Source organism: Enterococcus devriesei, from assembly GCF_001885905.1.
GTDB lineage: Bacteria > Bacillota > Bacilli > Lactobacillales > Enterococcaceae > Enterococcus_A > Enterococcus_A devriesei.
Genome location: NZ_JXKM01000004.1, coordinates 57,672 through 115,342, shown reverse-complemented (window position 1 = coordinate 115,342; position 57,671 = coordinate 57,672). Strand labels below are relative to the sequence as shown.

At 41.3% G+C, this 57,671-nt stretch carries 52 protein-coding genes and 1 pseudogene (2 of these 53 cut by a window edge); 20 read left to right on the top strand and 33 right to left on the bottom strand.

Translation table 11 applies throughout. The features are described from left to right. The 3 genes from RV00_RS07115 to RV00_RS07105 all read right to left on the bottom strand — a co-directional run. Positions 1–175: the start of a hypothetical protein gene (locus RV00_RS07115; RefSeq protein WP_143141775.1), read on the bottom strand. It extends 335 nt beyond the left edge of the window; the window shows 175 of its 510 coding nt (coding positions 1–175); the start codon lies at positions 173–175; its stop codon lies off the left edge, out of view. A gap of 141 nt (positions 176–316) precedes the next feature. After that, entirely contained in the window at positions 317–1,222 is a 906-nt protein-coding gene (locus RV00_RS07110; protein WP_071861911.1) for a LysR family transcriptional regulator, read from the bottom strand. A 68-nt stretch (positions 1,223–1,290) separates the two neighbouring features. Further along, a complete protein-coding gene (locus RV00_RS07105; protein WP_071861910.1) occupies positions 1,291–3,048 on the bottom strand; it encodes a CocE/NonD family hydrolase in 1,758 nt (585 codons plus the stop codon). Between the two features lie 214 nt (positions 3,049–3,262). Between RV00_RS07105 and RV00_RS07100 the strand changes: the two genes are divergently transcribed. Next, entirely contained in the window at positions 3,263–4,264 is a 1,002-nt protein-coding gene (locus RV00_RS07100; protein WP_071861909.1) for an NADH:flavin oxidoreductase, read from the top strand. 64 nt (positions 4,265–4,328) lie between these two features. On the opposite strand, the gene RV00_RS07095 is transcribed toward RV00_RS07100, so the two are convergent. Then, positions 4,329–5,312, bottom strand: a complete 984-nt coding sequence (locus tag RV00_RS07095; protein WP_071861908.1) for a LacI family DNA-binding transcriptional regulator — start codon at positions 5,310–5,312, stop codon at positions 4,329–4,331. 11 nt (positions 5,313–5,323) lie between these two features. Further along, entirely contained in the window at positions 5,324–6,811 is a 1,488-nt protein-coding gene (locus tag RV00_RS07090; RefSeq protein ID WP_071861907.1) for a sucrose-6-phosphate hydrolase, read from the bottom strand. 215 nt (positions 6,812–7,026) lie between these two features. Here RV00_RS07090 and RV00_RS07085 point away from each other — a divergent pair, with 215 nt between their 5' ends. Further along, positions 7,027–8,985: a sucrose-specific PTS transporter subunit IIBC gene (locus tag RV00_RS07085; RefSeq protein WP_071861906.1), complete on the top strand. Its 1,959-nt coding sequence runs from the start codon at positions 7,027–7,029 to the stop codon at positions 8,983–8,985. Beyond that, the gene (locus RV00_RS07080; protein ID WP_071861905.1) at positions 8,975–10,591 is read left to right on the top strand and encodes a glycoside hydrolase family 13 protein; all 1,617 of its coding nucleotides are present in this window, start codon (positions 8,975–8,977) and stop codon (positions 10,589–10,591) included. The genes RV00_RS07085 and RV00_RS07080 overlap by 11 nt, the downstream gene beginning before the upstream one ends. 55 nt (positions 10,592–10,646) lie before the next feature. Here RV00_RS07080 and RV00_RS07075 read toward each other — a convergent pair whose 3' ends face one another. Beyond that, the gene (locus RV00_RS07075; RefSeq protein WP_071861904.1) at positions 10,647–12,818 is read right to left on the bottom strand and encodes an alpha-galactosidase; all 2,172 of its coding nucleotides are present in this window, start codon (positions 12,816–12,818) and stop codon (positions 10,647–10,649) included. Positions 12,819–12,907: 89 nt separating this feature from the next. Here RV00_RS07075 and RV00_RS07070 point away from each other — a divergent pair, with 89 nt between their 5' ends. From RV00_RS07070 to RV00_RS07050, 5 genes are all read left to right on the top strand, one after another. After that, complete coding sequence (locus RV00_RS07070) at positions 12,908–13,699, top strand: AraC family transcriptional regulator (RefSeq protein ID WP_071861903.1); 792 nt, start codon at positions 12,908–12,910, stop codon at positions 13,697–13,699. 472 nt (positions 13,700–14,171) lie between these two features. Next, entirely contained in the window at positions 14,172–14,726 is a 555-nt protein-coding gene (locus tag RV00_RS07065) for an RNA polymerase sigma factor (RefSeq protein WP_071861902.1), read from the top strand. Next, a complete protein-coding gene (locus tag RV00_RS07060; protein ID WP_071861901.1) occupies positions 14,719–15,444 on the top strand; it encodes a hypothetical protein in 726 nt (241 codons plus the stop codon). The genes RV00_RS07065 and RV00_RS07060 overlap by 8 nt, the downstream gene beginning before the upstream one ends. Further along, a complete protein-coding gene (locus RV00_RS07055; RefSeq protein WP_071861900.1) occupies positions 15,428–16,300 on the top strand; it encodes an ABC transporter ATP-binding protein in 873 nt (290 codons plus the stop codon). Before RV00_RS07060 ends, RV00_RS07055 begins: the two co-directional genes overlap by 17 nt. After that, positions 16,300–17,460 carry an ABC transporter permease subunit gene (locus RV00_RS07050; RefSeq protein WP_071861899.1) on the top strand — a complete coding sequence of 387 codons (1,161 nt, stop codon included), beginning with the start codon at positions 16,300–16,302 and terminating at the stop codon, positions 17,458–17,460. Before RV00_RS07055 ends, RV00_RS07050 begins: the two co-directional genes overlap by 1 nt. 207 nt (positions 17,461–17,667) lie before the next feature. Here the strand turns inward: RV00_RS07050 and xerS (RV00_RS07045) are convergent, their stop codons facing one another. Beyond that, complete coding sequence (gene xerS / locus RV00_RS07045) at positions 17,668–18,777, bottom strand: tyrosine recombinase XerS (RefSeq protein WP_071861898.1); 1,110 nt, start codon at positions 18,775–18,777, stop codon at positions 17,668–17,670. Positions 18,778–18,889: 112 nt separating this feature from the next. On the opposite strand from xerS (RV00_RS07045), the gene RV00_RS07040 reads away from it, so the two are divergent. Then, positions 18,890–19,954 carry a bifunctional transcriptional activator/DNA repair enzyme AdaA gene (locus RV00_RS07040; protein WP_071861897.1) on the top strand — a complete coding sequence of 355 codons (1,065 nt, stop codon included), beginning with the start codon at positions 18,890–18,892 and terminating at the stop codon, positions 19,952–19,954. 29 nt (positions 19,955–19,983) lie between these two features. Here the strand turns inward: RV00_RS07040 and RV00_RS07035 are convergent, their stop codons facing one another. Then, a complete protein-coding gene (locus RV00_RS07035) occupies positions 19,984–20,310 on the bottom strand; it encodes a hypothetical protein (protein ID WP_084133254.1) in 327 nt (108 codons plus the stop codon). Positions 20,311–20,321: 11 nt separating this feature from the next. Continuing rightward, positions 20,322–20,720 carry a helix-turn-helix domain-containing protein gene (locus RV00_RS07030; protein WP_071861896.1) on the bottom strand — a complete coding sequence of 133 codons (399 nt, stop codon included), beginning with the start codon at positions 20,718–20,720 and terminating at the stop codon, positions 20,322–20,324. Between the two features lie 545 nt (positions 20,721–21,265). Between RV00_RS07030 and RV00_RS07025 the strand changes: the two are divergent. The 5 genes and pseudogenes from RV00_RS07025 to RV00_RS07010 form a co-directional block, all read left to right on the top strand. Further along, positions 21,266–21,739 (top strand): annotated as a pseudogene (locus RV00_RS07025) (sugar O-acetyltransferase); the annotation flags it as partial. 169 nt (positions 21,740–21,908) lie between these two features. After that, on the top strand, positions 21,909–22,556 hold the full coding sequence (locus RV00_RS07020) for a response regulator transcription factor (RefSeq protein ID WP_071862151.1): 648 nt from the start codon (positions 21,909–21,911) through the stop codon (positions 22,554–22,556). After that, positions 22,537–23,886, top strand: coding sequence for a sensor histidine kinase (locus tag RV00_RS07015; RefSeq protein ID WP_249024075.1), 1,350 nt, complete (start codon positions 22,537–22,539; stop codon positions 23,884–23,886). The genes RV00_RS07020 and RV00_RS07015 overlap by 20 nt, the downstream gene beginning before the upstream one ends. A 154-nt stretch (positions 23,887–24,040) precedes the next feature. Next, the gene (locus RV00_RS16370; protein WP_169818932.1) at positions 24,041–24,193 is read left to right on the top strand and encodes a hypothetical protein; all 153 of its coding nucleotides are present in this window, start codon (positions 24,041–24,043) and stop codon (positions 24,191–24,193) included. Continuing rightward, a complete protein-coding gene (locus RV00_RS07010; protein WP_071861894.1) occupies positions 24,190–24,999 on the top strand; it encodes a metallophosphoesterase in 810 nt (269 codons plus the stop codon). Before RV00_RS16370 ends, RV00_RS07010 begins: the two co-directional genes overlap by 4 nt. Positions 25,000–25,391: 392 nt before the next feature. On the opposite strand, the gene RV00_RS07000 is transcribed toward RV00_RS07010, so the two are convergent. The 4 genes from RV00_RS07000 to RV00_RS06985 form a co-directional block, all read right to left on the bottom strand. Next, positions 25,392–25,718, bottom strand: coding sequence for a hypothetical protein (locus tag RV00_RS07000; protein WP_071861892.1), 327 nt, complete (start codon positions 25,716–25,718; stop codon positions 25,392–25,394). Between the two features lie 41 nt (positions 25,719–25,759). Then, positions 25,760–26,089 (bottom strand): hypothetical protein, encoded by a 330-nt coding sequence (locus RV00_RS06995; RefSeq protein WP_071861891.1) that lies wholly within the window; start codon positions 26,087–26,089, stop codon positions 25,760–25,762. Between the two features lie 228 nt (positions 26,090–26,317). Then, the gene (locus tag RV00_RS06990) at positions 26,318–27,418 is read right to left on the bottom strand and encodes a glycerol dehydrogenase (RefSeq protein ID WP_071861890.1); all 1,101 of its coding nucleotides are present in this window, start codon (positions 27,416–27,418) and stop codon (positions 26,318–26,320) included. A 273-nt stretch (positions 27,419–27,691) separates the two neighbouring features. Beyond that, positions 27,692–29,044 carry an MFS transporter gene (locus RV00_RS06985; RefSeq protein WP_071861889.1) on the bottom strand — a complete coding sequence of 451 codons (1,353 nt, stop codon included), beginning with the start codon at positions 29,042–29,044 and terminating at the stop codon, positions 27,692–27,694. Between the two features lie 117 nt (positions 29,045–29,161). Here RV00_RS06985 and RV00_RS06980 point away from each other — a divergent pair, with 117 nt between their 5' ends. From RV00_RS06980 to RV00_RS06955, 5 genes are all read left to right on the top strand, one after another. Continuing rightward, complete coding sequence (locus RV00_RS06980) at positions 29,162–29,581, top strand: MarR family winged helix-turn-helix transcriptional regulator (RefSeq protein ID WP_071862150.1); 420 nt, start codon at positions 29,162–29,164, stop codon at positions 29,579–29,581. A gap of 16 nt (positions 29,582–29,597) precedes the next feature. Next, positions 29,598–30,167, top strand: coding sequence for a hypothetical protein (locus RV00_RS06975; protein ID WP_071861888.1), 570 nt, complete (start codon positions 29,598–29,600; stop codon positions 30,165–30,167). Between the two features lie 18 nt (positions 30,168–30,185). Continuing rightward, complete coding sequence (locus RV00_RS06970) at positions 30,186–30,395, top strand: DUF5320 domain-containing protein (protein WP_071861887.1); 210 nt, start codon at positions 30,186–30,188, stop codon at positions 30,393–30,395. A 16-nt stretch (positions 30,396–30,411) separates the two neighbouring features. Further along, positions 30,412–30,981 carry a hypothetical protein gene (locus RV00_RS06965; protein ID WP_071862149.1) on the top strand — a complete coding sequence of 190 codons (570 nt, stop codon included), beginning with the start codon at positions 30,412–30,414 and terminating at the stop codon, positions 30,979–30,981. A 172-nt stretch (positions 30,982–31,153) separates the two neighbouring features. Further along, a complete protein-coding gene (locus tag RV00_RS06955) occupies positions 31,154–32,512 on the top strand; it encodes an FAD-dependent oxidoreductase (RefSeq protein ID WP_249024074.1) in 1,359 nt (452 codons plus the stop codon). A gap of 89 nt (positions 32,513–32,601) precedes the next feature. Here RV00_RS06955 and xerS (RV00_RS06950) read toward each other — a convergent pair whose 3' ends face one another. From xerS (RV00_RS06950) to RV00_RS06940, 3 genes are all read right to left on the bottom strand, one after another. Further along, complete coding sequence (gene xerS, locus RV00_RS06950; protein ID WP_071861884.1) at positions 32,602–33,744, bottom strand: tyrosine recombinase XerS; 1,143 nt, start codon at positions 33,742–33,744, stop codon at positions 32,602–32,604. A gap of 978 nt (positions 33,745–34,722) precedes the next feature. Next, positions 34,723–35,139 carry a DUF3788 family protein gene (locus tag RV00_RS06945; RefSeq protein WP_071861883.1) on the bottom strand — a complete coding sequence of 139 codons (417 nt, stop codon included), beginning with the start codon at positions 35,137–35,139 and terminating at the stop codon, positions 34,723–34,725. A 58-nt stretch (positions 35,140–35,197) separates the two neighbouring features. After that, positions 35,198–36,031 (bottom strand): Rossmann-like and DUF2520 domain-containing protein, encoded by an 834-nt coding sequence (locus RV00_RS06940; protein ID WP_071861882.1) that lies wholly within the window; start codon positions 36,029–36,031, stop codon positions 35,198–35,200. Positions 36,032–36,332: 301 nt separating this feature from the next. Here RV00_RS06940 and RV00_RS06935 point away from each other — a divergent pair, with 301 nt between their 5' ends. Continuing rightward, entirely contained in the window at positions 36,333–37,886 is a 1,554-nt protein-coding gene (locus tag RV00_RS06935; protein WP_071861881.1) for an AcpB/EbpR/MafR family transcriptional regulator, read from the top strand. A gap of 81 nt (positions 37,887–37,967) precedes the next feature. Here RV00_RS06935 and RV00_RS06930 read toward each other — a convergent pair whose 3' ends face one another. The 17 genes from RV00_RS06930 to RV00_RS06845 form a co-directional block, all read right to left on the bottom strand. Further along, on the bottom strand, positions 37,968–38,831 hold the full coding sequence (locus RV00_RS06930) for a class F sortase (protein ID WP_071861880.1): 864 nt from the start codon (positions 38,829–38,831) through the stop codon (positions 37,968–37,970). 232 nt (positions 38,832–39,063) lie between these two features. Next, positions 39,064–40,251 (bottom strand): DUF6179 domain-containing protein, encoded by a 1,188-nt coding sequence (locus RV00_RS06925; protein ID WP_071861879.1) that lies wholly within the window; start codon positions 40,249–40,251, stop codon positions 39,064–39,066. Further along, positions 40,248–40,679 (bottom strand): DUF6323 family protein, encoded by a 432-nt coding sequence (locus tag RV00_RS06920; protein ID WP_071861878.1) that lies wholly within the window; start codon positions 40,677–40,679, stop codon positions 40,248–40,250. Before RV00_RS06920 ends, RV00_RS06925 begins: the two co-directional genes overlap by 4 nt. 192 nt (positions 40,680–40,871) lie before the next feature. Beyond that, on the bottom strand, positions 40,872–41,915 hold the full coding sequence (locus RV00_RS06915) for a peptidylprolyl isomerase (RefSeq protein ID WP_071861877.1): 1,044 nt from the start codon (positions 41,913–41,915) through the stop codon (positions 40,872–40,874). Positions 41,916–42,112: 197 nt separating this feature from the next. Next, on the bottom strand, positions 42,113–43,861 hold the full coding sequence (gene cydC / locus RV00_RS06910; protein ID WP_071861876.1) for a thiol reductant ABC exporter subunit CydC: 1,749 nt from the start codon (positions 43,859–43,861) through the stop codon (positions 42,113–42,115). Continuing rightward, on the bottom strand, positions 43,858–45,570 hold the full coding sequence (gene cydD / locus RV00_RS06905; protein ID WP_071861875.1) for a thiol reductant ABC exporter subunit CydD: 1,713 nt from the start codon (positions 45,568–45,570) through the stop codon (positions 43,858–43,860). Before cydD ends, cydC begins: the two co-directional genes overlap by 4 nt. Beyond that, positions 45,567–46,583, bottom strand: a complete 1,017-nt coding sequence (cydB, locus tag RV00_RS06900; protein WP_071861874.1) for a cytochrome d ubiquinol oxidase subunit II — start codon at positions 46,581–46,583, stop codon at positions 45,567–45,569. The genes cydD and cydB overlap by 4 nt, the downstream gene beginning before the upstream one ends. After that, positions 46,576–47,994: a cytochrome ubiquinol oxidase subunit I gene (locus tag RV00_RS06895; RefSeq protein ID WP_071861873.1), complete on the bottom strand. Its 1,419-nt coding sequence runs from the start codon at positions 47,992–47,994 to the stop codon at positions 46,576–46,578. Before RV00_RS06895 ends, cydB begins: the two co-directional genes overlap by 8 nt. Before the next feature lie 344 nt (positions 47,995–48,338). After that, positions 48,339–49,235 carry a diacylglycerol/lipid kinase family protein gene (locus RV00_RS06890; RefSeq protein ID WP_071861872.1) on the bottom strand — a complete coding sequence of 299 codons (897 nt, stop codon included), beginning with the start codon at positions 49,233–49,235 and terminating at the stop codon, positions 48,339–48,341. Between the two features lie 140 nt (positions 49,236–49,375). After that, positions 49,376–50,782, bottom strand: coding sequence for a C69 family dipeptidase (locus tag RV00_RS06885; protein ID WP_071861871.1), 1,407 nt, complete (start codon positions 50,780–50,782; stop codon positions 49,376–49,378). A gap of 765 nt (positions 50,783–51,547) precedes the next feature. Then, entirely contained in the window at positions 51,548–52,360 is an 813-nt protein-coding gene (locus RV00_RS06875) for a prohibitin family protein (protein ID WP_071862148.1), read from the bottom strand. A gap of 209 nt (positions 52,361–52,569) precedes the next feature. Further along, complete coding sequence (gene trpA / locus RV00_RS06870) at positions 52,570–53,322, bottom strand: tryptophan synthase subunit alpha (protein ID WP_071861869.1); 753 nt, start codon at positions 53,320–53,322, stop codon at positions 52,570–52,572. After that, positions 53,319–54,512: a tryptophan synthase subunit beta gene (gene trpB / locus RV00_RS06865; protein WP_071861868.1), complete on the bottom strand. Its 1,194-nt coding sequence runs from the start codon at positions 54,510–54,512 to the stop codon at positions 53,319–53,321. Before trpB ends, trpA begins: the two co-directional genes overlap by 4 nt. A 300-nt stretch (positions 54,513–54,812) precedes the next feature. After that, positions 54,813–55,427 (bottom strand): phosphoribosylanthranilate isomerase, encoded by a 615-nt coding sequence (locus RV00_RS06860; protein WP_071861867.1) that lies wholly within the window; start codon positions 55,425–55,427, stop codon positions 54,813–54,815. Next, the gene (gene trpC / locus RV00_RS06855; protein ID WP_071861866.1) at positions 55,424–56,182 is read right to left on the bottom strand and encodes an indole-3-glycerol phosphate synthase TrpC; all 759 of its coding nucleotides are present in this window, start codon (positions 56,180–56,182) and stop codon (positions 55,424–55,426) included. Before trpC ends, RV00_RS06860 begins: the two co-directional genes overlap by 4 nt. Then, on the bottom strand, positions 56,183–57,196 hold the full coding sequence (gene trpD / locus RV00_RS06850) for an anthranilate phosphoribosyltransferase (protein WP_071861865.1): 1,014 nt from the start codon (positions 57,194–57,196) through the stop codon (positions 56,183–56,185). Further along, on the bottom strand, positions 57,180–57,671 hold the 3' portion of the coding sequence (locus RV00_RS06845) for an anthranilate synthase component II (RefSeq protein ID WP_071861864.1). It continues 57 nt past the right edge of the window; only the last 492 of its 549 coding nucleotides appear in the window; its start codon lies beyond the right edge, outside the window; it ends in the stop codon at positions 57,180–57,182. Before RV00_RS06845 ends, trpD begins: the two co-directional genes overlap by 17 nt.

The window sequence follows — 57,671 nt, the reverse complement described above, 5'->3', positions numbered from 1 at the left end:
TCTCTGATTTTGACGCTTGGAACCAACCAATCAAGCCAGCGACTAAGATCAAAATAATCGTGGTAATAAGATTTTCTTGCGTCCAAGTCATGGTCACTAAGAACATGATCAGTGAGTAGACGGGGATACTTAATAATTCTAGGCGTGAGCTTTTTTTAAATTCAAAGGCATGCATCGATAAACGAAATGCTAGAAACAGCAATAATCCGTATACGATCAGTTACATTTTTAAATCCTTCTTTCAAACAATGATCAATTCCCAGATTATAACGAAACACGAGTGATCTGTAAAGAAGTGATAACCTCATTGAGAGAATTATTCTATCAAATTTTCCTTTAAAAACGACGAAAACTTCCGCAAGTACGTCTGATCGTTTTGATCTTGAATGGCGGCGACGAGATCTTGATCGTTATCAGCAGTTTCCAGATCAATGATCTTGATAGGATATTTTTGCTCCAAACTGCCGTCATTCATCCCGGAATATAAGAAAGCCAAGCCTTCTCCCAGTGAGACGCGAGCCAAACCTTCGTCGAGATCCTTTACATAAGAAGTCGCCTTTACGTTGAAGCCATATTGCAAGAATTGGTTCACGACATAATCCACGATGATCGGTGATTGTTTGCGTTCTAACAAAATAACGTTCTCTTGATTCAGATCCGCGAAAGTCAGGATTTTTTTTGTGCTTAATAAATGCTTGAGAGGTAAAGCGACTTGCAGGTGGTTTTTCATAAAGGTCAACTGTTGGATCGCGTTGTCTTGTTGAAAATAGGTCGCTAGATTAAAGACAAGATCATAGCGTCCACTTGTCAGACCGTCGACCAACTGCATCGGTGTGTCTTGTTTAACGAAAAAACGGACATTGGGATACTGAGCTTTGAATTGATCGATTAGTTGGTACATTTTGCCTAGATTAAAATTCGGCAGGTAGCCGATTTTTATTAATTGTGAAAGTTGTTTTTGATCATTCTGCTGATCAAAAAGATGAGCCAAATGATCGACTCGTTTCAAAACCTCCATCGTCTCGGTCAGAAATTGTTCTCCTTCATTGGACAATGAAAGGCTGTGGCTGTTACGCACAAACAGCTCCACGCCTAATTCATTTTCTAATTCTTGGATACGTCGGCTCAAGGTCGGTTGAGAGATATATAATTTTTGCGAAGCTTTGGTGAAACTGCCTTCCGTGGCAACTTCGACAAAATATTCTAAAGTAGTTAACTTCATAAAGACTCCATTCCATATTAAAGTAGCCTTAGTATAAATTGAAGTCCGCTATTTCACAATTTTTTCGATTAATTCATTAAAGGTAATTGAAGATAGGAAGCGTATTCGCCGCCTGTGTGAAGGATATGAGTACCATGATTATCTGGCGTACAGCCTGGTGTGCCTGGCATCACGGAACCTAATTCATCCTTCGTACTGATCATAACCCGCAACGTTTCACCGGCTTCGTAAGCTAATCCCATTGGACTTAAAACGATCTCCAATTCAACGATTTCACCTTTTGCAACTTTCTCAACTCGATCAAAGGTATAAGCAGGAATTTCATCCGTCGCGACTTGACGGTCTAGGTGACGCAGCGATGCCCGCAACCGGCCCCAACCCCCTTTATAACGTAAAGCCGAAGCGCCTTCTTGGGTAAAATCTTGCAGTGCCGCGCCGTGATTGGGTACCACAAATTCGCTTAAAACATTTCCAAAGCGATCCAATTTTTGAACCCAAACGAAGACATCTAAATCAGCATAACCCTCTGCTTCCATGAATAATTTGGCTTTGGGATAACCGACAAATGTCGTTTGCTCGCCAAAAGTCATTTGGAAGGAGGTCCGTCCCGGCAAGGCTTCGGCACTGTATTGAACCGGAAAATCCGTTGCTTCAGGTGCTGTTTGCAAGGTTCGGGACATACCATTCAGATAGTAGCGAGTCGTCTCACTCGCGGCTGGCGGGAAACTTTCAGCTGGAATATTCGTTTGATTGCCCCCTTGGAAATCTAAGATCGAATAACGAACCGTTGGTGTAGCAGGCCAATCATTCTCTTTGTCAAGTAAATAGTAATCAAAGAAACGACGCAATTCTTCAATATTTTTTTCGTCATAATAATAAGGCCATTCTTGCCGATCATGGATTCGCAGCCATTTTTCCTGTGAGCCTAAGGTGCGCCAAGAACGGAAAGTCCCCATCGTGTGCAAGGTGTTTGAATAGCTGGCGATCACAAACGCCGGAACGGTGATCTTGCTGGCGTCGGCTTTTTTATCTTGCCAAATTGGTGCATCAGCCAAAGGATAAGCGTCCATTTCTTTCGTCAGGTCTTCTCGTTTTGCGCCAGTTGCACTGACATGATTGACCGCCAAACGTTCGATAAAATTCTTATCAGGAATCCCGCCGATAAAAGCTAGATCACGATAGCCGTCCGCTAGGCCTTCCGTTGGATTGATACAAGTCAAATGAGGCGGCTGCTCAGCGGCGATGTACCATTGGGAGAAGGCTAAGTAAGAAGTGCCAGTCAGAGCGGTTTTTTCATTACTCCAACTTTGTGTGGCGATCCATTCGATCAAATCATAACCGTCCTGTGCTTCTTGCGAGCCGATCATCGTTGTATCGCCTTCGCTGTGAGCGATGCCACGCATATCGGGATTACAAACAGCATAGCCGTGGCCGACCCAGTAATCAGGATCAGGCGCTTCAAATTTAGTCAAACCGGAATTCCAGTGATTGCCCATGCCAAGCATATTGAATAAATTCTTGTAACGAGGAGCAGTACCGGCACTTTTGCCATAGGGGCTCCAAGCAATCAGCGTAGGAACTTTCTCATCTGTAATAGGTAAGTAGATGTCTGTGTAAATCGTTACGCCGTCACGTAATTTCACCGGAACATCTTTTAATAGACGAATATCATTTTTTAACGATTTGAATCCTTCGGCGATGATCTCACCTTTTTTTAAAATCATTTCTTTCGTTTCAAAGGGGCTAAGGACACCATGTTCGATGCCGTTATCAATATAGTCAAAAGCCGGACTGAATTTCATATCCTTCGTAATTTTTGCGGTCATTCTCATTTCCTCCTACTGTTTTGTTTTTACAAGTTGAATTATAGGAGGGGGGGAGACTAAAGTAAAATTGCAATTTTGTATATTCAGATGATGAATAGATGTGTTATGCAGAAAATGAATAACACGAATAAATGCGCTAGTATGCGTAAGAAAAACCTGATACCCTTAAGCTACAAAGATAAAAGAAGTGATTCGTAACTAAGGAGGAATAGAAATGAGTTTACTCGATTCATCGATCAAAGTCGGCAGCTTGGAGCTGAGAAATCGGTTAGTGATGCCGCCAATGGCTACGGCGAAGTCGCAAGCTGACGGGAAGGCCACCGAAGAACTGTGTGACTATTACGAGGAAAAATCTCACGGTGGCCATATCGGTTTGATTATCACTGAACACAGCTTCATTAGCCCAGCAGGAAAGGCTAGCAAGGGACAGTTGTCGATCGCCCAAGACTCAGATGTTGCTGGCTTGAAAAAAATAGTAGCCGCGATCCAGCAAAATCAGACACCTGTTTTTGCGCAAATCAGTCACGCCGGCGCATTAGCAAAAAAAGAAATCACAGGCTGCGAACCGCTAAGTGCTAGCGCGGTAGCATTACCGAAGACCGCTAGAAACAAGCGAATCCCACAGGAAATGACCGATAAAGATATTCAAAAAGTCATCGTTGATTTTGCGGCTGCTGCTTTACGAGCAAAGCAGGCCGGCTTCGATGGCGTCGAACTGCATTCAGCCCACGGCTATTTATTGAATCAATTCTATTCGCCGCTAACGAATAAGCAAGAGGATCACTATACGGGTCATTCATTAGCAGGCAGAATCCGCCTGCATTTAGAAATTATCGAAGCGATCCGCGAGGTAGTTGGCAAAGATTATCCGCTGGCGCTTCGTTTAGGCGCCAGTGACCATTTAGCTGGTGGTACGACGATCGAAGACAGTATCATCGCCGCCCAAGAATTTGAAAAAGCGGGGATCCATCTACTAGATATTTCGGGAGGCTATAGTTTTTACACCCATCCTATGAACCAAGAGCAAGGCTATTTCAGCGAGCTGACAGAGGCCATCAAAAGAAAGGTGAGCATTCCAGTTCTATTGACCGGTGGCATCACAGAAGCAGCAGCCGCAGAAAGACTATTACGAGAAGAAAAAGCCGATTTGATTGGTGTTGGACGAGCGATTTTGAAAGATTCCAATTGGGCGGCGGAGGCGTTGGCAATGCCTTGAAAACGGTTATTTTCATATAGAGAGGCCAAAAAACCACCCAGTTTTGTGGATGGCTGGGTGGTTTTTAAGATGTTTTTCCTTGAATTAATTTGACCGGCAAAGCGTAATTCTTCTCTAATACTTTTTCTGGTGATTCTAGGCGCTGAAGTAACAGATCGACTAATAAATCAGCAAAATCCGCCAAGGGTTGTGCAATTGTCGATAATTGCGGAAAGTAATTTTGAACAAACTTGGTTCCATCATACCCGATGATTTTGATATCTTCGGGTATTTTTATACCCATTTCTTGACAAAGGTTGTACACGAGGATGGCTGTTAGATCATCAGTACAAAAGATGCTGTCAAGCGCTGCAGTTTCTAAGATCCGTTTGATTTCCAAATTTTTTAGAGCCGTTGAACGGGCTTTTGTTTGAATGTTGAAAATCAAAGGCTCTAAACTATTTTCTTTAAGAAACTGCAGATAGCCGTTTAAACGTTCATTCGTCGGAGAATCGGATTCTTGCGTACCAGTCAAAATGGCAATTTTTCGTGCGCCGTGAAGGTACAGATTTTCCGTGGCCAGGTACCCACCGCGAAAATTATCACTGCCAATGATCGGGATTCCGTCGGCTAAGTAGCGATCAAAGGATACAATCGGCAACTCGATATTTTCGTATTCTTTGATCCCTAGATTGTGGGCACCGGCTATGATCCCGTCAACTTTGTTGGCAGCTAACATATTGATATAGTTTCGTTCTTTTTCCATGTTATTCGCACTGTCGCAAAGGATCGTTTTATAGCCAAGTTCAAATAGTTTTGACTCTACGCGCTCCACTAATTCACCATAAAAGGGGTTAGCTACAGTAGGAAAGATCAAACCGATCAGTTTGGTATTTTTTCCTTGTAGTGAACGTGCCAATGAGTTCGGCTGATAATTTAATTCTTTCATCGCTTGATTGACTTTATCGATCGTTTTTTGGCTTAGCGAGCCGTAGTTATTGATGACGCGGGAAACGGTGGTAGGAGAGACTCCTGCCTTTTTCGCGACATCCGTTAGTTTAATTGTCATGCTGTTCTCCTCTATTTCATTGGGCGTAAAGTCCAATACTCTCCAGAGAAAATACCAGTGGTTCCTTCCAATAAGATCGCTGTTTGACCTTTCTTAGGAAATACGCGTGCAGAAGCTACTTTTTCCCCTTGATTGATGAAAACCTCAACTACTGAATGATCCACAAAAATTTGTAAGGAAAGGCCCCTTTGCGGGATTTTGAACGTTCGGCTAGTTCCAAATTCTTTGGCAAAAGGAGTCCCGGCATTTTCACGATTCATTGTCATTGTACCATTTTGGGTATCAAATGAAAGCGTTAATCCTAGGTTTGTGTCGTCATCAGCAAACAAAGTAAGCGTACCTTGTGCAGCCGCGTCTAAGTCCAGCTGTAACTCGTATCGATTTTCTTGAGGAGAATATATTTTCTGGACTGAGCTTAATGTACCATTAAACGAATGATGATCAAGGCGCAGCTTTTCTAGTTCTTTCACAGGGCGTTGAAGTAAGTTTCCATCTTTTAACGTAAGCTCTTTGACGAGACTGAGACAATGTGCCCAGCCTTCTTCATCGGTTGGATAGCCAACTTCTGGCAAGCCGATCCAACTAATTGTTAGCGCGCGGCCATCTGGGGCATTGAAGGCTTGAGTGGCATAAACATCGAAACCTTCATCCAAATTTTTCAACGAGGAAGGGTTATTCAACGTATTGGTCTCACCATCAAAACCGTCTGCGACCACATACGTATTGGGATAAATATTCTGATAGGAAAGTTGTTTTTGATCCAAGCCTTGAGGACAAAAAAGTAAGACTGCTTGATTGTCGATAAAGATCAGGTTTGGACACTCCACCATGAACCCTAATAGGTCATCTGAAAAAGTCATTTCTCCTATACATTGCCAATTCACTAAATCTGAGCTTTTATAAGTAAGGATTTTTCCTTCTTCTTGTTCGTTTTGCGCACCAATGATCAGGTAATACTGCTGGTTAAAGATAAAAATTTGCGGATCACGAATTTCTTGCGTGTAGCCTTTGGGTGAGTTGACAATCAGTGGCTCTGACAGTTTTTGGATCTGATTCTTATTATCTAGCCAAGCACCTAGTTGAAAAGAGTGGCGTTGCCAATCTTGATCACGGACATTGCCAGTGTAGGCTAAAAACAACCGATCGCCGACAGCCAGCGCGGAGCCTGAGTAAACACCATGGCTGTCATAAGGACCATCAGGTAGTATTGCTAGACCTTCATCTTGCCAATCAACTAAGTTTTCTGAAGTAAGATGATACCAAGACTTAATACCGTGAACAGGGCCTAAAGGGTAGGATTGATAAAAGACATGCCACTTTCCATTAAAGTAAGAAAAGCCATTTGGATCATTTAGTAATCCTGTCACCGGCTGAATATGAAAGGCTAAGCGCCAAGTCGAATCATTCGTTGTTTGTTTTAGTTTTTCTAGATAGTCTGTCGGCCATTCATGGTAAGGCTGGTAGCGTAATTCGGTTGACCATTTTTGAACAAGACTCATAAAAGCAGCTCCTTCGAAAGCGTATTCTTTAAGAAGATAGTATAATGAATTGAAATAAATGTCAAACGTATAACAATAATAGAGTTTCTTGTTAAATAAGTGTTTATCAGATGTACAAACTTAAAATAAAAAATATTTGATAAACGTTTGACATTTTATCGGAATGTTGTATGATAAAGATGAAAAAAGCGATTTCACAGAAAAGGGGTTATGACATGAACCATAAAAAAGTAGCAGAAGAAGTGAATCAGGCGTTAGGTGAAGGCAATATTCAAGCAGCAGCTCACTGTGCCACGAGGCTCCGCTTAGTGTTAAAAGATCCATCTTTGATTGATCATGCCGCTCTGGATAACAACGATGATGTGAAGGGAACCTTTGAAGCAAACGGTCAATTTCAGATCATTATCGGACCTGGTGATGTCAATAAGGTATATGCGGAGCTGATTCAAATAGCGAATGTAAAAGAGGCTTCCACCGAAGATTTAAAAGCGGTTGCAAATGCCAATGGTAAAAGTAATCCTGTCATGGCTCTAGTCAAAGTGCTTTCTGATATTTTTGTTCCGATTATTCCTGCGCTAGTAGCCGGCGGTTTACTGATGGCGATTAATAATGTACTGACCTCTCCAAATTTATTTGGCCCACAATCAGTGGTAGAGATGTTTCCAAGCGTAAAGGATTTTGCTAGTATCATTAATCTATTAGCTTCTGCACCGTTCGCATTTTTGCCGATTTTAGTTGGGTTTTCAGCAACGAAACGTTTTGGCGGCAATCAGTATCTAGGTGCTGCGATGGGGATGGCAATGGTAATGCCAGATCTGATCAATGGGTATGGTGTAGCAAATGCGATCGCGGATGGCTCGATGCCTTATTGGAACATATTTGGTTTGCAAGTTGCGCAAGCGGGTTATCAAGGTTCTGTTCTACCAATCGTCGCAGTGGCTTGGATCTTGGCAAACTTGGAAAAATTCTTCCATAAACGTATTTCAAAGGCTCTTGATTTTACTTTTACACCGATGTTGGCCATTATCATTACGGGCTTTTTGACATTCATAATTGTGGGACCGGCGATGCGGGTCGTTTCAGATGGATTGACGAATGGCTTGGTTTGGCTTTATAACACCACTGGTGCGGTTGGCTTAGGGATCTTTGGACTCTTTTATTCCCCAATCGTTATTACCGGGTTGCACCAAACCTTTCCTGCGATTGAGACCACTTTACTAGCAGACATTGCGAAAACAGGCGGATCATTCATCTTTCCAGTCGCTTCCATGGCAAATATCGCTCAAGGAGCAGCTTGTTTAGCCGTTTTTGCTTTATCAAAAAATAAAAAACAAAAAGGTTTGGCTTCATCAGCCAGCTTATCAGCGATGCTGGGTATCACGGAACCTGCGATTTTCGGGATCAATTTGAAATTGAAGTTTCCCTTTATTTGCGGCATGATCGCTTCTGGTGTAGCTTGTGTATTGATCGGTTTGTTCCGCGTCTTATCCGTTGCGATGGGGCCTGCGAGTGTCATCGGCTTTATCTCTATCGCGCCTAAGTCAATTCCAATGTTTATGCTGTCTGGTGTGGTCAGCCTGGTCTTAGGTTTCACCTTTACGTTTGTTTATGGTAAGCGAAAAATGGCTTTTGAAATCACAGATGAAAGTAGCTCGCAAGAAGCAGTCGCTATCAATCAGTCGCCGACACAAGGTACAGAAGAGCCAAAGGACGAATTGATCGGTGCTGCTGTGGCTGGAACAGTCGTTCCTTTAAAAGATGTTGAAGATCAAGTTTTTGCAACTGAAGTGATGGGAAAAGGGGTCGCAATCGACCCGTCTAGTAATGAAATTTATGCTCCGGTTTCCGGCGTATTGACCGTTGCCTATGATTCAAAGCATGCGTATGGGATTCAATCCGCCGATGGGGCAGAAATCTTAGTCCATATCGGTATCGATACAGTGGAATTGAAGGGTGAGCACTTTATCAGCAATAAAAAAGTCGGGGAATTGGTTAAAAAGGGGGATTTATTAGGTTCCTTTGATCGCGACAAGATTAAAAGCGCCGGCTATGATGATAAGGTCATGATGATTGTCACCAACACCAAAGCTTATGGCGATGTGGCGGTATTAGATAAAGGTTCTGTTCAACCCGGTGAAGATTTGATTGCGGTTAGCGAAGCCTATGGAAACTAATTGGTGGAAAAAGGCAGTCATTTACCAAGTCTATCCCCGCAGCTTTCAAGATACAAATGCTGATGGGATAGGCGATCTGAAAGGAATCACTCAAAGGCTAGATTATCTAGCCTTTTTGGGAATAGATGCTCTTTGGCTCAGTCCGGTTTATGAATCACCTAATGACGATAATGGCTATGACATTAGCGATTATCAGAAAATTGGTGCCGAGTTTGGCACGATGACTGACATGGATGAGTTGATTGCTGAGGCAAAGAAGCGTGAAATTCGAATAATTATGGATCTAGTAGTCAACCATACTTCAGATGAGCATCCATGGTTCCAAGATATTTTGCAAAAAGGGAAGGCAAGTAATTTTTATGATTATTATGTCTGGCGTGATGGTACTGAGTCGCAGCCGCCGAATGATTTGCAATCCAATTTCGGGGGTTCGGCGTGGACTTATTTACCGCAACTTGGTCAGTATTATTTCCATCTGCATTCTAAAAAACAGCCAGATTTGAATTGGGAGAATCCACAACTACGGCAAGCGATTTGGGCTATGATGAACTTCTGGCTTGAGAAGGGGATCGGTGGTTTTCGTCTAGATGTGATCGATCTGATCGGTAAAGTTCCTGATGAAAAGATCACGAAAAATGGTCCCAAATTGCATGAGTACTTGCAAGAAATGCAGCAAGCTACTTTTGGCAATTATGATGTCGTGACCGTTGGGGAAACCTGGGGGGCAACACCCGAAGTAGCCAAGCTGTATTCTAGTCCAGAACGCCATGAATTATCGATGGTCTTTCAATTTGAACATATCAATTTAGATAAACAATTAGGGAAACGAAAGTGGGACTTAAAACCATTAGATCCACAAGAATTGCATCAGGTTTTCTCAAAATGGCAGCAAGAATTAGCCGGACAAGGCTGGAATTCACTTTTTTGGAACAATCATGATTTACCGCGAATCATCTCTCGTTGGGGCAATGACCAAGAATATCGTGTCAAAAGCGGCAAAATGCTGGCTATCTATCTGCATTTTATGCAAGGAACGCCTTATATTTATCAAGGGGAAGAGATCGGCATGATCAATTATCCTGTGTCAGCTATTTCAGAGGTAGACGATATTGAAAGCCGCCGAATGTATCATGAACGGAGTCAACAAGGATATAGCAAAGAAGAGATGTTGCACTCGATCAATGCTAAAGGGCGAGATAATGCTCGCCACCCGATGCAATGGGATGCCACAAAAAAAGCTGGATTCACGACAGGAACGCCGTGGCTGCCGGTAGCAGATTCGAAAGAGGTCAATGTTGAAGCAGCTTTAGCTGATCACGATTCGTTGTTTTATACGTATCAAAAATTGGTTCGATTACGGAAAGAGCGGCCCATTATCATTGATGGCAGCTATGAGATCGTTGAAACTAGGAATCCTGTGGTTTTGGCTTATAAACGTCTGTTAGTAGGAGAAGAGTTGTATGTTGTAGTGAATTTTTCAGCTGAAACCCAAACCTATCAGTTAGCAACGGATTTAAGCTCAGGTGAGTGGTTGATTTCCAATTATCAGCAACAACTAAGTCAACAGCTGTTACCTTATGAAGGATTCGCGATCATCAAACAATAAAACTAATATAAGTCCAGCATCAGGACGAACACCTGATGCTGGGCTTGCTTTTTTTTTAGAGCTTTTTCCAATGATAAAGGGCGGTTTCGAAATCTTGTTTTATTCGTGGAATCAGAATTCCCGCTTGATTTAATTCGGCACCGCTATAACAGTTCTCTGTTTCAGTGTCTTGGTAGATAGCGTCTGAATCTAGATAAACCGTTTTTAAGTAATGAATCGGAACAGCAGGCTGGGCCAGGCCATTTGAATAAATCAGTAAGGCTTCTTGGTCATTTTTGAAAAGCCAAGCACTGGCAAATTGAGTATCTGGGGCTTGCAAACGATAAAATTCACCGAATTGTAAGAGCTGACGATGCGCTTTGTAAAAATTGATTTGCTCTTGCATTGAGCGTAGATTGTCTGCTGACTGTTTCATTAAATCCAATTCATATCCAAAATTTCCGCTCATAGCAATCCAGCTTCTAGTAGAAAAGGGAGTCAGCCGCCCGACTTGATGATTCGGGACGTCAGATACATGGGCGCCCATCATAATTGGCGGATACAAATAGCTATAGCCATATTGAATCTTCGTTCGACATAAAGCGTCAGAGTTGTCGCTTGTCCAAGTTTGCGGCATATAAGCCATCATCCCAGGATCAAAGCGACCGCCGCCGCTGGAACAATTTTCAAATAAAACGGTCGGAAAGTCAGCCGTCAGCGTCTTTATTACGCGGTACAAACCTAAAACATAACGATGATGGCTTTCTTTTTGCTGATCCGCAGGCAGTAAAGTGTTGCCGACCTCCGTCAAATGTCGATTCATATCCCATTTCACATAATCAATTTGACCGCTAGCTAGCTGTTTTCCTAGCTGATCAATCAAATAATCTTGAACTTCTTTTCGGCTAAGATCGAGGACGAGTTGTCTGCGGCCTTCAGTCATAGGGTAGTCGGAAACGTGAAGAGCCCAGTCGGGATGTTGCCGGAACAGTTCACTTTCTTTTGAAACCATTTCCGGTTCAAACCAAATCCCGAATTTCAAGCCCATTTGGCGAATTTCTCGTGCTAAACTTGAGAGACCTTGCGGTAGCTTTTCTCGATTTTCTGACCAATCTCCAAGAGAAGAGGTATCATCATTCCGCTTGCCAAACCAGCCGTCGTCCAACACAAAAAGCTCGATGCCAAGCTCTTTAGCTTGTCGTGCTTGGGTTAGCAACGCCTCAGCCGAAAGGTCGAAATAATTGGCTTCCCAAGTGTTTAATAAAATCGGTCGTTCCTGTTGGCTGAATTGTTCAGGAATCAAATATGTCTGATACAAACGATGAAAAGTTTGGGACATTCCGTTGAAGCCATCCTCACTATAGTTCATGACAACTTCCGGTGTTTGAAAGGAGTGATCTTGTGTCAGTTTCCATTCGAAGGTTTCGGGTTGAATCCCGATTTGAACGCGGCTAGAGCCATATTGTTCCACTTCGACTTGGGCGGTGAAATTTCCGCTATAAACAAAATGAAAAGCAAAAACTTCACCGGTAAATTCGGTTGTTTCTGGATTTGCTAAGGCTAAAAATGGCTGATGCTGCGGACTGCTGGTGCCTCGAGAACTTTCGATTTTCTGGATTCCCGGATGTAAAGCTTGCCGATGCAGCGTCGCTTCATTTGTGTGGGCGCCATTTAAAGTAATCAGATCAAAATTCCAACGAGGAAGATCCAGCATTAGCGAGCCGGCATTTTCTAAATAAACGGGTGTATCCTTTAAGTTTCGGTAGCGGGCACTTCGCGTAATCACAGGGAAGTCCTCATATAAGTTATAAACCAAAATCATTTCCAACTGTTGGATAGAATCAACTAGCCGAATTTCTAAGGTTGTTGTCTTGGCTGAACGGACACTAGGTAGACCAGTCAGTTCCTTTTTTCCGTTATAGATATCAAAATCTTGAAAATGGAAATCAGTTACATTGTGGCCTTTTTGATTACGGATCTGATAATTCGCGATTCGATGATCTCCATTGCCTTGGGTACTTGTTTCCATCGGAAGAGCGTTCAAAGAAAAGGTTCGATCCGCTGGTATTGGATTAGTCGCAAAGCCACGATCAATTCGTTGCAATTCATTGCATCCATGATAGCTGGATAAAGCTTTTCCAAAATAGCGATGGGTAAGATATTTCCCTTTTTCGATTCCTATTACATAACTAATTTCGTGATTCTTCAAGTGAAAAAACTGTTGCTTTTGATCAAACGAAATAGGCATGGTTATTCATCCTCTCCTGTTTTATACTAAAAGCATAAGGGAATAGAAGAAGCGTCACAAGAGAAAATAATTTTCTGGAGGGTAAAAAATTGCAAGATTTCTTTCTTCAATTTTATTATTTGGATCATCAAAATCTGCCTTTTATCAAAGGCTTAGGGAAAGGTCAGGGCGGTGAGGAATATTACTGGGATAGTAGTAATCGAAAAGATCATCAAATCATCATGCAATACACTTTATCCGGGACTGGGTATTTTTTAAGTAGTGGAAAGAAGCAAACGTTACAAAAGGGCGATTTCTTTCTAGCTGAGACTCCTGGAAAATTTGCTTATTATGGCACGGATTGGTCCTTTTTATATCTTGAATTTTCACCAACTATTCGTCAATGGTTGCCGACACCAAGCCAGGTCTTTCAACAAAGCTCTGATAAATTTTATCAGCAGCTGCAAGGACTGTTTGAACAATTCCAAAACCAGCCAGACCTTTCTTTACTGGAAAATGCACGACTGACCTTTGATTTTTTCTTGGCTTTAAAACAAGAGATGCAGCTGCTGAAGGTCGAGCAAAATCCGTTAGCCAAAGAGCTCAAAAACTATTTAGAAAATCATTTTTCTGAAGATATAAGCTTAGAAATGTTGGCAAAGCCATTTAAACTTTCGACTTTTAAGTTAATCCGTTTGTTTGAAGAGGCCTATCACTATCCACCAATGGCTTATTTGCGAAAATATCGAATATCAAAGTCGTTAGAGCTTCTCTGGCAAGGAAAAAGTGTAGCGGAGACTGCCGCTGCTGTTGGCTTTAGTAATAGCAATTACTTTGCGAAAGTTTTTAAAGCGGAGATGGGAATGACGCCTACTGAATATAAGGAGATAGAGCGGATTTAACGTCACACCTATCAATTTTTTCTTTAGAGATTTGCCAAAAGATGACTGTGTCACTGATAGAAACAAAATTTTTCCATTATTTAGATTGTTCTTCTATCTGGCTGGACATCTGACGGAGCTGAATAGATTCCGGCAAAATCATCCAAATCAAAATAGAAGGTGAAGTGAAGGTTGCTTGGCGATGGATTTCGTCGAATAGCCTTCTATTTGTTCGTGCTTAGCTAAGTAAAAGCCAAACCACAAGTGCAATAGAATATTAAATCTGATTATTAGATTTTTCTAATCTTTAAATGATTTTCTTCTTTCCGTTGTTAATCCATAGTGAAAGAACCAATAATTCAGAAAGGAGTAACCCAGAAATGCAACGAATATTCTCTGCCGTTTTTCTTGAGTATTTAAGAAAACCAACAAAGAATTAAGCATATAATAGAGTGAGTTTTAGCATGTTTTAAAAAGTTGAAAAAGTAAGCGGGTGAGAAGAATCAAAGATTATCTAATTATCTTAAGAATCAAAAGAGGAGACGTGGATGCATGGGAGCAGCTGGTTGAGAAATATTATGACCAAATTTATCAGTATTGCAAGCGGCACTTTTTTGGCAATCATGTGTTAGCAGAGGATCTGACGCAAGACACCTTTATGAAAGTGATCAGTAAGATTGATTCTTATCAGTTCTCAGGCAGCTTTTTCAATTACCTATACACAGTGGCCGTGAATACTTGCAATAACTTTAGCAAACGGCACAAATTAGATGAATCAAGTTTTGATGAAGCCTATGATTTATTGCTAAACGACCAAACCAATGAACCGGTGATCTTGGATGAAAAAGCTCAGATGATTCAGCAGGCATTGGATCATTTGCCAGAATACCAACGAGAAGCCGTTATATTAAAGTACTACCATGAGTTGAAGGTGAAGGAAATTGCCAAGATCACCAATGCCAGTGTGGCGACGACCCAATCACGAATCTATCAAGGCCTAGTAAAAATGAAACAAGAACTGGAAAAGGAGGACATTTCTTTTGAATAAACAGATCAAACCGAAGGATGAATACTCAAATCGCGAAAAGATCATCATTCAAGGCACCAAACAAATGTTGAAGAATCAAGTTCAGCAAGTTTCGTATAGTCGTTTGTTTTTTTCTTCGATACGATTTATCAGCTGGAAATTATGGTGTTTGCAATTTGTCTTAGTAGGGCTTTCGTTGGGCTTTTTGGTCTCAAAAAGAATGGACTTCGAGCTATTACTGAAAGGCTTGACTGGATTGGTTCTTTTTTCAGCGATCTTTTTTGCAGATGAAGTTTTTAAAAGCTATACAACCAGAATGTGGGAACTGGAACAGACTTTTAAATATGATTTAAAGCAGCATACGGCGATGAAACTACTAGCTTTTGGTATTTTTGATTTGCTATTTATTTTCTTTTTGGCTCTCGCAGCGGGACACTTTTTTTCCGGTTCATTTTTTCAATTCGCGTTGTTTTTACTAGCTCCATATAATGTTTTTTGTATTGTATTGTTTTCAGTTTTTACGCTCTTTAGGAATCGACTAACGAATATTGTGCTGTGGAGTACGTCGGGGATTTTAGTAGCAGCTGCGATCATCGTTTCCAGTCTGGTTAATATTTATCAAGTACCGCTATTGTATTGGGGGATCGTCTACAGTTTAACACTGATGGGATTAATCGGATTAATTAAAAAAATGCTGGCGATCACACGGGAGGGATCATTTTATGAAATTGAAAATTAAAGGGATCACTAAAAGCTTTGACGGAAAAAAAGCATTAGATACTATCAATATGACGTTGACTCCTGGCGTGTATGGTTTACTGGGGGCAAATGGATCTGGCAAGACGACCTTATTCAGAGTGATCTGTGGTGTGATCAAGCCGGATGAAGGAGAGATAACCTATAACGATCAGGATATTTCAGTAAATAGCGAAAGCTTTCGCTCAATTCTCGGTTTTTTGCCCCAAGATTTTAGTTACTACGCGGAGTTTTCAGGGCTGAAATTTATGCTTTACATCGCAGCGTTAAAAGGATTAAGAGGAAAAGTTGCTCAGCGCAGATGTCAAGAATTATTAGATTTAGTGGGATTAGCAACGGAAAAAAACAAAAAAATCAAAAAATATTCTGGCGGAATGAAGCAGCGCTTAGGGATCGCTCAAGCACTGATCAACGATCCAGAGGTCCTGATTCTTGATGAGCCAACTGTGGGCTTAGATCCGAAAGAACGGGTTCGCTTTCGAAATCTGATCAGCTCGTTATCGGAAAACAAAATCATTTTTCTATCGACTCATATTGTTTCTGATGTGGAGTACATTTCGGACGAGGTACTAGTGTTGAATCAAGGCGTGATCCAAGATCGGGGAACCGTTGAGAAGTTATTAATGAATGTCCAAGCTAGTGTCTGGGAAGTCAAGACGACCCAAGCGGATAGCTCTTTCTTTTACGGAAGCTATCCCATCAGCAATCAAAAATACGAGGGAGATCAGGTTGTCTTACGAATCATCTCAGCTGAAAAACCAGCCGAAAATGCAATCGCGGTCCAAGCTAGTTTGGAAGATCTATACCTCTATTATTTTCGTAAGGAGGAGGGGAATTAATGGGAATCCTGAAATTTGAGTTTATCAAAATTTTTAAAAACAAATCATTTATTGGTGCGGGAATCATCATTCTAATGAGTCTTTTCGCCTTATTTTATATCCAGTTCTTTAATTCTCAGCTGACTGGCGGTCACTCATCCTTAGACAGCCGCAGTTCGATTGAAAGAAATCTGAACTTTGCAAAGGAGTATCAAGGAGAATTAACTGATGGCAAAGTAAAGACGATTGTTTCTGATTACTTAGATATCTATCGGGAAAAAACACTGGCCAAAAGAGATTATTTTGATTATTTTCAATGGGCAGTCGTGGATACTTTTACCGTCCCTTCCAGAAATGAAAATATCTATAATAAAATGTTGGAGGCAATAGAAAAAAAGGAGCCTTACACGATTGATCAGGTCAATCTATTGTCCATGAAAGAGGTCGGCTTCAAAAAGACGGACTTTCCGATCAAGATCGGGAACTTTAAGACTTGGTCTGATTTATTTAAAGTCACAGCCGGAGCCTTTATTCCTGTCGCTCTTTTCGTGATCCTTTTTTGTTCCTTGCTCTTTGCCAATGATACGACTAAAAATATTCTACCACTGCTTCTTTCGACGAGATATGGGCGGACGAAAATGATTTCTTCGAAGCTTTTAGTAGGAACTCTGTTAACAATCGGAACGTTTTTAATGGTGCAGGGAATTATTTTGGTAGTCTTTGGCAGTTATTATGGATTCAGTGGTTGGGACGTCAGTGTGCAAGCCAATCTGGACTGGAAGATTTTTGATTTTCCATTAGGCTGGACGAATTTGCAAGCTTATTTGTTTGGGCTAGCTTTTCATTTGATCGGTTTGCTTTTCATTGCGGGAATCACGATGTTCATCTCAAGCTTGAGCGGCTCACCATTTAGCGCATTAGCGATTTCTTTAGGAATCTTCTTTCTGCCGCAAGTGTTAACCAATGTCTTTTTGGCAGGTATCCCTAATAAAATTCTCTATCTGTTTCCCATCAACACCATGTCAATTGATAAAGTCATGCTTTGGATGAGTCGCGATAATCTCTTCTTCTTCCATTCATTCCTTGCCAACATTGCCTTGACTGTAGGAGTCATGTTTGTATTAAAAATCGTTTTTGATGGTGTTACTTATTTCAGGATGAAACGGTTGAGTGTGGCGTAAAAAATAAGCTGCCCAGTATTATATCGCACTCGGTAGGGTGATTTTAAATGGACCCAAGCAGATATCTACTCTTCTCAAGTTGATCGGTCATAGCTCGTTTGAAAGAGACAAATTGAAATCCATAAGCTTGTAACATTGATACGAACCAAAAAAGACAAAGCAAGGTCTTCACGATCTTACTTTGTCTTTTTTATGGAATAAGCACATTCACGTCCACAAATCATTCATGGCATCTCGTTTTTTCTTGCCAGCGATATGGGTGTAAACCGTTGTAGCGGAAGTGCCTGATTGGCCTAATTGTTCAGCGACTTGGACCAAAGAATTGGTTTTCGTGTACAACTGGGTCGCAACCGAGTGACGTAATTTATGGGGCGATATCTTGATTTTGAAGGCTTCGGAATATTTCCCTACCATGGCCTCGACAGCTCCACCGGCGATCCGTTTGGCTTTGCCTCGATAACGGGTCAAAAATAAGGCAGGCTCATTTTCATCGGGCTGATAAAGAATATTACGCTGAGCTAGGTATTCTGTCAAAAACTCGATCGCAACTGAAGAGATCACAACCATGTCCCATTTTCCGCCTTTACGATAGACCCGAGCTTCCCCAGCGGCTAAATCTAAATCTTGGACATTCATATTGACTAATTCAGATAGGCGCATACCCGTTCCTAAAAAGAGTCCGATGATCGCCAAATCACGGATTTGATTCTTTTTAAAAGCCGTAATCGCTTGACGACTTTCAAGAGTTTCCAGGTAGCGATGTTCAACAAAATCAAGAAAATCCAGCGCTTCTTCGTCTAAAAAAAGTTTCTTCTCAATGGCCGCACCTCGCTCGGCCATGGTTTTATTATCCTTGACATTTGCGACTTTTCGCATCATATTGTGTTCAAGATAAGGTTTGCCGGTAGTGCGATCAACTGCTTCAGCTAAGTAATTAAAAAGTGAGCGGACGGCGGTGATACCCCGTTGAACGGTGGCATTTTGCCGTAAGGGCAGAGACTGTTCACTTTCTTCTAAGCGTTTTTGGGTGGATTCTTTTAAAATTTTCGGAGCTTTAACTAAATGGGCTTTATAAAATTCCAAATCCTCCGGCCATAACGCCGCGAATTCAGCTAGCGTGACTTCTGACAATTCGGTGGCTGAAGAAAAGCCTTCTTGAATCAGCCAAGTTAAAAAGCGTCGATATTCTTTGGCATATTCATACAAAGTGATGGAAGAGTATTGGTCTCCGCTTTTTTTACGGAAATAATTTTGGATGAACCAAGGGAAAAATTGAATTTCCTCCTCCATTCGGCGATTGGCTTCTTGTTGATTCATTTACGACAGCTCCTTTGTATGAAAAGTATAAATCAGAAAAAAATAGTTGTCCATTTTTCGAGAGAAATGAGGGTGGAATCAAGCTATACTAAGAATCTAAGGAGGGATGGGTATGATAACTGCGAAAGAAAAACAGCAGGAGTATTACCAAGCCTTGATCGAAAAGGATCGAAATTACGATGGCATCTTTTTTGCAGGGATCAAGACGACAGGGATCTTTTGTCATCCGACGTGTCGCGCACGAAAACCTAAAATGGAAAACTGTGAGTTTTATCAAACCGCGGAAGAAGCGTTATTGGCAGGCTATCGCCCTTGTAAAATTTGTCAGCCGCTTTCTTTTCCCCAGGCGATTCCTGAGGAGGTTCAGCTATTAGTCAAGGCGGTTGAGGAACAGCCAGAAAAACGCTGGCGGGATTCGGATTTTGCGGCACTGGGCTTGAACTCGACGACTGCTCGCAGAAAGTTTAAGGCCATTTATAATATGACCTTTGTTCAATATGCTCGTGCTCGGCGGATGGGGCTGGCCTTCAAGGAGATCAGTCATGGCAGTAAAGTGATCGACCAGCAATTGGACACAGGCTATGAATCCTCCAGCGGGTTCAATGATGCTTTTACGAAAATCATGGGAAATTCTGCAAAGAAAACCGCGGTGCACACCTTGAATGCGTCGTTTATCGCAACACCGCTAGGAAGAATGCTGTGTCTGACCGATGATGCTTATTTATATTTATTGGAGTTTGAAGATCGGCGAGGACTGGAACGTGAAATCGCAAGCTTACGGAAGAAATACAATTTCCGCATTATCTATGGTCAAACAAAGTTAAACCAGCAAGTTGAGGAACAAATAGGTGAATACTTTAATGGAGAACGGACTGAATTTTCATTACCGCTGTTTTATGATGGCTCACCATTTCAAAAAGAAGTCTGGAAAATTTTAGAGACGATTCCCATGGGAAAAACTTTGAGTTATCAAGATATCGCACTACGTTTAGGCGATAAAAATAAAGTTCGCGCGGTGGGGCGGGCCAATGGGTTGAACAAAATCGCTATCGTGATCCCTTGTCATCGGGTGATTGGTCGAGATGGCAATTTGACCGGTTATGCGGGCGGCTTGGAAAGAAAACACTATTTGCTTGAGTTGGAAAAAGCACAAGTAGTTTCTCACAACAAACAATAAAGGAGCTGGCTAAAAAAGCCAACTCCTTTTTAAGCGGATTGAAAGATCAGCAGGACAGCTAACAAAAAGAGAAATAAAAAGACCGCCATCACGCAATATATTTTCCTTTTCAAGCCACCGACTTGCTCGATTTCTGCTGAAGACATACTACTGGTTGTTTTTCTACGGGAGAATAGATAGAGCAGAAGGCCTTCGCCTCTTTGTCCACCGGCTGCAATGAGTGACCAAAATTTGGGATTTTTGATCCCGCGGCTTTTTGCGTCAATTAAAACCAATGAGTAGATGTAGTAACACATCAACACGGCTGCAATGATAAAGCCGAGCATGAGAAAAATCATGATAGCCATTATATTCATACGATCAGCTCCTAAATTTTCTTAATGATCAAATAAAACAGTGACAACGTATTTAGCCCAATCAGCGCAAAAATCATAAATAAAAAGGTCTCACTCATTGATTGAACTAGCATCAAGACCACCATCAACGCAACATTCACCAGCAACATGCCAATAAAGAGTTTGAGAAAGTGATTCACCACCGTATTTTCTTGTAAATGTCTAACCATCTTTTGATCTCCTTTCAATAATTCGTCCAATGACAAGGCATAAAGTTCTGATAAACGAATCACTCGCTCGATATCAGGATAGCTGCGTCCATTTTCCCAATTAGACATGGTTTGACGCGTGATCCCCAACGACTCAGCCACTTGATCTTGCGTTAAATTTAATTCATTTCGTCGAGCTTTTAAGCGTTCACCGACTTCCATTTGGTACACCTCCATTTTCATCGAATATTACCTGAAAAGAAATCAAAAAGCGTTTCCGCTCACGTAAAAAAGGCTTCACTTAAGAGTAAAAAAGCTTTTACATCTGCTTATTACAATAATTATAGCAGATGGAGGGAGGTAAATTAGATAAATTTAATGGACTAAAAATATCGCATATGAAATTAGTGGATTTCACTCAAAAATAAGTTTAGCAGCAATAAAAAAAACGGTCTCCAAAAATGGACACCGCCAGATCTTATTTTGCTTTCTTAAAGGTAATTATGTTTGAAAAGAATCGCTTTTTGTCCATGAAAAAGGTTTGCAGTCTGGTGTTTTGTTAGAGCCAGAAATGATCTTGACCGATTCGAAGTTTATCGGGAACATCTAAATTATTTGATGTAGAAAAATTTCATTGCACCCTTTGGTTTAAGTACGCTACAATTAATTTCGGAAACAGCCAATTTATTTGCGCCATTCAAGCTTTTGAGTATTTTATTGATCGTCATTTTATTAGGGATCTTTTTTCATAAAAGACGGACACCGATCGCGATTTATTATTCCAATTCAATCATACGCTGCCAAGTAAGCAAGAAGAAAAGGCAAAAATCTTAGCGGAATTGTTAGGCAGTTTTGGAGAGGGCTCCTATATCGAGCCGCCATTTCAAGCCAATTGGGGCAAGAATACGTATTTTGGTAAAAATGTCTATGCTAATTTTGGTTTGTCTTTAGTCGACGATACGAAGATCGAGATCCAAGATGAGGCTATGATTGGGCCTAATGTGACCCTGTGTACTGCAACCCATCCTTTGTCACCAGAGCTGCGTTTGAAGAAAGCCCAATCCAATTTACCAGTCAGCATCGAGAAAAATGTCTGGTTAGGTGCTGGCACAATCGTTTTACCAGGGGTCACGATCGGTGAGAATTCCGTGATCGGGGCAGGGAGCCTTGTTACTAAGGATATTCCACCTAATGTTCTGGCTTATGGTACGCCTTGTAAAGTTATCAAAGCACTTCCTTAAAGTAGAAATCGGAGTGAAGGTCGATCTAACGGGATCGGCCTTTTTTGATGAAAGTTTGAGTTAAGTATAAGAATATAGAAAATAAGTCGTAAATCCCGTCACTAAGCGTTGGTTTTCCCAATTCAAAATTTATAATAGGAAACGATAGTCAATGGAAAGGGATTTAACAATGAGAATTTTACTGTGTGAAGATGAAGATAAAATGCGGGAGTTATTACGTAAGTTTTTTGAAAAGGCGGGCTATTTCGTCACTGAAGCTCGAGATGGCGAAGAGGCGCTGGAGGCTTTTTATACTGAAAAATTTGATCTAGTCGTGCTGGACTGGATGATGCCAAAGTTCAACGGAATCGAAGTGGTTCAGCAAATGAAACAGGAGCGTGCCGTCAAGATTTTGATGCTTACTGCGAAAAATTTACCGGAAGATGAAGTGCAAGCCTTGGTGACGGGCGTCGATGATTATTTAGCCAAACCTTTTCACGCCACTGTTCTGCTAGCACGAGCGGCAAAATTATTAGGAGTGATTCAACAAGATCTTAGTCAGCCGTTAATATTTATCCCGAACGAGCAACGCGTCTTACTAAATAGTGTGGCATTAAGCTTGACCAAAAGAGAATATGAAATGCTGTATTATCTTTATCAAAATCAAGGCCTGGCGTTGACCCGTGAACAGATTCTTCTCTCTGTCTGGGGGGCCGATCACGAAAATGATGAAAGAACGGTCGACAGTTTTATCCGTATCTTGCGAGACAAGATCGGCAAAGCTTATATCCATACTGTCTATGGCACGGGGTATCGCTTTGAAATTCCGCAAAAATAGCTTGACCGGCTCCTTTATCCGAAGAACGGGAATCATTTTTATCCTGCTGGTTTTGTTTGGAGCCCTTTTTTATCGCTGGATCTTTCCGACTTATTATTATTGGAAAATGGAACAACCCGTCAAAGCAACCCAAAAACTGATTCAGCAAGGCAGCCATCATTATCCAAAAGATGTGGTGGTACTCACGTTTGACGAGCAAACAACCAGCTCCGAAGAATTGACAGATGAGCTTTCTTTTCGCTTGACCCGCGAAGGCATCTCCCTCAATCGTTTCTGGGTCGATCAGTCAACTCTTAAACAAACACAGGCTGGTCGTGCAGTCCAGCGATTATACAATCAAACGAAACAGAAAAGTGATTTTTATACGATTTTTCTTACTCATGGAGACAGCTTGTATTTAATCGGTACGAGTATTCCTGATTTCAAGGCCGCGATCCATACGTTGCTGCCGATCTTAGTCGTGGCAACGTTGATCTTTTTGATTTTATTGTTTGGCCTGGTGGTCCTGCTGGTGCGGAACCAGATCATCAAGCCCATCACGCGCTTAGAACAAGCGACACGGCAAATATCGGCTTTGGATTTTACGGAATCTGATATTCAAGAAGAAAATGAGCTAAGCAGCTTGAGCCAGTCCATCAGCCAGATGAAAGATTCATTGCAGCAGCACGAGCTGGAATTGTTAGAACGGAATGATCGCTTGAAGGCTTTTTCGGCCAACCTTGCCCATGAGCTGAAAACACCCTTATCCGTTATTCAATTACTCGTTGATGGGGAAGAAATGGGACTGGAAAATCCTGATTTTCTAAGTGATATCAATCAACAGCTGATCGATATGAATGAGTTGGTCGCAAATATTTTAGCCTATAGCCGGCAGTTAAAAGAAGAGCTGACCTTTGAAACGATTGCTATTCAAGAACTAGTAACCAAGGAATTGCAGCAGCAACGGATCATTGATCCGAAATTTCAAATTGATTCGGTCATAGAGCCCTGTGAACTTCAGACAAATGAATCTATGCTGCGCATGATCGTCTTGAATTTAGTGACGAATGGGATGAAATACAGCTTGGATCAACACATGAAAATTACCGGAGAAAAAAAGCAGCAGTATTACCAGTTAATTTTCGAAAATTCGGCGTCAGAAATATCGCAACAGCAGCTTGCTCAATTAGCTGAGCCTTTTGTTGTCGGTGAAGCCTCGAGAAACAATCATTTGTCAGGCACCGGCTTAGGGCTTTCCATCGTGGCGCAAAGCCTCCAACTCTTAGGCGGGAAGCTGACCTTACAATCTACTGATGGACGCTTTCGAGCGACAATTAATTTACCTAGCTAAAAATAAATAGCGCAAAGGAGGTGTGACAAAAGTCTGATCACATCTCCTTTTTCTGAATAAACGGCGTTCCAGGCGTGGCTTCTGTAACAGCCTTTTCTTTTGCACAAGTTTTGCATAATTCTTAGTTATTCTTTGTTTCATGGAGGCGAAATAGATGAATAATAAGACAAAACGAAAAGTCATTATTGTCAGCTTGACAATCGCGTTACTGCTATCGGGCAGTGCACTAACTATCATGGCTGTCAAAGATAACCTTCGGGTAAATCGAACAGAATTTAAAATCAAACAGAAAGGAGCAGACGTATGATCAAGAAAATTGTGATTGGCGTGTTTTTACTGCTGGCGGCAGTTCCATTTTACGCCTTTAAGATCGAACCAAATTTGGCGATCGTTCATCGCTTGCAGTTGGGTGAATCCTCGCTACCAAAAGAATTGAAGGTGCTGCAATTATCAGATATTCAAGTTTCTGATAGTTACGCTACGAATCGTTTAGACAAGGTGATCCGTAAAGTCAATCATGAAAAACCGGATATAATTGTTTTCACTGGCGATCTTTTTGATAATTACGCTAAGTATCAACACGAACAAGAAATCATCGAGAAGCTTAAAGCCATGAAGGCAACCATTGGTAAATTTGCGGTTTGGGGCAACCACGATTATGGCGGTGGCGCTGCGACTGTTTATGAACGAGTCATGAACGCTGCAAACTTTGAGGTATTGAAAAATGCTGGGGAAACGATCACACTGACTAACGGTAAAAAAGTCTTTATCGGTGGTCTGGATGATTCGTTGCTAGGGAATCCTTCGGTAACGGAAACATTGACTTATCGGGAGAAATACGATTATTCGATTCTTTTGACTCACGAACCAGATGTGGCAGATAAATTTGTCGGAACCAATACCCAATTAGTTTTAGCCGGGCACAGCCACGGCGGCCAAGTTCGCTTGCCTTTCTATCAAGTAAAAAATATACTGGCTGAAAAATATGTTCGTGGATTATATGAATTAAGCGATCAGACAAAATTGTACGTCAATACAGGCCTTGGTACCACGTCAATCCATGCTCGTTTTTGTGTACCGCCGGAAATTTCGGTTTTTCAGTTGCGGTTTTAATCAGGTGCTGATTAGGAAGACATCAAGTGTCCATTAATAAGTATAGCAAGTTGAGCGAGAACGTTTATAAGGGAGCAGAGCTTAAAAAAAGCCTAGTCTTGTTACGATATTTCCCCTATTTATTTTTGTACAAAAACAAAAATGATCGCTCCGATAAACCAAAAAATGCTGAAAACGATCATATCTCTTAGCTTTATTCCGTGATTAATGAAGAAGGAAAGGAGGTAAAAAGGTAAGATAAATGGCGCTCTGCTCAGTATTCCAATTCCAAATCTAAAAATAGGGATTTGCCATCTCGGCTGCTCCTTTTGTTTTTGGATGAAGGGGTCAAATAGCATGTCATTGCTCCTTTTTTAAGTTATTTTTCTGGAACTCAGGGGAGGGGCTTCCTTTTATTGCTGACTTCCCAATACTCTCGCTAAAGTAGTGCTTTTGGCCCAAGAGCCTAATCCTTCAAAATAAAGGGCCTCTAATTCATTCCATTTATTTTGTGAATCATCATCTAGTTTTAGTCCATTCAAGCCAATTTCTATATTTATTTTTTGGAGCAGATCATGCAGCAAAGCTTTAAATTGCAGCCCATGAATCTTTGGCGCAGACAACTCGATGATAGCGGACTTTAAGATAGAATAAACTTTAGTAGCCGTAGCTTCTTTAGCTAAATTCTCTTCGATTCCTTGAAGTAACAGCAGGACTTTTTCTTCAGCAGCGTTTCCCATTTAGTTCAGCTCCTTCTTCTAATCTTACTCTGGAACATCGTTCACTGAGCTTGGTAAAAAGCCTCAACCCTTTGTTTTATACCAGCGATATCGGTCTTAGCAATTTCTACATAACTGATTGGCAATGCCTTAGTTTGAATCACCTTAGGAATATACGGCGTATCCATTTCATTAAACACGATAACATCGGATTCAGGGACTGAATTAGTAAATGTATCTAGACTGATAAAGCTGACTTGCCAATCGGGAGCGAACGCTTTGATTAATTCGGTTTGAAAATTTTTTGCTCTATTCCAAAGAATACCAGACCCGCTGCTTTTCAAGATCGTTCCGCGGGCATTCACGGAATAAATATAAGTAATCGTTTTCATTTCAACTTCCTCGTTTCTGTCCTAACTTCTTTGAAGTGAGTATACCTCTTTGCTGTCATAGTTTAAACAGATAAAACGCTCAGCTTTCAATGCTAATTTACGGATAATTGCCTATTTTTAAGGAGGTAAGTAGTGGTTAGTAAATTTGATTTTTATCAGTGATTTTATAGTCAAAAAAAGAGGACAAAGTCGATCATGATCGACTTTGCCCTCTTTGTTGATTGTTTCTTATCTCGGAAAGTAGGTAGTGACATAAGCATCCACGGCTTTCATCGCCGCGGCGACATCTTCTGCTGTCACTTCGAAAGGCATTTCATGAATCGTTTCCCCTTCGATTGTTGCTTGCTCTCCGATTTTTAGTAAATCCTCATAGGAAGCGTGAGCTAAATGCATTTCTTCTAAGGTCGTCGGCAAATCAAGCAATTGATAGAGCTCGATATAATCATCCAATTCATCAGAGTCCGCATTCTCCAACATAAGTTGGGTGAGGGTGCCGTACGCGACTTTTTGTCCGTGGGAAAGATGGTGGATATCGCCATCCATGACGGTAAAGCCATTATGAATCGCATGAGCCGCGGCTAGACCAGCACTTTCAAAGCCTAATCCGCTTAATAATGTATTGGCTTCGACGATTTCTTCAAAAGCTTTGGTTACGACATGGGCTTTGTTGGCTTCAATCGCCTTTAAGGCATTTTCAAATAATATTTCTTCGGCTTTAACAGCGATTGCCATGCCAGCCGCTGTTTGAGAACCCCCCGCCATGGTTTGCCCATTTTTTTGTGCGACTGCCCGTGCTTCTACTAACGTGGCCAACGCATCAGCGATCCCATCTGCTAACAATTCTGCTGGTGCGTTGACAATCACTTCCGTATCGACTAAGACGAGATCGGGATTTTTATCGTAAAAACGATATTTTTCAAAATTACCTTCTGGTGAATAGATCACCGAAAGGGCCGAAGTCGGTGCGTCAGTTGAAGCGACTGTTGGCAGCACCGCCAAGGGCAACTTGAAATCATCCGCAATCGCTTTACCGGTATCAATGGCTTTGCCTCCACCGAGTGCGACAATCACTTCGATATCCTCATCTTTTGCCTTTTTACTGATCCGTTTGATTTCCTTTTCCGATGCCTCACCACCGAAAATTTCTTCGATCGGCTTCATCTCATTTTCTTTCATTCGCTCAAATAAATCTTTTCCGACAATTTCCCACACATCTTCATCGGTGATCAACAAGGCAGTTTTTCCGAGGGTCTTAATGTATTTGATCCCTTCTTTGAGCATTCCTTTGCCTTGAATATAACGCGACGGACTGGCAAAAATTCTTTCCATTTTATCGACCTCCATTGATTAATTACTATCTAGTGTGGCATAAAATGAAAGTGATTTCAAAAAATCCGACTTATAAATCATCTTTTGTGAATAAAATATTGTTAAAAAATGACCATTTTAGATTTGGCGCAATTATTTTTGGGTTAAATTCGCCACCCTAAAATCGCTTTTTTAGTCATTATAATCCTTTTATTGTCGTGTTTATTTTAGAGAGACAAATGGATTGAAATACCAGAGGTTCTGAACCTTAATTGGTATTCCAATCCATTCTTTTTATTCTGTTTTTTGGCTTCGCTCCAAGCTAACAACCAGCAGTAGAAAAACAAAGATGATGCTGATAGCGAAGTACACTCCGTGATAACCGGCGATTGGCTGCTGTTGGGCAGCGAAAATCCGTTGGTTGATCACCCCGAGAAAAGTCACCATAAAGCTTTGCCCCAACGTACGACACAGAGTAATGAATCCCGAAACAGTGCTGAGATTTTGTTGTGATGCATAACTTTGGGCAGAAATCACACTGATCGTCACACCGGTTCCAATGAAAAAACCTAGAAAGCTTGAAAAGATCAGTAAAATTGGATAGCCAGTGCTACTAGGCACTAGGCTTAAAAATAGAAACCCAATCAATGCGCCGCCAATTACTAGCTGCAACAGCTTCTTTTGACCAAAACGAGTCAACAGCTTGCCTGAATAGTAAGAACCTAAAATAAAGGCGATTGAAGAGGGCAGTAAAGCTAAACCAGCTAAAGTTGGTGAGAGTTGTAATTCTGTTTGAACCCACATCGGCAAATAAACTTGAAATCCAATCAACGCTCCGTTGATCAAAAAGACACAAATCGTTAATAGCCGGAACGCGCTGATTTTAATCGTACCAATAGGAATAATCGGACTTGGCGCTTTTTTCTCTTTCTGATAGAAGAAGTACAGAGCAATCACGCCGGCGATCAAGACTAGCGCGCCGAATACTAATTGAAGATTAAATAATTGGATACCACTCAGTAATACTAACAATCCGAAAATGAAATAGCTGTACTGTTGAAAGGCGCCCTTTTGAGGTGTTGCCGCTGTTTCTTTTTCTTGATAAAAGACTTGAACAATCGCCAGTACAATCAAGACAAAAGGAACATTGATAAAGAAGATCCAGTGCCAAGTAAGGCTCCGCAGAATCAAGCCGCCTAATAATGGTGCAATTAATGAGGCGATTCCCCAAGCTGAATTATTTAGCCCCATCACTTTTGTCCGGGTCTTCAGATCAAAAAGCTCACCGATCAAGGCGAAAGTCATCGGCATAATGCCACCAGCACCAATCCCTTGAATGATCCGCGCACCAAAAAGCATACTGCCAGAAATCGATACGCCACAGAGAATCGTTCCGACTAAGAACAACAAAAGGCCGGCTTGAAAAATTTTCTTTTTACCATAATTATCGGCCATCCGTCCGAAGATCGGTGTCGCTAGGGCACTTGAAAATAAGTAAGTAGAGAAGATGAGAGCAGTCAATTCTGAGCTGCCAAGGTCATTGACGATCGAACGGGTCGCTGTTACCACGATTGTCGATTCGATAGCGGTAACTAAGGTAGCTAGATAAATCGCGACGGTCATCCATTTAGTATTTGTTTTATGCAAAATTTATTCCTCCAAAGTGAAACATTTTGTTTGACTAAAGGTATTATAGGGTTTATTATTTGCTTGCGCAAGTAATTAAACTGTTGCGACTTGAAAAAAGGAGAGGGAGTGACTGTGTTGCAGCATTCTATAAGTGATATCGATACTTTGAAGCAATTGCCTACTGTCAGTCGTCGTTATGTCAAATTGATTGATCGTTATTTGGCGCCTTATCAATTAAATTCCAGTCTCTACTATTATATTTTGAAGCTCCACGATTTTGGAGATTTGCCTCAAGAAAAATTAGTTCAACTGACTGGCGTCAATGCTAGCAATGTGACGCGAGCCATCAAAAAATTAATGGATAGCGATTATATTTTGAGAAAAGAAAACCCTGATGATCGCCGAGGCTATCTCTTGTCGTTAACAAGTAAAGGGGCAGAAATCTACCAAGTGATTCCAGAGGCTTTACAAAAGGCCAACGAAGATTTTTTTGCACCGCTTGACCTCGAAGAACAAACGAGTTTTATCGAGATAATAAATAAATTAAGTGAATGAAAAGGAAGTCTGTAAAATGGAAAGAAAAGAATTATTAAACAAAGTCGTGACTATCCCAGAAGGCTATCAATTAGTCGAAGAAAAAACCGAACGCCGGAATAAACAAGACGTAACGATTTGGCGTTTTCAAAAGGACGGCGAATTTAAGCTGAATGGTCCACGGATCATCGCGATTTTTGTCAAAGATACTTTAGTCAGCGTTAAAAATCTAACTTCGGTTCCCAGTGGCAAGCTAGCATCAAGTGAGCGAGCAGAAGCCGTTGCCAAAGATATCTTCTCAAAAAGCAATCGCAGCTATGCTCGGGGCTTATCCTTTATTCGGATCGAACATCAACAACGAGAATTCGTCGATGAATCAGGAAGAACCAGCCAGTTTCCTGTTCTATGGATCAAATTCGGTCATTCCAACGGCAGCTATAATTGGGTCACTTTAGGTGCCGACAATCAATTGATCGAAATGGAGATTGATTCACGTTGGGATTACTTCCGGGGCCGCCGCAAAACGGAAATGTGGGACAACGATGATTGGGTCTTGGCTAGAGAAGGCAAAGGGCCACAATTAGCTAGCCCGAATGCTTTAGCCTAAACAAAAGGAGTGACAGCCATGAACGAACTACAATACGAAAACAACCTTGAGCTTTTAGGTCAGCTTAGAGATCGGTTGCAACGCCTAGAAGACAATGATTATATGACAGCCTACTATAAAGGCTACAGCACTAGTGGCGCCACCTTAGAAGAAATCAAAGAAGAGATTCAACTACTGCAAGAGCAAATTCGAGAGCTGGAAGAACAGCTTGACGATTTTGAATGGTAAGAAAGAAGGCAAAACAATGGATTACTTAGAAATGATCAACTACGCCGTGACAATTCCCGAGGACTATAAAATTGCTGAAGAAGACGATCAAGTACGAAATGGTGTCATGGTCCATATTGTCCGCCTACAACCAGCAGGCGAATTCGTCATTAACGGTCCTCGCATTATCGGCATTTTTGAAAATGATGCACTCGTTAGTTTAAAGGACCTGTCTGAAGTCCCAAGCGGCGCGTTATTAGACGAAGATGTTGCCGTAGAAAAAGCCGAACAAGTTTTGGCCGCTATCAATCCTGAATATGGCAATGGCGAAATGTTCCTACGTGTTGATTATCAAGAACGAGAATTCTTTGATGAAGAAGGAGAGCTGCAATATTTCCCTGTTCAATGGATCAAGTTTGCCGGCTACTCTGGTAATTATGCTTGGGCCACCTTAGGCTCTGGCGGCAAACTGATCGAAGTAGAATACGAATCTGAATGGGATTATTTCCGCGGACGTCGTAAAACTGAAATGTGGGACAACGACGATTGGGTCCAAGCCTATTATGGCCAAGGACCACAGTTAGCCAGTCCAAATGCTTTGGCATAAGAAACAAACGATTTGCAAAAAGGTGCTTAGTCCATATAGGATTACGCACCTTTTTTGATCCGTTTAAGATCGAATACACCTCGTTCTTCTGCCTTATGAGCCAATAGCTGTCTTTTTCCAATCAACCTACGCTACAATGAAAGCGTAACTAACAAATTAGGAGGGAATTTTTATGAAGGTTATTGTTTTAGGATCTTCACACGGCGGCTATGAAGCAGTCGAAGAACTACTGTTGACGCATCCTGATGCGGAAGTGCAGTGGTATGAAAAAGGCGACTTTATCTCATTTATGGGTTGAGGCACGCAAATGTATCTCGAAGGAGTCGTGAAAAACGTTGATTCAATTCGTTACATGACTGCCGAAGAGATGGAACAACGCGGGGTTCGCGTTTTTACTAACACTGAAATCACCAAAGTAATACCTGACAAACATGAAGTTGAAGTCTTAGATCACGTCACTGAGCAAACCCGAACTGAAACGTATGATAAATTGATTCTAAGTCCGGGAGCTAACCCATTTATCTTGCCAGTTCCTGGTCACGATCTGAAAAATATTGAAACGATGCGTGGTCGTCAAGATACCGTTGAGCTGAAAATGGACACGGTCAATCCGAATATCAAAAATGTAGTCGTCGTTGGCGGCGGCTATATCGGCATCGAAGCAGCCGAAGCCTTTGCCAAAGCTGGCAAAAACGTGACGGTGGTAGACGTGATTACTCGTCCATTAGGCGTTTATCTTGATGAAGAATTCACAGATATTTTGGATAAAGAAATGACCGACAATGGCATGAACTTAGCCATGGAAGAAAAAGTCGTGGAATTCGTCGGTGAAAATGGAAAAGTCAGCAAGGTCATAACAGATAAAGGCGAATATCCAGCGGAATTAGTTGTGATGTCTGCCGGTATCCGACCAAATACCATGTGGTTGAAAGATGCGCTAGACTTACATCCAAATGGGATGATCAAGACAGATGAATATATGCGTACAAGTGCAGAAGATGTCTTTGCAGTCGGAGACGCGACCTTGATCCAATACAATCCTGGTCAAACAGCTGTCAATATTGCCTTAGCTACCAACGCGCGTCGACAAGGACGATATGCGGCCAAAAATCTAACCGAAGCCAATCATCCATTTCCTGGTGTCCAAGGCTCATCAGCTTTACGGGTGTTTGACTATAAATTTGCTTCCACCGGTTTAAACGACCAAATGGCCAGCCGCTTAGAGATCAAAACGAAGTCGGTCTTATTGGATCAAGATACTTTGATGGATTTTGTTCCGGCCGATATGAAAACTCGGATGCTGTTTAAATTAGTGTATGATCCAGAGACGCTAGCCATCTTAGGAGCACAAATCATGTCAAAAACCGATTTAACAGCCAATATCAATGCGATCTCAATCGCGATTCAGACAAAATTTACCATTGAACAATTAGCTTATGCTGATTTCTTCTTCCAGCCGGAATTTGATACCCCTTGGAATTTACTTAATATGGCAGGGCTAAAGGCACTTCAACAAGAAAACAAAGCATAGTTTTGCAGGTATTCTTTTAAATAGAAAGCAAAAAGACCATTGAAAAGATAAGGGATTATCTCTTCAATGGTCCTTTTTTATTCATCTATTTACGTCCATAAATCATTGATCACCGAACGTTTCTCTTTTTTTACGATATGGGTATAGATTTCTGTCGCGGAAGTACCACGTTGACCTAGGATTTCACTGACGGTTTTCAAGTTTTTCGTTTTTCGAAAAGCCATCGTGCCAACGCTATGACGCAGTTTGTGGGGAGTCGTACGTTTCCCAAAGGCGGTGGAGTACTTATCGATCATCTTTTCAATCGAGCCGCCTTCCATGCGTTTCGCGACATTCTTGTGTTTAGTTAAGAACAGCGCGGGCACGGAATCATCCGCATTGTATAAACTTTCCCGCTGTTCTATATATTCTTGGAGATAGTCGATAAAGATCGGGGAGATCATCGCGTGGTCCAAGGTATCGCCTTTCCGCTGGACCTGAACGTAAAGGCCTTCATAGTTGAGGTCACTGACATTGGTATTGACGAGTTCAGACAGACGGATACCCGAACCTAGAAACAGGGCTAAGATCGCGGTGTCTCGAATCCGGTTTTTTTCGTAAGCCGTCTTGGCTTGGCGAGAAGTCAGCGTGTTGCCATATCCACTATAAACGTATTCAACAAAATCAATCGCCTCAGAATCTAAATAAAGCATCTTTTCAATTTTATCTTTTCGGACTTCGCCGGAAGCATCCACACCACCATTTTCAATATTGACCATGATATTTCTTCTTAGCATCGGACGAATAATGTAGTCGCCGATTTGTTCATCATATTCCTCGACTTCCTCATTTGCCAAGTATTTAAAGAGGGAGCGCAGCGCTGTAATACTGCGCTGAACCGTCACTTTCAAACGGTGGGTATTACGTTCACCTAAGGAAGCTTGTGCCAGATCATTTTCATTTTTTTCTTCAAAGGTTCTTTTTGGTGATTGATTTAAAAAGGACTTGTATAAGACGATCTTATCTTTATTCAATCGCTCAAAATCAGCCAATCTAATTTCTGTAATGTCTTTTGCTTGCACAATTCCTTCGGCTAAAAGCCAGGTGAGGAAGCGACGATATTCTTTTGAGTATTCGTATAGCGTATTGGTAGAACGGGGGATCGCTTCTAAATAGAGCAAATATTTTTGTACGAAGTCTGGTAATTTCTCAAATTCTTTCTCGTAACGTTCTCTTAATAGTTCACGACTCATTCGATTCAGTCCTTTCTTTTTTTGTTAGGAGAGGGAGTATCCCTCTAAAAAACAGTATAATTGGTATATACCTTTTTGTCAATTATAAAATAACATATTTCAAAAAAAGATAGGAGAGGGGAATAAACAATAAAATCAACTATTACTGAAAAATGGTTCTTTCTATAAAGCTTTAAACAATCCATTAGTATATTAAAATAACAATTATCGGCAGCTGGAGGGAACAACTACAAAAAAATATTTTATACTTGCTAACAATTAAAAATTTCATCCTAAGTGCTGTTAAAGTTGAAATTCCATTGTAAATCGCTATAAATTAACACGAATTTGATGGTATGATGGCTTTTTATTCAAATGAATTCAACTTGATCGATCTAATTCAGCTTGAAAAGACCTTATAGCAAACCATAGGATCAGTCTACAAAACAGTTAAAATCCATTCTTTTTTGTTTTAAGCAACGCAAAAAAATCATGCTTTCGGGAAAATGCATATTGTTACGAAAACATGATTTTACTTTCCCAACTTCCTCGACGGATCAATTAGTTGTTTACTGCTATAATAATCGACGAACGAAACAAACTTTTTAATAGCAACTCCCATAATTGAGTTTGAGTAAACTTAGCTTATTGATCCGTACAAGTAAACTTAGGCATCTAATGATACCAATGAACATCGACTAAACGTTTGAATCTATTTTAAAATACTTCGTTTGGATTGTTTCTGTTAAACATTATCAGTCATTCACCAAAATAATTTTCTTAACTATCTGCTAATTATTTTGATTGTTCGATTACGTTTCAATAAAATCGGCTTTATTAAGGCTTGCTAATGGTATTTGCTACTTTCCAAGTATGCTCTGTTATGGTTTGAGAAAAACTAACATTATTCTAAAACCTTAAGAAGCCCTTTCCTAAGCTACTCGCCTGTTATCGCGAAAAAAGATTCGTATTCGTGTCTTAAACGAATACGAATCCTTTTTATTTTGCTACTTTTTTGAATTTGACAAGCGCGACTGCGTTTTGTAATGATATCTCATCTAAAACCGGCACTAAAACAGCGGTTAATTTCCCGGATTTATGAATCTCGACGCCACTAGCTTCAAGTCGTTGGAATAACGCGTTCGTCATCAATTGAGGCCAGATTCGTTCACCGAAATAAACGGTGATTTTAACGCCACTTTCCCAAATCGAGATCCAGCCGAGATTTTTTTTCTTGTATAAGATCTTAGCCAGCCAATGCTTCCCATCATTATAGTAAGTCCAATCCTCCTTGAAGGACTCCTTATGAAGCATTACTAAAAGCTGCTGATAAAGGGCTAAACTATCTGTACCCAAGTATTTCGCTAAATTTTCAATCGTGGGAAGCTCTTCAGGATCTTTTAATAAAAGTTTCATCGTTCACAGCTCCTTTACTCGTAATTATCTTTCTTGCAAACACAAGTTTCTTTCCTTATTAATCAAGTTTTTCCTCGATAAATTGATAATCTCGTTCAGGATACTTTTCAGATGCTAGTTTGATTAGTTTCTTCGTTAATTCACAGTAAATTTTAGCATCTTCCGGTGATAAAACAGCTAAGTGTTCAATTATGGTAGTTAAATCATTTTCTTCGATTGGCCCGCTCAGTGACTCTTTTGGCCCGTTGAGCACTAGATTCATAGCATTTTGAGTGAATACTTGACGCCAAGCGCTCTTGGCAAAAGCTTCTGGCAAACCACAAGTTTGAAATATTTCTTGAGCGGTTGTTGCTAGTCCCACTACTAAGCTGCTAGCAAAAATACCGGCAGCATGATACAACGATTTGTCTTCTGCAGATATGACTGCCAGCGGGTTTTCTAAGTTGGCAAAGGCAGCTTTTACTTGTGTTTGTTGCTGATCTCCTTCCAAGGTAAAGGCGACTTGAGCAAGCTGCTCCAGCGGTACTGATTTAGTAGCAAAGGCGGTCAAGGGATGTAAGGAGAAACAAGCAATCTGCGCTTTTTCTGTGGCAAAAATCGCCGAACTTTTAGATCCGCTGCAATGAAAAAGACAATACTCCCTTGTCAGCAACGGCTCTACTTCCTGCCAAACAGTTAATAGCTGATCGTCTGGTACCGTAATAAAGAGCCAATCACTGGCCGCTACACACTCCGAAAGCTCGGAAAAAGCATGGCTGTTGGTTTGTCTAGCACTAAAGATAGCGTCTTCATAATGTTTGCTATAAAATCCTGAAAGCGGCCAACCTTTAGTATCGAAATAGCGACCTAGATTCGTTCCAACTTTTCCCGCCCCAATAAATCCAATTTTCACGATTTGTTCACTCCTTATCCTTCTCACCCTACTTTAATAAAACAATTATAGCATGATTTGTTTATTTTAACGGCAGAACACTGGATAATTCAGTCAATCAATTTATTATTTATAAGTAAGAGAGCTTTAAAACACTAATGTTTTTGGATAATACTGCGATTTGTAACAACATTTAATACATTCTCTTTTTTTCAGCAATAAAAACAATAATTTTTCGATCATTAGTTAAATGACTCGCTTTTTTATTAAATAATCGGTAAAATTATGATAATAAATTCATTTTATTTGAAAGGAGAGCCGTATGAAAAAATTACTTAATTCTTCTACCTACCGTCGAATTCAATTTGTTGAATTCCTCGATCAGCTCCCCTCTTGGTGTGATGTCAAAGAAGCGGCCAAACACGCGGACTGCTCCGTGAAAACCTTATTATCTGACATTGATTTTATCAATGATTTTTGGGGCGACTTTATTTACATCGAATATTCTAAGTTTCAAGGCGTACGTTTAAATAATCTAACTTCAAATAAATTAGGGAATGTCTACGGGTTGATTTTTCATGAATCGTTAGAGTTTCAATTTGTTGAGAAGATGCTCTATGAAGCCAATCAAGATGCAGAATATTGGATCAATGAACTGTTTATGAGTGAGGCTTCCTTTTACAGAATGGTCAATGCATTAGAAGAATTTTTGGAACGCCGAGGTTTAAAGTTAGAACGAGCACCTTTTCGAATCACCGCAAAAGATGAACGTTGGGTTCGTTTTTTTTATCAAGAATATTTTACAGAGGCCTATGGCGTTAACCAGTGGCCCTTTACGGTAGACCATGAAGCCACTACCTGCTTTATTATGCGAACCTCAACCGATTTTGATGTGTCTCTCGACGATCGTGAGATTCAGGAGGCTGCTTATCTGCTTTTGGTGACGCTGAATCGGATGTATCAAGGCTTTTATTTGTCGGAAGAGATTTATCAAGAGGATGACGACACGATTGAAAAAGTCTTAGAGTATAGTCGCCCCTTCGCGGAACATTTGTTAGAAGAAACCCCCTTCACCCTACCTAAAAAATGGTATAAAGAGATTAGTCATACTGTTTTTCATGAATTCTATAACTGGGACAACCCGCAACAAATTGTGCGAATGGATACGAAGATCAATACTTTTTTGGACAAAGTATCTGAGTCTATCGATTTTCCTTTGATTGAAGAGGATCGCCGGAAAATCGTTCAGGAGATGATGTCCTGGTATGTGGAATACAATTTCTATCCCTATCAGCAGAATTTACTGTTTGATAAGTATCAGAAATTTGCGCGTGAAATACAGCTAGTCTACCCGATTTTTTCTAGTATCGTAAAAAATCATTTAGAAGATATCGAGAAAAAGAATCAGGAGCTTTGGACCGATATTCGGCTAAACAATGTTCTCTTTTTATTAATGAAGGAATGGGCTCACCTGCCGATCCGTTTGGAGCATTTACGACGCAAGGTCTCGATTCTGATTATTAGTGATCTGGGTCGCAAGCATGCGGAAATGTTAAAAGACTTTTTAAGCACGAATTACCACGGACGAGTCACTCTTTCAATTTACAATGAGTCGGTCATTTCTTTAGGTGCTGAAGATCTTGCTGATTTTGCTCAATACGATATCGTTCTTAGTAATAACCCCATCAAAGGCTACGAAAACGAAAATAGCTTGATTGTAAACAACTTCTTTTCGGCCTCCGACCGTGAAAACCTATGGAACTTTATAGTAGCGACACAAAAAAGAGCCGCCCAAATACAACTAACGAAATTGGGTAATATCAAATCAAAATCGGCAAAAGAAATTTATTATTCCCAACTATCAGCACAACAATAACTTTAAAGGGCCAAGACATCAGTTCTTAGCTCTTTTTTCGCACAAAAAAAGCTCCACCAATAGAGGCAGAGCTTGGCTTAATTAAGCATTGGCAAAGACAATCAAGTTGTAATCATCGTTGATACAAGTTTGCAAGGTGATGCGCTCACCGCCGCCTGTACCAGTGATTTGGTCCCAATAATCCGTACCGTCTGCTGCATAACCACTATCGTCAACAGTGACGATTTGTGTGACATGATAGTTGCTGATAGCACCTGTCGCGTCAGCTACACTAATGGTTGCACCTGGTTGTAGTGAAAAGAGTACATTGAAAATGCCGGGATTATGACCGATGAAATGTGTATTAGCATTGTCATTGCCTGATTGAGTGGGAACGCCCCCCCAAGTTGCTACCTCATTTGGGTTTGCATCAATGATTGCTTGACCATTTCCTTGACCAGCATTTGTATAAGAGATTAACTGTCCGTTAATTTTTAATTGCATAGCTTGTTGTGTTGCCGCTTGAGGCGTGGCGATTGGTTCATTCACTGCCTGAGTCGTCGTTGTTGAAACAGCGGGTTCTTCCGAGATCGTTTCAGTTTCAGCTGCTGCTGTGACTTCTTCAGCTTCAGTAGCTACTTCTACTTGGGGAGTTGTTTCTTCGGGCTGACTGGTTATTTCGTTGGTTTCAGTACTACTGCTTGTTGGTTCGGTCTCCTGTGTTGCTTCTTCGATTGTAGGAGCTGATTCACTATGTAATACAGGTGATTCTGATGAAGTCGTTTTTTCCTGGGATGTTTGTGCTTCTTCATTTTTATGAGACTCGCTACTTTCCTCAATCGTTTGTTCAATTTTTGTTTGGCTAGTTTCGCCTTTCGCACTTTGCTCTGATTGTCCAAAGACTGACGCTCCGCTAGATGTTAGAAATAAAGCGACAACCACCAGTAATTTGTGAAAAATCCCCATTCCGTTTTCCCCCTTAGGTATGTTTGCTTCCTCTTTCACCTATAGAATAAGGGGGAAAATAACTTTTAAGTTGGATACTGCTCATTAAATAACTAATGATATTTATTTTTTTAAATGAGAAGTTATAAAAATAAGGGTTAACAACCTTTTATCATAACTTTCTATTAGATAGACAAATCTGCGTGAGCAAATTGTTTGTGAAAACCGTCCAGTAAAATATGGTTACTTTTATCTAACTGAAGTCGAATTTACTTAACTGATACATGTTTATAGTCTGTAAAAGATCATGTAGGGCTGATCCACTTAGAGTTTTTAAATGATTTTTTAAAAATGTTTGTATGTCGCCAGCTTCTGTTAAATCAAGGATTTCACGGGGATTAGATAAATTATTTCCTTTAATAACCCAAAGATAAAGAGTTATTATAAAGTTTTTATTTAATCTTTTAAAAACCTCTTCGCGAAATTCCGAGTCTTCTTCGACGATTTCCAGTAGTTCAATGAAATCTTCTGGAGCCAAATCTTTGTCGGTCAATAACTTGATTCTCTCCGCTCTATTACTAATATAGTAGGCTTTTAGCCACTGATTGAATGAACTTTGCGGCATCGTCTGACTGAATGTCAGACGCTTTTTAGAGGGAACACTGCGAATGAAAAAATGAACAGCGTCCTCAGAAGGCGTCTCTCGACAGACTTTTTGAAGTTGTTGAAAAACTTGATGATAGTAATCTGACCGATTGAATAGCGGTACTAATTCTACTGGTTTGCTCTCTATTTTCAATCGGTTAAAGGCATATTCTGTCTCTTCCCGACTTAATAAGAGAGATTCATTTTGCTTTTTAGTTACTAGTAACCTACCGATTAACTGTCTAAAAATGATTTCAAATAAATTATTGATATCCTGGCGGTAATCAAAGCCCAACTTTTCTTGGTAAATCTCCAACAGCTCAGTAATCTGGTCTGCTGGCAGATGCTTAACTAATAAAACTTCCGTTGCTAAACTTCGCAAATAGCATTCATAAAAATCAATTCCCTTTAGGTGAGTAGGAACCGGGATTGCAAGCTGATAATCGATGAACGCTTGGTCGACTTCTGCCGCCCCGTAGTCTAGATCATAATGCTTAAAAAAACCCCCTATTTCTTCAATGGACTCATCAAGCGATTCGATTCCAAAACTTTGATAATTTGCTTGGATAAATTGATAAAGCCGCTGCAATTCCGTTAATTTTTTCTCTAGCTGTTTCTTTCCTTGTTCAAAGCGAATAGGTAAAGTCTCCCCCTCTCCGTGTTTAAGGACGTATTCAAGCGATTGTTGAATCGTTTCTGCTTGTTCAAGGGACATGACTGATGTCCCGCTTAGTCGTTCTTGCAACTTCTGAAAGTAAAAAGGATAAAACGTTGGATCAATCATTGGTTGACTCATATTTCACCCTCCAATGCTGGAAAATCCTCAAAGAAGCCTTGCAGCTGCTCTAAATCACCTTGATAAACCTCGTAGCGTTGCTGAATGGCCTCGATAATCTCTTGATCGGTTACTCCACTTGAATGGTAACTGCGCAAATAATAAAAAATGGATTGACAGACGTTGAGCTGTTCCACGTAATCTCTCCTATAATAAATCCTTTCTTTTGCTAAAAAAGCTGCCAGTGCTTGGGTGTTTTGCCAACTAAAATCTACCAAATGATGGTCCTTAAACAATTGCTGCCGTTCTTGATTAAGTAGTTGAATGTCTCCAACTGACAGTTGAAAATTTTTATGGTTCGCTCGCAACAGACGATTGATTTCTACTCGCGGACTTCCTATATTCTTCTGTAAAAACTCGTTAAATAACGTTGTATCAAACCGTTCCATTTCCTGATCCGCCCCTTTCATAGACTAAATAGCACAGGTCTAATAAAAAGACAATCTTGAATTTTTGCTAAAAATGTGATATTCTAGATTTAGATAAGAGGGCTAGCTTAAGCCTTTCTTAACTATTTTTTTGCCTGACTTATCACGGTTGCTACTATTTGAAACTATAAAAATAACAAAAGGGGCATCAGATTAACTCTGATGCCCCTTTTTAAAGCTGATTTGTTTGATCTTGATTGATTGTCGAGGTGCATCCTGCTGATTGGTTGGTCGATTCGCGATTTGACGAAGAACGGTCAGACCCTCTATGACTTGACCAAAAACTGTGTAACGACCATCCAGTTCCGGAATGCCACCGACCGCTTCATAATGACTGCGAATTTGCAGCGGCAGACTCATGCGATGTAATTGTTCCTGATCTACCCAGCTTCTTTGTACGATATAAAACTGATTGCCGTTCGTATTTGGTCCATGATTGCCTAAGCAAACAGCACCATCAAAATGATACAGTCCTTCATCCAGTTCATCTTCGAAATAGCCACCATAAATAGATTCTGCTTCTTGTCCAGAACCATCTAAAGCCCCACCTTGGATCACGAAATCTTTGATTACTCGAGCAAAAATTGTATTGTCATAAAAGCCTTGCCGCGCTAATTCGCGCCAATTCTTGACGGCCTTTGGTGCCGCTTGCGGAAACAGGCGCAGTGTAATATCACCAGCATTCGTTTCGATCAGACACAACTCTTCCTGAGGTTTAAGCGGTGTCAGTTGTAGATAATTTTGCTTCAGAAATCGGATGCCATAATCTTGCGAGATCATCTTTTGAATATACCAGCCCACCCCGTTTGAATCGCCTAAGCGTGCTACTTGAAGGACAAACGTGTATTCTTTCTTGGTCGTTGCTATACGATAGGAGATTATGCCTCGTAAATTATTGAAGCTGTCTCCCTTAACTTTGTACATCATCAAAAAATGTGTTTCAAGCCATGTTAGTTGCTTTCCCCTTAGCTTTTCGAAATCTTTTTCGCTTTTTCCTACAAAAAAAGATTCCAGTTCTTCTTCTGTTCCCTCTGCTAACGTATCAGTAAATAGTTGAAATCGATGTTGGATCTCTGCTTGATCCCAGTGCCGGGGAATCAGCTGGTTGGTTACGGTTTCATTTTTTTGGTGCTTATGGATAGTTGCCGCTACACCACCAAGTAGAGCCGCGCTAAACAAAATCTTTTTCTTGTTCATGGAAGACCTCCTTAGAAGTTTTCTAAATTGTACCATGTCAGCTTCGAGAAAGGAAAAACGATTACGCAGCACTTCCCTAGCTGCGAGAAGTGTAAAAAGCAGCGATTTCATTTGCGATATTTTTAGTTCGTTAATTAAAGTTAATTTAGATAAATATAAAAAAACTTCCCTAGTTTTTTACTAGAGAAGTTTTCCTGTTATATCGTACCTTTGTCTATTTGCTGCAGTTTTCGATAGTGGCTATTGGTTTTTCTTAGCTCACTAGGACTGCCTTGCATCGTTAATTTGCCATCTTCAATAAAAATGACTTGGTCCATCGCATCGATCCCTTGCAAGTGATGGGTAATCCAAATAATCGTTTTATCTTGCAGCTGATTGAAAAAAGTATCGATCAATGCTTGTTCTGTCACTGGATCGAGGCCAACCGTAGGCTCATCTAATAAAATAATCGGCACTTCCTGTAACAGAATTCGTGCCAAGGCCATCCGTTGCCGCTCACCACCAGAAAATCGCAGACCAGCTTCATCTACCATCGTTTCTAATCCTTCTGGCAATTTTTCAACTAATTCTTTCAACCCAACCCGCTGAAGCACTTGCCAGACTTCCTCTTCCGTCGCCGTTTCTCGACCAATCCGGAGATTATTGATGATCGTTGTGTGAAAAAGATACGGCGTTTGATGAATGACGCCAAGGTAATTACTGATGTCATCTTGGAAGCGATAGGTCTCAACACCGTTTAGAGTAATTTTTCCTTTAGTTGTTCGTAAATCACCACGAATCAAATTAGCTAATGTGCTTTTCCCAGAGCCGCTGCGGCCAAGAATCGCGATTTTTTCACCGGGTTCAAGGATCAAATCAATCCTCGCTAAAACTTCTTTCGGGCTATCAGGATAGTGGTAAGAAACATTTTCGATTGTCAAGGTTAGCGGCCCTTCAAGAATAGGCGTTTCGCCTTGCGCTTTTTCAACCGTTGGCAACTGATTCAAGTTAACGATAGAATCTTGATAGCTATTCGTTTCTTGAGCTGCTGCTGGTAATGGCGCAAAGGCATCGATTAGGGGAAAGACTGACAAAACAAAGGCAGCGATCCAGTTGGCAGCCCCACCGTGATTGCCAGGAAATTGCTGACTTGTCCAAAGAATCAGCGCCAACGTAATCACGCCAAACATTAATTGCAGTAGAAAATTACGCTTTCGTTGAAAGCTTTGCAGTTTACGATTGATTTCCCGCAATGCTTCTTCAGATTCTTCGTGGTGGTTCACATAATCCTGCCCTCGTTGACTAAAGATCCAATCAGACACGCCTAAAACATTATCGGTCAAATCACTATACAACTGATTTTTCATCTGCTTCTGTTGTTCTTGACGCGCGCCGTTGACTAAGACGGACCACAAAGGCAATAAGAATACGACTACGCCTAAGAGTAGCAACATTCCTAAAGCAAAAAATGGGGAGAAATAACCGATGCCAAGAATGATCAAAACATACAATGACCAAGCGATGATCGTAGGAAAGATCGTTCGTAAATACAAATTTTGAATATGATTGATATCTTCTGACAATAACCCTAGAATATCACCCGTCCGGTGTTTTTGTTTAAAGAAAATCGCATCCTGCTCTAATGAATCATACAGCTTCACCCGCAGATTCGAGGTCATCTTTAGAACCCAATTATGACTGACTAAGCGTTCCACATAGCGAAAGACCGGGCGTCCGATCCCAAAGGCCCGTGTCAAAACAATGGGAATATAAATCAACAAAATGTTTTCTGGCAAAGATGCTGCCCGACTGATCAAATAGCCGGAATTAAACATTAACGCGCCGGCACAGAAGAAGGTAATGACTCCTAACGTTAGCGCTAAGATTAAAGATCTTTTGTATTGCTTGAAAAAAGGCTTGACCCATTCGTCATTTTTCAATGCAGTGAATAATCCGATTCGGTTCATTCCTTTTCACCTCGCAATGCGTGACTTAATTTCGTAAAAGCACCATTTTTTTGTTTCAATTCTTCCAGCGTCCCTTGCTCAACTAATTGGCCGTGATCCATCACTAATAAATAATCCATCTCAGCCAACCAATGGAGACGATGGGTCGCGAAGAAGACTAAACGATTTTCCATCAATGGTAGCATCCGTTCCTTCAACTCGACCTCCGTCTCAATATCTAGATGAGCAGTCGGTTCATCGAATAACAAAATTTTTCGTTCTTGATCAAGAAACGCCCGTGCCAAAGCAATCCGCTGTGCTTGTCCGCCGCTTAATGTCCGGGCGCCTTCTCCTAATTTTGTCTCTAAGCCTTCTGGTAATTCCGCTAACAGTTCCGTCAACCCGGTCACTGCCACCGCCTGCAAGATTTCTTCCTCGCTGGCATCGGGGTGATAAAAGGCAATATTTTCTCGCACGGAGCGCTGGAAAATATAGGGATTTTGCGGAATATAAATCAATTGTTCCTGCCATTTTGGTTGATCGAAGGCCTTCAACGATTGATCATCAAGCTGGATTTGGCTTTCATCCGGTCGTAAAAATCCACTAAGCAAATTGATCAAAGTGGATTTTCCCGAACCGCTCATGCCGATGATACCGATTTTCTGATAACCATTTACCTTAAAATCAACCGCTGCACCTAATTTTTCATCATAGTGATGAGTCAAATGCACCGCTAACTGGCTATCGGCAGACCAGGTCGCTAAGTCTAACGCTTCATCTTGAGTTTCTTCTAAGTCTAGAATCTGCTGAACATCATCCATTGCATTTTTCCCATCCAAAGTCGCGTGATAATCACTAGAAAAATCGCGAATCGGTAAAAAATATTCTGGTGCCAAGATCAAAACAGTCAGCGCCGGGAATAAAAAGATCGCTTCGTTGATTAAACGTAGACCTAACAACACCGCTACTACTGCCACAGACAGGGTAGTAAAGAAATCTAATGCAAAGGTGGAAAGGATTGCGACCTTCAGTGTACTCATCGTCGCTTTGCGGAAACGTTCACTGGTGGTGAAGATACTTTTGCTGTATTGTTTGCTGATACCAAAGAATTTCAGCGTATCGATGCCTCGTAAGGAATCAATAAAGTGATTCGACAGTAATTGAAAGGTTTTGTATTGCTTATCGGCTTTACTTTGGGCCGCATAGCCTAAGATGATCATAAAAATAATAATCAAAGGAAAAACAACTAACAGCACAACTCCTGACTTCCAATCTAAAATGAAGACTGCGACCAGTAAGATCCACGGAATGATCATCATATTTAACATCTTCGGTAAGATCAAATGGAGGTACTCCTCTACTTGATTGATTCCGTCTAAAGTCGTTGTGACCAGACTGCCAGTTCCTTGCTTTTGAACGACTTGTGGTCCTAGTCGAAAAATCTTTTGCAGTAGCTGACTACGTATAGTTTTTGCTTGCTGATAAGCATATTCTTCTAATACGCGTTCCCGTAAATAGGTCATTAAATGGCGCAAGGCAAAGGAAACAAAAAACAGCGCAATCCACGCTAATTGCCCCCCAAGTTTTGCACCATTCCATAAATGGGTAATGGTAAGTGCTAAACCGAATGCCTGTCCAATTATAAAGATTGCTTGCAGGACAGCAGATCCTGCAAGCAATCCAAGAATTTTTTTGATCCCGGGAAGTTGTAATAACTTCTTGTCGATCATTGTTCGACCCCCACAGCATGCGGGTGTTTGATCCGTTTGCGGAAGATGTAATAGGTCCAAGCCGTATAAGCCAACACAAACGGTAAGATCGTTAACGAGATATAAGACATGATCTTCAAGGTGTAAGGACTTGAAGAAGCATTCTCAATCAATAAATCATTCCCTGGGATCGAGCTGATTAAAACCCGTGGGAATAAACCGCTGAATAATAATGCCACTAAAGCGATTAAGGTGAAACCACTGGCGATCAGTGCAATAAGTTCTTTGTCTCTGAAGACCGACACATTGGCAATCACAGTCAATAGAACGATTACCGCTAACAAAGCCAACGTCACCGCAAAATTATTTTGGAAGAAATCCGTTTTGAAATACATTAAAATTGCGAAGATTACTAAGCCTACGTACAATACGCCATATAAAAACTTCGCGTAGTTTTTTGCCCGGTAACGAATTGCACCTTCCGTCCGCAAAGCGATATAGTTTAAACCATGCAAGTAACATAGCAAAGTCAACGCTACGCCTCCGACGATCGAGTACAAATTAATGTAATCTGTAAAAGTAGCCATCATGTTGTGGTCCGCATCCATTGGCATTCCTTGAACCATACTAATAAATAGTACCCCAAAGAAAAATGGTACGATAAAACTGCCAATCGTTAAGGTCCAATTCCATAATTGTTTGCGTTCTTTTGGCATATGACTACGAAACTCAAAAGAGACCCCGCGGATAATCAAGCCAAACAAAATAATGAACAGAATCAAATAGAAACCACTGAACAATGAAGCATACCAGTAAGGGAATGAAGCAAACATCGCTCCGCCGGCGGTTAATAGCCAGACTTCATTGCCGTCCCAAACCGGTCCGATCGTTTCGACGATCTGATCCCGCTCCCCTTCATCATGAGCCAAAGTACGAACAGACATCCCCACACCAAAGTCAAAGCCTTCAAAGAAGAAGAAGCCGGAAAATAAAACACCAATCAAGACAAACCATAATAATTGTAGATTACTCATGAGTGAACGCCTCCTTATCAAAAGGATCGACAGATTTTAGATCCATATTTTTCCCTTCGTCTAATTCCGGTCCTTTATTTAATTCACGCTTCACTAAATAAATCATCGTAATAGCCAGACCTGAGAACAACAGGAAGTAAATCGTATTTGAAATTAATAAAGAAGTCACCGAAACGTTTGGTGAAACACTGTCTTCGATGGTGAACAAGCCATAGACTGTCCACGGATAACGACCTAATTCAGTCACTAACCAACCCGCGGTGTTTGCTAAGAAAGGAGCAAAAGTACAAAGTCCCACTACGCGCAACATCCAACGTTTCTCATACAAAATCGGTTTCTTCTTACGTGTAAAGAATAAACCAAGAATTGCTACTAACAGCATCAGCATGCCAAAACCGGCCATGATCCGGAAATTCCAAAACAAGACATTTACCGGCGGATAATAATTCCGATCTCCGTATTTTTTGACTAGCTCTTTATTGATGGTATCCATCCCTTTGATTGAACCAGAGGGCTTGTTATAAGACAGAATACTTAACATATAAGGGATTTGAACACCGAAGACTTGTTTGTGCTCCCGCTCATTGTCCCAAGCAATCAAGGTCCAAGCAGCCGGATCACCGGTATCCTCATAGGTCCCTTCCATTGCCGCAAACTTCATTGGCTGACCTTCGATCAAGGCCTTCATTTGCGCATCTCCTGCACCTAATACCATAACCGAACCAAATAACGTGATCACTAAACCGATGCGCATCGATTTCTTGAAAAACTCCCGCATTTTTGGTTCTTTACGTTTTAATAATTGGAAAGCCGCAAGTCCTGCTGCGATCATCCCGCCCATTGTAATGGCTGCTGCGATAACATGACCAAATTCATACCAAACTTTTGGATTGGCAATTACCGCCGCAAAATCGGTCATTTCTGCTCGGCCGTTACGAAGTACGTAGCCCACCGGATGTTGCATGAAGCTGTTGGCGGCTAAGATCCAGAAAGCCGATAACATCGATGCGATCGTTACTAACCAAATAAAGACCAGATGCAATCCCGGTTTCACCCGATCCCATGTAAAAATCCAGAGTCCTAAGAAAGTCGACTCCATAAAGAAGGCCAGTAATGCCTCCACGGCTAATGGCGCGCCAAAAATATCTCCTACAAAACGAGAATAATCCGACCAGTTCATCCCAAATTGAAACTCTTGGATGATCCCGGTCACGACGCCCACCGCAAAACTCAATAGAAAAATATTGCCCCAAAATTTCGCCAATTGACGGTATTTTTCATTTTTCGTTTTAACATATAACGTTTCCATAATGGCAACAACCAAGACCATTCCGATCGAGAACGGCACAAAGAAAAAGTGAAAAACCGTTGTCATGGCAAACTGAAAACGGGCCAACGTCACTATATCCATCTTAATTCCTCCCCTACTATTGTGAATAACAAAACTAGAATAATTTCAGTTCTACAATAACTATAATCCTTATGAAATAAATTGCCAAATGTTCAGCTTAAGCGCTTTTTCTTTTTAAATTTTGAAAAATAACTAAATAACTAAATCACTTCAAATTTCTCAGCATATTCACAAGTTACACCGCGGATGCCTAAGCACTTTTCGCTATTTTTCAATAAATAAAATAATTTATGCTTATTATTACCACCGCAAAAAAAGTTGCTTAGAATAATTTTTTTTCCTTCAAAAAATTAATGGGCTGTACTAAAAAAATCCAGTTTCTAAACTGGATTTTCTGCTTAATTCTATTGCTCCGACCCATAATAAACTTCTAAATGCTGTGGCAAGACTTTGAAGCTCAACGGAAGCTCAGGGCCTTCATCACCGTCCACACTCGGATGCAGCTCCGCGTCTTCTTTCACGGTCAAACGCCCTGCAGTAAAAGGAGTATAGCCAATATTTTCAGTCGGCTGATCCACCCCTTTGACAATATCCGGTACACTCTTCAACCGATCAGTAATGCTTTGATCTTTCAAATAGAGGAGATATAAATTCCCATCGTTAGCCTCGGCTTCAGGAACGATATGTTGAAAGCCGCCGATTGTTCGTGTCAACACTATGACGACAGCACTACTTTCGATTTCGGTCGTTTCGCCATCGATCTCTAGCGAAAAGTGATAGGTTTGATCGTTGAATACTTCTTTGACGCCAGAAATAAAATAGGCCAATTTGCCAAACTTGGTCTTTTCTTCAACATCGACATTGCTAATGGCTTCAGGAATACTCCCCACCGAAACAATATTCATGAAATAATCGTCGTTGATTTTGCCAATATCCAGCGATGATTTACGATCCACATTAAAGGAGGAGATAGCTTCTTGTGGCTCCATTGAAATCTTTAATGAGCGTGCTAGATCATTCACCGTACCTAATGGGAAAAAACCGAACTTCGGTCGATATTCTTGTTCAGCCAAACCACTGATGGCTTCATTGACGGTCCCATCGCCTCCCATCGCAAAAACACTATCCACTTTGTCTTTTGCTGCTTGGCGAGCAAATTTTGTCGCATCGCCTTCTGCTTCCGTTCGTAAAACTTCTACTTCATCAAAAAAAGTCGCGAGCTTTTTCTGTGCTTGGCTCTCGTATTTTTCAGCCTCTTCATTACCTGAACTAGGGTTGACGATCAATACTGCTTTTTTCATACTTGCCCATCCTTCCTTGATGTTTCTTTCTTTAGTATATCAGGCTGGCGGAAAATTGAAGTTGGAAACGCTTGACGAAAAATTCCCTAAAAAACAAAAAAATGGAAGCCCACCTGAGGAGGACTCCCATTATCAAATCATTAGTCATTCATATTGTAACGTAATTTCATTCGTTCAGAACCTGAGATAACCATCTTGCCTAAGAGTCTTGTTTGACGTTCTAAGGATTCAGTAGCTAATTTTTCATTTGCGTCTTCCAAGAATTTTTGAACATCTTTTTGATCTTTAATTGCTTTATCTGTTTCGTTTTGGATCACGTGGTAAGCAGACATCGCTTCAAGTTCGAAGGTATTGCGGAAATCAACGAAGAAATCGTAATCCGTATCCCCTAATAACGCCGTTGTGCAGCTTAACCAGTACATATTGTTCAAATCAAATGTCCCTGTGGCATCTTTATAGCAAGCAGGAGTGTCATTAACATTTGAATAGAAAGGCACAACACTATTAAAGGTATTGGCACCGTAAGCTAACCAATGAACACCGGCGATTTCATCAGGCACATTGTTACGGACTTGTAAAATGTGTACATTGTGGTTGCGGTTGATCCCGATTGGACGAATCAATTTCTTTTGATCTTCTGTTCCGTTGCCGTAAGGATCGTATTCGGTATTTTCAAAGTGAGAGCTTAACACGAACTTCACATCTTCGATCGAGATTTTACGGTTGGCACGACAGATAAATGGTAAATCTTGATCCATCATTTCTTGTTCTACATCGGGAGTGAAGTATTTTTGACCATACCAAGCCCGTGGATTGTTATAAACAGTATCTTTAATCGAAGAGCTGCCGAAAATATGACGCAAGTTGTAGCCTTCGAAGTCTGGATTCAAATGATTGTCTTCAATCAAGTCTTTCAAATCTTCTGAGCAAAGGGTATCTGCTGAATCAAAATCAAAATGATCGATATTCATCCGGTTTGGTGCGACTACATAGGCATCATCTGGGATACGAACTGCTGCCCAATGATGGCCGCCGATTGTTTCTAACCACCAAACTTCTTCTTTATCCGCAAAAGCGATGCCGTTTGGTTCGTAGGTACCGTATTCTTTAAGTAATGAGCCTAAACGTTCCACACCTTCTTTCGCGCTGTGGATGTAAGGCAAGACCAAAGTCACGATGTCTTCTTCGCCAATACCGCCTTCAACATAAGGATCAAGTCCTTGGATGCGTGGATTCGTTGTGATTGTTTCGGTTGCTGACATCGCTATATTTTCGCTATTGATGCCGGCTGCTGGCCAGATTCCGTTGGTTAAAATTGAATTTGGCATCGAGGTATAACGTAGTGGATTGTCTGGCAATTCAACTTTCACGCCACTAATCACCGCTTGGTAATCTTTTGGCTGATCTTCCGGTTGAACCACTACAAAACGTTGTGGGTCTAATGCTTCGTGCCCATCATCGTTCCTTGAAATAATAGTTGAGCCATCGATTGATGCTTTCTTTCCGACTAGTACGGTGGTACATGAACCTTTTACTTTCTTTGTCATACTTGAAACACTCTCCCCTTTTCATGGTACCTCAAGTATAACGCTAATAAAATTAAATACCAAACGAAATCCTGAAGATACTCGTCAGACATTTATTTTCTTTTTAAAGCTGTCCATATAAAATGAATCGGTCTTCCTAGAATCAGGAAAATAATGACAACCATTCCCAGATTGATTAAAATCAATGATTCTGTTGAAAGCTCCAGCAAATCGATTATTCCTAAAATCGTTGGCGCCAATACTGTGCGCTGACAGCTCCCAGAATGATAACTAACACAAGGTACATTCGCAGAGTCAAACTTATTTTTTCTGACATCCTAAATCTCTCCTTTAAATGGATCAACTACTTTGAGAAAGGCTTTCGCGAACTCGCTCAGCTTTTGAGCAATAAGACCAAACCATTGATAAATGACTGAGAAACACAAAGTTTTAACTTTGATGTTGAACAGTTCCTACTTGGTGTTTCTCAAATTTCTAAATTGTTTTGCTTATTGCCGATAAAGCTAGTTTGTGAAGCCGGACATGAATATGCCTGCTGTAAAGCGATTTGTTCATATGAAAATTTTATACTTTCTTCATAGTCAAAAAAAACAGCTTCAGTTTGGCTAATGAACTGAAGCTGTTTTGGATTAAAATTCGTCCCAATCATCCTTTTTTCGCGCAATTTTTTTAGATGTTGATTTCACTTTAAAAAGCGCGATACTAAGTCCAATCAGTAATAACAATAAGCCCAATATGATTAATTTTCCGATAAAGAAACCCATTTTAATTTCCTTTGTCCGTTACCACGATATTCGCGCCGTTGACCGTAACCCAGCCGTGTTTTTCCCGCGCTTGCGCTTCCGTATAACGAATCAGCTCATCTGTCACGGAGTCGGCGACTTTTTTATTGGCCTCGGCTTCGGCTTCCGCGGCTTTTGTTTTTTTGTAGGCCTCACTGTCGGCTTTCGTTTTCGCTGTTTCCGCATCTAGTTTGGCTTTTTCATTCTCTTGTCCTGCTCGAATGATGGCATCGATGGATTTTTGCGTTTCGGCATCCACATCCGGAACACCTAATGTCACATCTTCCACTTCAAAGCCCTTCGCTTCAACTGATTTAGCGAAACTCGTCAGAACCTCGGCTTCGACTTTGGATGAATCCCCTGAGAGAACGTCTAATAAACTATACTTCGCATAAACTTCTCTCGAAACTTTTTGGAGCTTCGACTTCAACCAGCCTGATTCGATGTCTTCACTGGTAATATTCCCAAATTCCTTATACATTTTGGCGGCTTTATTTGGATCGACTTTGTAATCATACTTGATGTCAATCGTGGTTTTCTTACCATCGCTGGTGGATACCGATACTTTTTCCGCTTGGATGGTTTGCAGGCGAATCGGATATTGGATCACTTTATCGATCCCAACAAACTTCACGCCTTGAGTCAGCGCCTCGTCTTTGATCCCGCCATTCATCGAATAACGAACACCGACGTAACCATTATCAATTCTCTCAAAAAATTTGAAGGCCGCAACGACCGCGACCACCGCAATTAAAAGCACCGCAACAACTACCTTGATAAGTTTGGTGATTTTAATGTTTGTGTTTCTCTCCATTCTGTACCCCTTTAATCCTCTATTCTAATCACAAGAAACAATCTTATGTGATTGATCATTTTAAGAGATGGCGAAATGCTGACCATTTCTGTTATAGACAGATTTTAAAATAACGTGAAACAAAACACAATAGCAGTTCGCTTTTATTTTTCAAAACCCTTGAAAAAAAGAGACGACCTTCATTTTTCATGCTAAATAATTTGTGCAATCAACTCTCCTGTTTTTTTCGTCCCATTTTCTTGTAATGATTGAACAATCTTCGACCCAATCACGACACCGTCACAAACTTGCTGGAAGTTTTCGACGTGCTCTTTCCTTGAGATGCCGAATCCAGCCAAGACGGGAATTTTACTGACCGCCTTCACTTGCGCTAAATGATCCAATAAATCCTGTCTGAAGTTTTGATCCGTCCCGGTGATGCCGTTAACTGTTACTGCATAAATGAAGCCCTCTGCCTCAGCCACCAGCTGTTGAATCCGTTCTTGCGGACTAGTTAAAGATACCAGTTGCAATAACGCGATATCTCCCAGCTCCGGCACCGCCAAATCTCGGTGTTCATAAGGCAGATCGGGAATAATCAAGCCTTGCACGTCGGTTCCTGCTAGCTCTTCCACTAATTGTTTGATGCCATAATGGAAAAAGGAATTGCTGTAACCCATCAAGATCAAAGGAACCGCCGAATCAATTTCTTGTAGGACAGCAATCAGTTTTTTTAATGTAACCTGATGCTCAAACGCTCGTAATCCAGCCGCTTGGATCGTCGGCCCGTCTGCTACCGGATCAGAAAAAGGCACACCTAACTCAATAGCCGCCGCACCTTGTTCCACCAGCATCGCAATTTCTTCTGGCAAATTGTCCAAGCCTTGCGCTCCCGCCATGATATAAGGTACGAATAATTTTTCCGTCTGCGCTTTTTCAGTTAATGTTTTGGTCAAAGGTTTCATTTTTCTGCCTCCATTCGTTCTTTGATTTGTTGGACATCCTTGTCCCCGCGGCCAGAAAGATTCATGACGATGATTTGGTCTTTAGTCATAGTTGGCGCGATTTTGATTACTTGTGCCAGCGCATGAGAACTTTCCAATGCTGGAATGATTCCTTCCATACGTGATAGAAAATGAAACGCTTCTACTGCTTCTTCATCATTAATCGCAGCATATTCCGCCCGCCCAATCTCATGTAAGAAAGAATGCTCCGGCCCGATCCCCGGATAATCCAAGCCAGCTGAGATGGAGAAGGCTTCTAAAACTTGGCCGTCATCATCTTGCAACAGATGCATCTTTGCCCCGTGTAAAATGCCGACACTCCCCTTGTTGATAGAAGCCGCGTGTTCCTCCGTGTCCAAGCCATGCCCAGATGCCTCCACACCCAGCAAACGAACATCCGTATCTTCAATAAACGGATAAAACATCCCCATCGCATTGCTTCCGCCACCGACACATGCCATTACTAAATCAGGCAACCGACCTTCCGCTGCAAGAATCTGTTTGCGAGCCTCGATCCCAATCACACTTTGATAATCCCGCACGATCTCTGGAAAGGGATGTGGTCCTAAAACAGAGCCCATCACATAATGTGTATCTTCAACTGTTGCCACCCAGTAGCGTAACGCTTCATTTACGGCATCCTTCAACGTTTTACTACCGGAAGTCACGCTTTCCACCTTCGCCCCTAAAAGCTCCATACGAAAAACATTTAAAGCTTGTCGCTTCACATCGACTTCCCCCATAAAGACGATACATTCCATCCCGAAAAGGGCTGCGGCGGTGGCAGTTGCCACTCCATGCTGGCCAGCGCCGGTTTCCGCAACGACCTTGTTTTTGCCCATCTTTTTGGCTAGCAAGACTTGCCCTAACGCATTATTGATTTTATGAGCCCCTGTATGATTCAAATCCTCGCGTTTTAAATAGATTTTTGCCCCGCCAAGCTCGTTGGTCAAACGCTCCGCGAAATACAAAGGATTTTCCCGTCCCACATATTGTTTTAAATAGTAAGCCAATTCTCTTTGAAAAACCTCGTCTTGTTTTGAGGCTTCATAGGTTTCCTCTAACTCTTGGACAGCGTACATCAATGTTTCCGGGACAAACTTCCCGCCAAATTCACCATAAAAACCCGCCTCATTTGGTTGTTGGTACATGTGATCACTCCTCGTTCATATTCATGATTTTCACTACGTATGTCATTCCTCTAAACTTTTCTTACTTTAATTTGTATAATTTTTTTTATCTTCTTTCAGCGTGATACGCTGGGAAAAGAGGAACTGAAATCCTTATTCGTTTTAATAGATTCATTTTTCATAAAGTGAAAAATGAGTTCTTTTCTCATGCCGTATGTCATTCCTCTAAACTTTACTTACTCTTGTTTGAATAAATTTTATTGATTTTCTCTCAACATGCTGTGCTGGGAAAAGAGGAACTGAAATCTTTATTCGTTTCTATCACTTGTTTTTCCTATCTTCATTATCTGCTGCTTTCACTGCCTGGCAGAATGCCTTGATCTTTTCTGGGTCTTTTTCGCCGGCTGTTTCTACCCCGCTTGAGACATCGACGACTTGGGGCTGGAAAAAACGGATCGCTTCGGCGACATTCTCCGCATTTAATCCACCAGCCAACCAAAGTTTTTCCTTTGGTAAATGCCGTTGATCGACCTGCTGCCAATCAAAGGTTCGGCCATTTCCACCCATTAATTTAGCTGGCGGCGCATCTAATAATAGATGTGGGTACTGATAAAAATAGGAAGAATCCTGATCTTGGATACTGAAGGCCCGAATAATCGGATAAGCTAATTTAATTAAGTTTGTTTGCCCGTGTAACTGGATCAGGTCTAAACCGGCAATTTCTGCGGTTTCCTCGACTTCGGCTTGAGTTGGTGAGACAAAAACACCTACCTTCTTTACTTCTTTAGGAATTCCGCTAGTTAAACGTCGAACGTTTTCCGCCGTTACTTGCCGGGGGCTCTCAGCAAAAACAAATCCAAGATAGTTGGCGCCGCCTTCAACAGCGGCCTCAATCGCTGCGAAATTTTTCAATCCGCAAATCTTGATTTGAGTCATTCCCGTTTCACCTGCAATTCGTCGATTTTATGAGCTGGATCAGCGGCTGTCATCAAGGTTTCCCCCACCAGAATCCCTTGATAGGTTGTTTTGATTTTTTCTACGTCCTCAGCCGCCTTAAAACCGGACTCGCTAATATAAATCGTGTCACTTGCTGGCTGAGCCAAATCGAGACTCGTTTGGATCGTAACCTCAAAGGTTTTCAAATTGCGATTATTGATACCGATGATCTTGGCGCCAATTTTCTGAGCCTGCTTCAATTCCTCCGCGTCATGGACCTCAACTAAAACTTCCAAATCTAAAGCTTTAGCATAATGGTATAGTTCTGCTAAGCGTTGAGATGATAATGCCGCGATGATCAGTAAAACGATACTGGCACCTGCCTGTTTGGCTCGATCTAACTGTCGCTCATCAATGATGAAATCTTTACACAACAGCGGGACCTTCACAACTTGTGCAACTGCCGCCAAGTCACTGATTTGTCCTTTGAAAAAGACCGGATCAGTTAAGACTGAGATGGCGCTGACACCCGCTTTTTCGTAGTCTTTCGCTTGCTGCAAAATATCGACTGCTTGATTGATGTCACCTTTAGAAGGAGACGCTCTTTTAATTTCGCCGATCACATGCATTTTTTCAGGATGTTCTTTGACGGTTTGCTGAAAAGAGGGTCGCATAATTTCTGGTACAGCTTGAACGGTCGCTAAATTTTCCACTTCCTTTTGTTTTTCCTGTAAAATCTTCGTTAAAAAATCCAATTAGGCAACCTCCTTTTGTTTCGTAATCAATTGTTGCAGCCGATCATAAGCGGCCCCTGATAAAATGGATTGCTCCGCCTCAGCGATGCCTGCTTTTAAATTAGACACGCGGCCGCTGGCTAAGAAGCCTAAGCCGGCATTCAATAGCACTGTTTCATAATAAGCTGATGGAACCCCTCGCATCACCGAAAGTAAGATATCTTTATTTTTTTCGACGGTACCACCGACGATAGCGGCTAACGGAACCTTTTTGAAGCCGACTTCCTCTGGATCAAAAGAAAATTCTTCGACGGAACCCTTTTGATAGATCGCGCAACGGGTCGTGCCGGCCAAATTAGCCTCATCCATCCCGCCGTGCCCATGAACGACAATGGCGCGTTTTCGGCCAAGTTGCCCTAAGGTTTTCGCCGATTCGACTAGCGAATCGCCAGCGTAAGTGCCCATCAATTGATGTTCCAAAGGATAAGGGTTGATGATTGGACCTAACAAATTAAAAATTGTTGGGGTCGCTAATTCCTTACGAATATTCATCACCGCTCCCATCGCTGGATGCAGCGTTGGCGCGAAAAGAAACGCAATCCCCGCTTCTTGCAATAGATAATCAATTTTTTTAGGAGTAGCAATCAACGAAATCCCCAATGCCTCCAGCACGTCCGCGCTGCCTGATTTACTGGAAATACTGCGATTGCCATGCTTTGCCATTGGAATACCACCGCCGGCTAACACAAAAGCCGCCGTCGTACTAATATTGAAGCTCATGGAATGATCGCCGCCGGTGCCGCAATTATCCATCACACCCGTGGGCGCCGTTAACATCGGTGTGCCTTTGCCTTGCATGACTTGCGCAAGACCTGTTAGTTCATCCGCGGCTACACCTTTTACTTTCAAGCCCACCAGTAAAGCGCTGATCTGGCTATCAGTTAATTTCCCTTCAAAAATTCCTCGACCAACTTGTTGCATCTCTTCAATCGATAAATCATTTCCGCGATAAATTTTTTCAAATAATTGCTGCATCTTGCTTCCCTGCTTTCTGTAGAAATTCTTTAAGGTAACTGGCGCCATTGTCAGTACCAATTGATTCTGGATGAAATTGTAAGCCAAAGACTGGATAACGTTTATGCCGGATCGCCATGATCACACCATCTGCTTTGGCGGTTATTTCCAAATCAGCCGGAAAATCCTCCGCCGCAATCGCTAATGAATGATAGCGCATCACTGACTGCCTAGTTCCATTCTGCAAATAGGACTGCTTACCATGCATGATTACCGGTGCCGAAACAATTTTCCCACCGAAGACTTCACCAATCGCTTGGTGTCCTAAGCAAATCCCTAAGATTGGTTTCTCACGATAGTAGCGGCGAATTAGCAGTTCGATCTTGCCTGCTTCGGACGGTCTGCCAGGTCCCGGTGAAAGGACGATCGCCGTGGCCGCTTCCGCCGCTGAAAACAAAGCTGGATCATCATTTCTTAAAATTTGAACATTTGCCGG

Coding starts and splice junctions, on each gene's coding strand:
- RV00_RS07110 (WP_071861911.1), bottom strand. CDS start 1,222: ATGAAGTTAACTACTTTAGAATATTTTGTCGAAGTTGCCACGGAAGGC.
- RV00_RS07105 (WP_071861910.1), bottom strand. CDS start 3,048: ATGACCGCAAAAATTACGAAGGATATGAAATTCAGTCCGGCTTTTGAC.
- RV00_RS07100 (WP_071861909.1), top strand. CDS start 3,263: ATGAGTTTACTCGATTCATCGATCAAAGTCGGCAGCTTGGAGCTGAGA.
- RV00_RS07095 (WP_071861908.1), bottom strand. CDS start 5,312: ATGACAATTAAACTAACGGATGTCGCGAAAAAGGCAGGAGTCTCTCCT.
- RV00_RS07090 (WP_071861907.1), bottom strand. CDS start 6,811: ATGAGTCTTGTTCAAAAATGGTCAACCGAATTACGCTACCAGCCTTAC.
- RV00_RS07085 (WP_071861906.1), top strand. CDS start 7,027: ATGAACCATAAAAAAGTAGCAGAAGAAGTGAATCAGGCGTTAGGTGAA.
- RV00_RS07080 (WP_071861905.1), top strand. CDS start 8,975: ATGGAAACTAATTGGTGGAAAAAGGCAGTCATTTACCAAGTCTATCCC.
- RV00_RS07075 (WP_071861904.1), bottom strand. CDS start 12,818: ATGCCTATTTCGTTTGATCAAAAGCAACAGTTTTTTCACTTGAAGAAT.
- RV00_RS07055 (WP_071861900.1), top strand. CDS start 15,428: ATGAAATTGAAAATTAAAGGGATCACTAAAAGCTTTGACGGAAAAAAA.
- RV00_RS07050 (WP_071861899.1), top strand. CDS start 16,300: ATGGGAATCCTGAAATTTGAGTTTATCAAAATTTTTAAAAACAAATCA.
- xerS (WP_071861898.1), bottom strand. CDS start 18,777: ATGAATCAACAAGAAGCCAATCGCCGAATGGAGGAGGAAATTCAATTT.
- RV00_RS07040 (WP_071861897.1), top strand. CDS start 18,890: ATGATAACTGCGAAAGAAAAACAGCAGGAGTATTACCAAGCCTTGATC.
- RV00_RS07035 (WP_084133254.1), bottom strand. CDS start 20,310: ATGAATATAATGGCTATCATGATTTTTCTCATGCTCGGCTTTATCATT.
- RV00_RS07030 (WP_071861896.1), bottom strand. CDS start 20,720: ATGGAAGTCGGTGAACGCTTAAAAGCTCGACGAAATGAATTAAATTTA.
- RV00_RS07020 (WP_071862151.1), top strand. CDS start 21,909: ATGAGAATTTTACTGTGTGAAGATGAAGATAAAATGCGGGAGTTATTA.
- RV00_RS16370 (WP_169818932.1), top strand. CDS start 24,041: ATGAATAATAAGACAAAACGAAAAGTCATTATTGTCAGCTTGACAATC.
- RV00_RS07010 (WP_071861894.1), top strand. CDS start 24,190: ATGATCAAGAAAATTGTGATTGGCGTGTTTTTACTGCTGGCGGCAGTT.
- RV00_RS07000 (WP_071861892.1), bottom strand. CDS start 25,718: ATGGGAAACGCTGCTGAAGAAAAAGTCCTGCTGTTACTTCAAGGAATC.
- RV00_RS06995 (WP_071861891.1), bottom strand. CDS start 26,089: ATGAAAACGATTACTTATATTTATTCCGTGAATGCCCGCGGAACGATC.
- RV00_RS06990 (WP_071861890.1), bottom strand. CDS start 27,418: ATGGAAAGAATTTTTGCCAGTCCGTCGCGTTATATTCAAGGCAAAGGA.
- RV00_RS06975 (WP_071861888.1), top strand. CDS start 29,598: ATGGAAAGAAAAGAATTATTAAACAAAGTCGTGACTATCCCAGAAGGC.
- RV00_RS06970 (WP_071861887.1), top strand. CDS start 30,186: ATGAACGAACTACAATACGAAAACAACCTTGAGCTTTTAGGTCAGCTT.
- RV00_RS06965 (WP_071862149.1), top strand. CDS start 30,412: ATGGATTACTTAGAAATGATCAACTACGCCGTGACAATTCCCGAGGAC.
- xerS (WP_071861884.1), bottom strand. CDS start 33,744: ATGAGTCGTGAACTATTAAGAGAACGTTACGAGAAAGAATTTGAGAAA.
- RV00_RS06945 (WP_071861883.1), bottom strand. CDS start 35,139: ATGAAACTTTTATTAAAAGATCCTGAAGAGCTTCCCACGATTGAAAAT.
- RV00_RS06935 (WP_071861881.1), top strand. CDS start 36,333: ATGAAAAAATTACTTAATTCTTCTACCTACCGTCGAATTCAATTTGTT.
- RV00_RS06930 (WP_071861880.1), bottom strand. CDS start 38,831: ATGGGGATTTTTCACAAATTACTGGTGGTTGTCGCTTTATTTCTAACA.
- RV00_RS06925 (WP_071861879.1), bottom strand. CDS start 40,251: ATGAGTCAACCAATGATTGATCCAACGTTTTATCCTTTTTACTTTCAG.
- RV00_RS06920 (WP_071861878.1), bottom strand. CDS start 40,679: ATGGAACGGTTTGATACAACGTTATTTAACGAGTTTTTACAGAAGAAT.
- RV00_RS06915 (WP_071861877.1), bottom strand. CDS start 41,915: ATGAACAAGAAAAAGATTTTGTTTAGCGCGGCTCTACTTGGTGGTGTA.
- cydC (WP_071861876.1), bottom strand. CDS start 43,861: ATGAACCGAATCGGATTATTCACTGCATTGAAAAATGACGAATGGGTC.
- cydD (WP_071861875.1), bottom strand. CDS start 45,570: ATGATCGACAAGAAGTTATTACAACTTCCCGGGATCAAAAAAATTCTT.
- cydB (WP_071861874.1), bottom strand. CDS start 46,583: ATGAGTAATCTACAATTATTATGGTTTGTCTTGATTGGTGTTTTATTT.
- RV00_RS06895 (WP_071861873.1), bottom strand. CDS start 47,994: ATGGATATAGTGACGTTGGCCCGTTTTCAGTTTGCCATGACAACGGTT.
- RV00_RS06890 (WP_071861872.1), bottom strand. CDS start 49,235: ATGAAAAAAGCAGTATTGATCGTCAACCCTAGTTCAGGTAATGAAGAG.
- RV00_RS06885 (WP_071861871.1), bottom strand. CDS start 50,782: ATGACAAAGAAAGTAAAAGGTTCATGTACCACCGTACTAGTCGGAAAG.
- trpA (WP_071861869.1), bottom strand. CDS start 53,322: ATGAAACCTTTGACCAAAACATTAACTGAAAAAGCGCAGACGGAAAAA.
- trpB (WP_071861868.1), bottom strand. CDS start 54,512: ATGTACCAACAACCAAATGAGGCGGGTTTTTATGGTGAATTTGGCGGG.
- RV00_RS06860 (WP_071861867.1), bottom strand. CDS start 55,427: ATGACTCAAATCAAGATTTGCGGATTGAAAAATTTCGCAGCGATTGAG.
- trpD (WP_071861865.1), bottom strand. CDS start 57,196: ATGCAGCAATTATTTGAAAAAATTTATCGCGGAAATGATTTATCGATT.